This window comes from Kitasatospora sp. NPDC089509 (genome assembly GCF_044749365.1).
Classification (GTDB): domain Bacteria; phylum Actinomycetota; class Actinomycetes; order Streptomycetales; family Streptomycetaceae; genus Kitasatospora.
Genome location: NZ_JBIVHS010000015.1, coordinates 165,113 through 219,698 on the forward strand (window position 1 = coordinate 165,113; position 54,586 = coordinate 219,698).

Below are 54,586 nucleotides of genomic sequence, written 5' to 3' on the forward strand. Positions count from 1 at the left end.
GGCACATCTTCCTGGAGGAGGCCGAGCGCGGCCTCTACGCGGACTGGGAGAACTGCACCCTCGACGTGGTCGGACACCTGCGGCTGGCCGCCGGCCGCTACCCCGACGACCCCCGACTGGCCTCGCTCATCGGTGAGTTGGCGATGGGCAGCGAACGCTTCCGCCGACTCTGGGCCCGCGCGGACGTGCGCGCCCGCACCCACGGGCGCAAGGCGTACCGGCATCCCCTGGTCGGACTGCTGGAACTGCACCAGGAGAACTTCGCGCTGCCGGGCGAACCCGGCGTCGAGCTCCTGGTGATGTCCGCCCCTCCCGGCAGCCCCGCCGAGGACGGACTGCGCCTGCTGGCCGGCCTGGGCGCGGACAGCGATACCGCACGTCCCACGGTGAACTCCCGGATCGACGCGCCGCCACCGCTAGGCTGACCGAATGTTCACAGTGCGGCGCGCCGGCCACGACGACGGGGACGTCCTCGGCGAGATCCACGCCGCCGCATGGCAGGCGGCCTACGCCCCCTTCTTCGAGCCGGAGTTCGCCGCCCGCGCCGTCCGGAGCAGGCGGACACGGTGGCACGAGAGGACCGCGCAGAAGACGTCCACGATCCTGCTGGCCGAACGCGACGGCCGCCCACTGGCGCTGTCCGCCTTCGGCCCGTCCCCGACCCGACCGGGCACCGCCGAGCTCACCACCTTCTACAGCCACCCCGACAGCTGGGGCAGCGGCATCGCCCCGGCGCTGATGACCGAGACCCTGCGCCACCTGCGCGACGACGGGTACGCCCGGGTCCACCTCTGGACGCTGCGCGACACCCCGCAGTCCCGCCGCTTCTACACCAAGTGCGGCTTCACCGAGTCCGGCGCCACCCGCCCCCACGACTTCGGCGACGGGAACCCCCTCGACCAGGTCGAGTACGAGCGCAGCTGTTGACCCCCGCGCCCAGGCCGCCGGACAGGCCCTAACCCTCCGAATCCGGCGTGAACGCCTCGGCATGGTCGGCGGCCCACTGGCGGAACGTCCGCGGCGCCGTCCCGAGGACGTCGGCCACCGTGGTGGTCACGTACGCGGGCCGTCCGACGGCCGCGTTCCACGCGGCGAGCAGCATCTCGACGGCCGGGCCGGGCACCGTGCCCTGCGACAGGTTCCGGAACTCGTCCGGCGTCATCTCCTCGAAGGCGATCCGGCGCCCCAGGGCGTCGCCGATGACGCCCACCTGCTCGGCCTGGGTCAGCGACTCGGGGCCGGTGAGGACTAAGTCGGCTCCCGCGTAACCGTCCTGATGGAGTGTCAGTGCTGCGACGGCCGCGATGTCGCGGTCGTCGACGGGTGCCGTCGCGGCGGCGCCGTAGGGCCAGCGGACGGCCCGGCCCGGCCGGATCGCGGACGCCCACCAGGCCAGCGAGTTCGATGCGAACATCCCGGGCCGGATGATCGTCGACTCGACCCCGGTGGCCGCGATGAGCCGCTCGATCTCGGCGTGCAGCGCCGAGGCGGGGTTGGGCTGCTGGAAGAAGGGGTGCGGCGTCCGGAACGGGGAGGAGAGGAAGACGATCCGTCGTACGTGGGCCGCCAGCCGCTCGACGACCGCCGCGGCGGTCTGCGGCGGGGCGGTCCAGACCAGGAAGGCCGCGCCGGCGCCGTTCAGGGCCGGGTCGAGCGACTCGGGCACGGTGAGGTCGCCGATGAAGGTCTCGACCCCGGCCGGCAGGGTCACCGCCGCCTCGGGGCGACGGGTGAGGGCGCGGACCGGCACACCCTCGGCGAGGAGCCGGTCGATGACGAGGCGGCCGATCCGGCCGGTCGCCCCGGTGACGAGCACAGGGGGAAGGTCTGGGCGATTCATACCTCCATGAAAGCGTTACTCGGTTAAAAACACAACCCAGTCAATCATTCATCTCGCCCCGCCCCCGCACCAGAAGTCGGCCCCGCCGACGTCCTGTGCGGGACTTCACGCCCGCCGGACACCCGGAGTCGGCCCTGCGGCCCCCTCTCTGTGATCTCATCGTCCTGTTGACGCGTCACCGTCACTGTCACCTGACTGGAGATGAACCATGTCCATAACCCAGCCCACCCCCCTCCGCCTGACCGTCGGCGAGCACACCTTCGACGCGCTTGCCGCCGGACCCGCCGACGGCGAACTCGTCCTGCTGCTGCACGGATTCCCCGAGTTCGCCGACTGCTGGAGCGCCGAACTGACCGCACTCGCCGCCGCCGGCTACCGCGCGGTGGCGGTGGACCAGCGCGGCTACTCCCCCGACGCCCGCCCCGCGGACATCGCCGACTACACCGTCGAGCTGCTGGTCGCGGACGCCCTCGGCTTCGCCGACGCCCTGGACGCCCCGCGCTTCCACCTGGTCGCCCACGACTGGGGCGGCCTGGTCGCCTGGTCGCTGGCCTCCGCCCACCCGGAGCGGCTGCACAGCCTGGCCGTACTCTCCACCCCGCACCCCGAGGCGCTCTACGAAGCCCTCAACAACGACAGCGACCAGAGCGAACGCTCCCAGTACGTCCACGAGTTCCGGCTCCCGGGCCACGTCGCCGAGCAGTCCCTCCTGGCCGACGACGCGGCCCGACTGCGCTCGCTCTACCGCAGCGCGCTGCCGGAGGAGCAGGCCGAGGCCAACGTCCGCCGGTTCACCGAACCGGGCGCGCTCACCGGCGGGCTCAACTGGTACCGGGCCACCAACGAGCAACTCCGCATCCCGGCGGGCGAGATCACCGTCCGCACCCTCTTCGTCTGGGGCACCGAGGACCGCGCCCTCGGCCGCGAAGCCGCCGAGCTGACGGCCAAGCACATCAACGCCCCGTACCGCTTCGTGGCACTGGACGGCGCCACCCACTGGCTGCCGGAGGCCAACGCCGAGCAGATCGTGCCACTGCTCCTGGCCCACCTCGGGGGCTGACCAGGATCACCACCAGACGATCACCGCCCGACGTCACCGCCCGACCGACGCCGCCGGGCCCGGAACCATCGCCCGGAGCAGCTCGAAGGTGCGGATCCGGAGGTCGAGGTCGGGGCAGAGGGTGGTGATCGCCAGCTCGTCGGGGGCGTAGGCGGCGGTCAGGGCGGCGAGCCGCTCGGCCACCTCGGCGGGGACCCCGGCCAGGACGGACACGTCCGCCGGGTCCGCCGCGTCGGGCAGTGCCACCGTGGGCGCCAGGGCGTGGAGTTCGTCCCAGGAGGGGAGGGTCCGGCGGCCCGCCGCGGCCGCGCCCAGGGCGAGGCCCGCGCGCAGCAGCCGGACGTCCCCCGGGGCGTCCGCGCAGGCCACCCGGACCGCGACGGCGACGCGCGGGACCGCCCCGAGCGGGCCCGGGCGGAACTTCTCCCGGTACAGCTCGACGAGCTCCGGCCGTGGCACGCCGTGGGCGAACTGGGCGAAGCAGAACGGCAGTCCGAAGTGGGCGGCGAGGTGCGCCCCGCCCGCTCCGGCGCCGGTCAGCCACAGCTGCGGCGGGGTGGAGTCGGGCAGCAGGTCCGTCCCCGCGGTGAGGTGGGCCAGCAGCTGTTCGATCTTCTCGTGGTACGGCGCCTCGCCCTCCCGGGCGAGCAGCCGGGTGACGCTCTCGCCCGCACCGGGCCCGCGGCCGATGCCGAGGTCGATCCGGCCGGGGTGGAGCCGTTCCAACAGGTTGAAGGTGGTCGCCACCTTCAACGGCGCGTAGTGGGGCAGCAGGACCGAGGCGGTGCCGACCCGGATGCCGGCGGTCGCCGCGGCGGCGGCGGCGACCAGGACCTCGGGCGAGCCGCAGCCGCTGGTCGCGCCGTGGTGCTCGGCGACCCAGAACCGGTGGTAGCCCAGGCGTTCGGCCGCCACGGCGAGCCGGACCGACTCCCGGGCGGCGCCGGCCGGGCCGGTGCCGCCGTAGACCAGCACCTGGTCGAACGCGGTGAGCTGCATCATCGGACCCCCGTCCTGGCCTTCGTCCCGGCTTTCGTCCCGGCCTTCGAAGCACCACCGGACGCGGGTTCGGGCGGCCCCGCGTTCTGCGCCTCGTACATCTCCGCGTACAGGCCGCCCAGGCGCATCAACTCCTGGTGGTCACCGTCCTCGACGAGCCGGCCCCGGTCGAAGACCAGCACCCGGTCCGCGCGCAGCACCGAGGAGAAGCGGTGGGCGATCAGCAGCGAGACCCGGCCGGCCGAGGCGGCGGTCAGGGTGTCGAGCAGTTCGGCCTCGGTGATGGTGTCGAGCGCGGCGGTCGGCTCGTCCATGACCCGGACGCTGGCGGACCGCACCGCGCTGCGGGCGATGGCCAGTCGCTGCCACTGCCCGCCGGAGAACTCGACGCCCCCGGTGAACAGCCGTCCCGCCTGGGTCTCGTAGCCCTGCGGCAGGCCGGTGATGTGCTCGTGCATCCCGACCTCGCGGGCCGCGGCCTCGACCCGCCCGCCCGAGCGGTCGGCCTCGTGCACCATGCCGAGCGAGATGTTCTCGCCCACCGAGAGCTGGTACTCGACGTAGTTCTGGAAGACGTAGGAGACCCGGTCGCGCAGGCTGTCCAGCCGGAAGTCGGCGAGCGGGACGCCGTCGACCAGGATCGAGCCCTCGGTCGGTTCGTAGAGGCGGCCGATGAGCTTGCCGAGGGTGGACTTCCCGGCGCCGTTGAGGCCGACGATCGCCGTCACCTGGCCCGGCTTCAGCGTGAACGAGACCCGGTCCAGGGCGCGCCGCCCGCTGCCGGGGTAGCTGAACGACACGTCGCGGAACTCGATGCCGCCGACGATGTCCTGGGGGAACGTCACCTCGCCCTGGGTCTCCCGTTCCTGCTCGATCGCGAGGAACTCGTCGACGTTGCGCAGGTAGAGCTGGTTGACGTACATCCCGGACACCGAGCCGAAGAGCTGCTGCATGCTGGCCTGCAGCATGCCGATCGCCTGGATCACCGCCAGCAGGCCGGCCACGTGCCGGGCGTCGCTGCTGCCGACCAGGATCGCCGTGGCCTGAGCGGAGATCGTCAGCAGGGCGGTCAGCACGACCATCGGCACGGCGAGGCCGAAGTTCCGGTTCGCCATCCGCAGGTCCGCGCCGACGATCCCGGCCAGCAGCCGCCGGTGGTTGGTGAGCACCACCGGGGCGAGCCGGAAGGCCAGCACCTCCTTCATCGAGTTCGGCTGCGAGGCCAGGTGCTGCCAGTAGTTGATCCGGCGCCGCTCCTCGGAGCGGCCGTGCTCCAGCGCGTGGGTGCGGCGGCCCTGGAGGATCTGCGCGACCACCGTGGGGAACGGGGCGACCATGGCCAGCAGCGCGATCCGGAAGTCCAGGGTCCACAGGATCGCGCCGACCGAGCCGAAGGTGACCACCGGGGTTGCCGCCTGCACCAGCTGGGAGAACAGCATCCCCGGCCGGTACGCCACCTCCCGGACGGCCCGCTGCAGCGAGTCCTGCACGGTCGGGTCCTCCACCTGGGAGAGCGTGAAACGGCTCGCCCGGCTGATGATCTCATCGGCCAGATGGGCCGAGAGCCGGCTCTGGCAGCGCTGCATGGCCCGGTTCTGCAACAGCGACAGCAGCTGCGAGGCCAGGCCCAGCACCGCCAGCACGACCAGGTAGAACAGGATGCCGCGGACCTGCTCGTGCGAGCCCTCCGCCGTGCGCAGCAGGGCCGTGGCGAACGCCGCCGTGGTCTTCACCTGCCAGGCCGGCAGGATGCCGACGACCAGCGAGATCAGCAGCACCTGCGCCGTCCCCCAGCGGTCGCAGCGCCAGGACTGGCCCAGCACGGTCAGGACCGGGCGCGGCACGGCCGCCAGCCGCCGCAGCCGGGAGCCCGCGCTCACCGGGACGTCCCCGCCGAAGAGCCCCCGGCCGTGGCGACCCGGTCGAGCAGCCGCCGCCACATGCCGTAGGCCGCGTCCTCCTGCTCGCGCCGCAGCCCCATCCGGTTGCAGTGCATGTGGAACAGGCTGCGCAGGACGGACGTACGGTCCGACCAGAGTTCGCCGCTCTCGGCCGACTCGGCCACCCTGGCGGCGAATCCGGTCCCCGCCGGGCCCCAGGCGGCGCCCACCCGCTCCAGCACCGCGGCCTCACCGCCGGGCGCGGTCAGGCCCGCCCAGAGCCGGCGGGCGACCGCCCGGTACTCCGCGCCGCCGGTCCGCGAACCGGTCATCGACCGCACCAGGGCGTGCCGTTCGGCGAAGTCGGGGACCAGTACCCGGCCGACGGCCTCCAGGCTGAGCACGGTGAGCGCGTCCCGCTCCAAGGGGGCCTCGCCCGCCGGCACCGGCCCGGCGAGGTGCCGCAGCAGGTCCAGGGTCGCGGCGCTGTCCAGACAGAACAGCTCCTCGGCCGCGTCGATCAGGTCGGGGCCGCCGTACCGCTCGATCTCCCGGCGGTACGTCGCGAACTCGACGTCCGCGATCCGGCCCTCGACGGCCAGGCCGTGCGCCCACCGGGCGACCTCGGCCAGCAGTTCGCCCGACCGGGCCGGGTCCGCGGCCCGGTAGCGCAGCCGCAGGTGCGGGGCGGGATCGCCGTACCGGAGGTAGAACATGTGCCCGGTCAGGCCGCGTTCGGCCAGCGAGCGGGTCAGCTCCGTCACCTGGTCCACCAGGAGGGCGTCCAGCGCCTCGTTCTCCACGTACAGCTTGGCGAAGACCCACGGCCCGCCGACCGGGCGCAGCCGCTCCGCCTCGGTGGTCCGCCGGCGCAGGGCGGCCGCCGCCCGGGGCTCCCGGGCCGGCCGCGCGGACAGCACCGGGACCACGACCTCCGCGGCGTAGGGGGCGCCGTCCGTGTCCCGCAGGAAGCCCTCCTCCGGGCCGGGCAGGGCCTCCTCGATCCGCAGCGAGAAGGACGCCGCGTCCCGGGCGGCCGCCAGCCGCAGTTCCTCCCGCGAGGGCTCGGCCTCCAGGTCCAGCAGGATCGTGTTGTCGCCGTGCGCCAGGTGGACCAGGCGCGGCACCTTCCACTGCGCGCGCCAGGCCGCGACGGCCGCGGTGAAGTCCGCCGCCGAACCGGTGCAGCCGGCCGGCAGGTCGGTGGCGCGCAGCAGCCAGCCCGCGCGCTTCAGCACCAGGTCGCCCCGGACGACCCTGGGCAGGAACGGCAGGACGGTGCCCAGCGTGCCCCAGTCGAAGGCCGGGACGTTGTGGAAGGCCGCCGAGGAGACGTCCAGCAGGAAGCGGGCGACGTTCGGCGCCATCAGCGGGTTGAGCATCGTGTGCTGGGTGACGTGCAGATCGCACCCGAGGGCGGGGCTGTGCAGGTACAGTCGGCCCTCGCGCACGCCGACGACCACGTCGTCGAGCGCGATCACCTCCTTGGGGCCCCGCCCCGGCGCCACGTTGACCGGCAGCTCCAGCGCCCGCACCGCCGGACGGACCGACACGTTCGCGGCCCGGGCCTTCTCCGGCAGATAGGTCAGCTCGACCACCGCGACCCCGGGCAGCTGCGCCGCCTCCGCCTCGGCCAGCTCCCGCAGCCGCTCGCGGTCCTCGGTGCCCAGCAGGTCGTGGAACCGGGCGAAGGTGCGCCCGCCGTTCGCCACCGCGGTGACCACCCCGCGCCAGCGCGCACCCGGGGCCGTCGGCGGCGCCAACTGCAGGTGCACGTCCACCGCGGGCCGCCACGGCCGGTCGTCGACACCGGTCGTGAGCTCGGCCGTCCACCGCTCGTCGAGGACCGCCTCCACGCTGCCGCGGCTGAGCGCGTCGGCGACGAGCCGGTACAGCACCGCCTCCCGCTCGTCCCGGCTGCGGTCGCGCGCGGTCACCGGCTGCAACTCGAAGGAGCGCGGCGGGTTCTGGTAGCTGTTCGGCGCACCGAGGCCGGTCTCCTCGGAGAGCACCTCCAGGACCGGCACCTCCGCCTGCGCGCCGTAGCGCTCGGTGAACGCCTTGGCGAAGTCGCCCAGTTGCGACGGGTACCGGTGGCCGGCGCCCACGGTGGCCAGGAGCTCCGCGGCCTCCGCCGCCAACGCCTGGACCTCGGCCGGCAGCTCGGGCCGGGCGACCGGGTCCAACCGGGCGTCGACCCGCAGCAACGGACCGTCGTAGTCCTCGCTCACCCGCCGCGCCGGCGGGGCGATCCGCTCCTGGAGCGCCTCCAGGCCGGTCACCTCGCCGACGGCGTTGAACTCCGCCACCGCCGCCTCGACGGAGGCCAGTGCGGCGGCCGCCTCACCGTCCTGGCTGCTCGCCAACTGGGCCGACAGCGACGGCTGCCCCGAACCCTCCAGCAGGGCGGGCCGGTGCGAGGTGATCAGGAACGCCAACTCGACCAGCTGGTCCAGCAGCGCGGTGACCTTCTCCACCGGGACGGTCGGATAGCGCTGCGCCAGCTGCTCCCGCAGCTCGCCGAAGGTCTTCGGGGTGCGCGCCGCCTCCAGCACGAACTCGACGGCCGGGGACCAGCGGACGGAGACCGAGCGGCGCGATCCCGCACCGTAGGCGTCGGCGGTGGACAGCCAGGCCCGGCCCCGGCCGCGGTGGATCAGGTCGTTGGCGCGCAGCTCCAGTTCGGGCCGCAGCCGCGGCGCGTCGGCGACCGCCTGGAACAGGTGCAGCACCCAGCCCATGTCCGGCCTGGCCACGGCCGTGCCGATCGCGGGGACGCCGAGCCGGACGGGCTCGGGGGTCGCGTCCGGCCCCGGGAAGCGGCCCATTGCGACGCCCGCCACCGTGCCCAGCGGGGTCGCCCGCATGCTCATCCGGTTCAGGTACCGGCCCAGGCTCATCATCGCGCGCCGGCGGTCCCGGGCCGGGAGCGCGTCGATCCCGGTCACCGCCCGGGCCAGGTCCGGCGCCGCCAGCGCGATCGCCGCGCGGACCCCGGGCCGCGCCCACAGCTCCAGCAGGCCCCGCAGGTAGCGGTCCTCCCAGTCGGTCGGGTCCGTGCCTGCCGGATCCGCGCCCGCCGGGTCCGTGCCGGCGGGCGAGCCCGTCCCGGCGGCCGAGCCGGCCAGCAGGTCGGTCAGCGCCCGGGTCGGCAGGGCCGGCGCGCGGAGCAGGAAGAAGTCCCGTGCGACGTAGCCGCGGCTTCCGCCGGACTTCCGGTCGCTGGTCTCGGCGTTCCGACGAGTCACACTCAGTTCCTTAGCTGTGCTGGGCGACGCGGGTACGGGCAACGCGGTTGCGGGGCAGCGCGGTTGCGGGGCAGCGCGGTTGCGGGACGGGAGCGGTCACGGGACAACGCGCCTGCCGGACACGGCATTTCGGCCCGCCCGCCACGCCCGCCCCACCCTGCCCCACGGCCCCGGTCAGGCCGGGGTGAGGAGGAACAGCTCGTCCCACCCGGTCGCCCGCGGCGCGAGCGCCCCGCAGAGCGCGAGCAGGACGCCCGCCGCACCGTTGACGAAGCCCGGGTCGTCGACGAGTTCGCCGGGCCTGGGCTCGTCCGCCACCACGTACGGGCGGGCCTCGTCCGCCTTCGACAGCACGGCCCGGAGCGAGTCCTCGGCCATGATCCGGAAGGAGTCCGTCCCGGTGACCTCGTGGGCCCACCGGTAGATCGCGAGCAGCCCGGAGTGGCCGTGGCAGAGGTTGGGCGCGAAGATGTACCGCTCGGCGGGCGACCAGTCCACCACCCGCTGCAGGGCCCCGACCGCGGTCTCCCGGAGGGCGCTGTCACCGAGCACCCCGGCCGCGTTCAGCAGGGCGATGCCGATGCCCGGGGCGCCGAAGCACCAGGCGGCCCGGGCGGACCGCCGTCCGGTCGGGGCGAGCGGCAGCCCGGTTCCCTCCTCGGCCTTGAGCAGGTTCGGCCAGGCGGCGCCGGGCACGTCGTCGGCGAGCCGGTTCTCGACCAGCCAGGTCGTGCCCCGCGCGATCGCCTCGCTCGGGCCCGACCCGCCGATCCCGGCGGCGGCCGCGACGCACAGCGCCGACACGATGCCCGGCAGGCCGTGCGCGAAGCCCAGGTTGTACATCCCGTGCGGGGCCTGCTCGTCGTAGCCGGGGTAGGCGCCGTAGTAGTCCGGCGGCGTGAACCAGCCGGGCCGCTGCCGGTCGTCCGGCTCGCTCACCCGCAGCAGGTACTCGGTCAGCCGCTCGGCCGCGGTGCGGATCGGGTCGCCCGGCGCGGCCTCCAGGGCCGTGCAGAGCCGCACGGCCGCGGCCAGCTGGCCGGCCGCACCCGAGATGACGTCGAAGGCGGAGAGCGGCAGGCCCTCGCCGGGCTCGGGCAGCTCACGGGCCGCGATCTGCTCACCGAAGCTGTCGGCGACCCGGCGCAGCGACGGCAGGTAGCGGCCGTCGTGGGCCGCGAACTCCAGCAGGACGCTCGCGAAGCCCGCGGTGCCGTTGTAGAGACCCGCCTCGGACAGCGGCCGGACGGCGGTGGCCTGCGCGGAGCGGCGGAGCAGGGCCTGCGCCGCGCCGATCGGCCCGGGCTCGTCCAGCGCCTTTCCGGCGTGCAGCAGCGCCAGTGCCATCCCCGGGTAGCCGTCGGCCAGGCTCGCCTCGTCCTTGAGCGGATCGGGCCAGGTCGGCTGCTCGGACGAGCCCGTCGTACCGGCGAAGGCCGCCAGCCGGTCGGCCACCGCCCGGGCCACCTCCGTGGTCCGCACGTCGAGTTCCAGCACCGCCACTGCGAATTCCCCCAGATTCACATCACCAATTCCCGGCAATGTTCCCGAATTGCGCACCAAAAGTGCGCCGGGTCCGATCGCCGAGGACTTCCCGGAAAACTCCCGGCTTTCCCCGAAGGCTCCCGGCGCAGAACAGCGCCGGGAGCCTCCCCGATTCGGCGTCGACGCCGACGGGCGATCAGCAGATGGTGGGGAAGCCCACCGTGATCGGGCAGTTGCAGGAGTCGGCACAGGACCAGCAGGTGGTGCCGATGCTGGCGAAACCGTCCGGAGTGGCGGCCACCTTCGGAGCAACAGCCACACGGACGTCGAGGTCGAAGTCTTGCTCCATTTTTACCTCCATCATGAATTCATCCTTCCCGCTCCCCCGACCGGGTTTCAACAAATTCCGCACGTAGGAGCGGCTGTAGGAGATTTTTTAGCACGCCGTTCGGACGCCCGAGGGTCGATTCCAGCCAGGCCCAACCGCACCCCGGACCACCGGCCCGGGAACGACGCTGGTCAGCTGATCACCGGAGGAGGCGGTTCGAACGGCCAAGATGGCCGATCTCGAACGTCGACCGGGGTCGAACAATGGGGCCGAGATGTCTCGCTTGGACGTGTTCGGGAAGCTTGAATATTTCGGCCACATTGCGGTGATCATCCGCAATCGGGCCGAACGGAACGGGCCCGGACACCCAAGGTGTCCGGGCCCGCCATCGGGACGGCCGCGTCGCCGGGACGGCCGCGTCGCCGGGACGCGCACGCCGGCAAGACGCACGCGTCAGTGCGCGGCGGCCTCCCAGTTGGCGCCGACGCCCACCGAGACGTCCAGCGGCGCGCGCAGCGGGTAGGCGCCGGCCATCTGCTCGCGGACGATCGCCTCGACCGGCTCGCGCTCGCCCGGGGCCAGCTCCAGCACGATTTCGTCGTGCACCTGGAGCAGCATCCGGGAGGCGAGCCCGGCGGCGCGCAGCGCCTCGTCCACCCGCAGCATGGCGATCTTGACGATGTCGGCGGCCGAGCCCTGGATCGGGGCGTTCAGGGCCATCCGCTCGGCCATCTCGCGGCGCTGGCGGTTGTCGCTGTTGAGGTCGGGCAGGTAGCGGCGGCGGCCGAGCAGGGTCTCGGTGTAGCCCGTCGCCCGCGCCTCCTCGACCACCCGGTGCAGGTAGTCGCGCACGCCGCCGAAGCGCTCGAAGTAGGTGTCCATCAGGCCCTGGGCCTCGCCGGGCTTGATGTTGAGCTGCTGCGAGAGCCCGTACGCGGAGAGCCCGTACGCCAGGCCGTAGGACATCGCCTTGATCTTGCGCCGCATCTCGGCGTCCACGGCGGCCCCGGGCACCTCGAAGACCTGGGAGGCGACGGTGGTGTGCAGGTCCTCGCCGGAGGCGAAGGCCTCGATCAGGGCCTCGTCCTCGGACAGGTGGGCCATGATCCGCAGTTCGATCTGCGAGTAGTCGGCGGTGAGCAGCGACTCGTAGCCCGACCCGACCACGAAGGCGCGGCGGATCGCGCGGCCCTCCTCCGTCCGGACCGGGATGTTCTGCAGGTTCGGGTCCTGCGAGGAGAGCCGGCCGGTGGCGGCGACCATCTGGTTGAAGGTGGTGTGGATCCGGCCCTGCGGCGAGACCGTCTTGAGCAGGCCCTCGACGGTGGTGCGCAGCTTGGCCTGGTCGCGGTGGCGCAGCAGGATGACCGGCAGTTCGTTGTCGGTCTGGGTGGCCAGCCAGGTCAGGGCGTCGGCGTCCGTGGTGTAGCCGGTCTTGATCTTCTTGGTCTTGGGGAGGGCGAGTTCGCCGAACAGGATCTCCTGCAGCTGCTTGGGCGAGCCGAGGTTGAACTCGTGCCCGGCGGCGGCGTGGGCCTCCTCGACGCAGCGCTGGATCTCGGCGGCGAACTGGGCTTCGAGCCGGGTGAGCCAGTCGCTGTCGGCGGCGATGCCGTAGCGCTCCATCCGGGCCAGCAGCGCGGCGATGGGCAGTTCCATGTCGTGCATCAGCCCGGCGGCGCCGACCTCGGCGAGGCGGGTGTCGAAGAGCGCGGCGAGGTCGAGCACGGCCCGGGCCTGGAGCATCAGCGCCTGGGCGTGCGCCGTCGGGTCCTCCTCCGGGGCGTCGAAGGCGAGTTGGCCGCTCTCGGACGCCGGGGCGGGGGTGAGCGAGCGGGCCAGGTACTCCTCGGCGAGCACCTCCAGGGTGAAGGTGCGGCGGCCGGGCTTCTCCAGGTAGGCGGCGAGCGCGGTGTCGGCGACGACGCCGTCGATGGTCCAGCCGCGCTCGGCGAAGGCGCGCATCACCTGCTTGGCGATGTGCAGGGCCTTGGGGGCGGCCGGGTCGGCGAGCCAGCCGGCGAAGGCCTGCTCGTCCTCCTCGGCGAGCAGCGCCGGGTCGAACCAGGCGGCCGTCTCCCCGGCGGCGAGGGCGACTTCGGTGACCTCGCCGCTGCCGAGGGCCCACCGGTAGACGGCGGCCAGCGCGACCGGCGTCTTGCCGTCGGAGGCGTGCTCGCGCAGCCAGGCGGCCAACGTGCCCGGATCGGTGAGCAGTTCGCCGTCGACCTCGACGCCGGGGGCGAGCTCGGCCTCGGCGGCCTCCGCGCCCGTGGGGTCGATGCCGAAGACCCGGTCGCGGAAGTTGGCGTTGCGGAACTCCAGCGACTCCATCAGGGTGCCGACGGCGCCCTTGTCGAAGCCCTGGCGGGCCAGGTCCTCGACGCCGAGCGGGAGCTCGACGTCGCGGACCAGCTCGGTGAGCACCCGGTTGCGCTTGACCGAGTCGAGGTTGTCGCGCAGCTTCTCGCCGATCTTGCCCTTCACCTCGTCGGCGCGGGAGACGAGTTCGTCGAAGGAGCCGAACTGGTTGACCCACTTGGCGGCGGTCTTCTCGCCGACGCCGGGGATGCCGGGCAGGTTGTCGGACGGGTCACCGCGCAGGGCCGCGAGGTCGGGGTACTGGCGCGGGGTGACGCCGTACTTCTCGGTGACCTTCTCGGGGGTGAAGCGGGTGAGCTCGGAGACGCCCTTGGTGGGGTAGAGGACCGTGACGTGGTCGGTGACCAGCTGGAGCGAGTCGCGGTCGCCGGTGACGATGTCGACGTCGTAGCCGGCCGCCTCGGCGGCGGTGGCGAGGGTGGCGATGATGTCGTCGGCCTCGAAGCCCTCGACCGTCATCCGCGGGATGTTCATGGCGTCGAGCAGTTCGCCGATCAGGCCGATCTGGCTCTTGAACTCGTCCGGCGTCTTGGCCCGGTTGGCCTTGTAGTCGGGGAACTCGGCGGAGCGGAAGGTCTGCCGGGAGAGGTCGAAGGCGACGGCGAGGTGGGTGGGCTGTTCGTCCCGGACGGTGTTGGCCAGCATCGAGGCGAAGCCGTAGACCGCGTTGGTGGGCTGGCCGGTGGAGGTGTTGAAGTTCTCCACGGGCAGGGCGTAGAAGGCCCGGTAGGCCATCGAGTGCCCGTCGAGCAGCATCAGCCGGGGCCGCGGGCCGGCCCCGCCGCCACCCGTCGCGCCCTTGTCCGTACTCTGCGTAGCCACGTCAACGTCCGTTCCTGCCGATTCCACTACCGGCCCCCGATCCTATGGCCCGGCACCGACAAAAGGGGCGCCGCGCCGGTCCGGCCGGGCCTGCTACCAGCGAGTAGGACGGTCGTACGATCACAGGCAGCACCACCGGGCAACAGCCAGGCAGCACCACCAGACCGCACCACCACGAGACACCCGAGCGGCAGGAGTTCCCCCGATGACCGACGCGGCCCCCGACACCTCCCACAGCACCGCCGGCACCGGCACCGACGGCGCCGCCGTGCTGAAGGTCCCGCAGGACGTGCTGGACCACTTCGCCAAGCTCGGGGTGAGCCCGGAGACCTTCTCCGGCGGCCACCTCGGCGACAAGCTCGGCATCCGGATCGTCGAGGCCTCCGGCGACCGCGTGGTCGGCACCATGCCGGTGGAGGGCAACCAGCAGCCGTACGGGCTGCTGCACGGCGGGGCGTCGGCGGCGCTGGCCGAGACGATCGGCTCGATCGGCGCGATGCTGCACGCCGGCCCGGGCCGGTACGCGGTCGGCGTGGACCTCAACGCCACCCACCACCGTTCGGCCACCTCCGGTCTGGTCACCGGGGTCGCGACGGCGGTGTTCAAGGGCCGCACCGCCGCCACCTACGAGATCGCGATCACCGACGACACCGGCAAGCGGATCACCAGCTGCCGACTGACCTGCATGCTGCGCGACCTGTAACGGCCCTCCGGGCAAAGCCCGTTCACGCCGGTAGACATCAATTCCCTTTCGCGCCCCCTTGTTTGACCTTCCGCCACCGTGGGCAGGCGTTGGTCTGGACGAGGGGGCGTCGGCATGCCCGGGCACCGCCCGACGGCACGCCCGACAGCGCGTCCGACCCGCCCCCATATTCGTAACCCTGCGTAACAAGCGCGAAATCCCCACCAGCGGCGGTTCCGGGGCCCCAGGGCACCCCGGAGCCCCTTCGTCGCGCCCTCCCTGTCCGCAATGCGGACGTGTACGGCCGAAAGCAGCACACCGGACGCCACCGTCCGACTATCGACCGTGCCAGCTGCAACCCGCATTTCTGGGCCTTACATCCCGCCACCAGCCGGTAAACGCCCGGCACTTCGGGCGCGGTCGACTCAAATCGACCACATGCTGAGACAATTAATACGTGTGCTCATAACAAGAGAATCACAGCCTGCTCGCACCACTGCCCGAGTAGCCCAACGACATCTAGAGTCACGGCCAGTCACCGCGCCATCCGGATTGGGCCCGGCCCTCCGCGCATCCCGGCTCCCGCCACTCAGGCGCGGGCGCCTCCTGAACCGAAGGGGACCCTCGTGCGTCATCGTTCAGCTGTTGTCGTGAGCATTGCCGTGATCGGCGCCCTCAGCCTCAGCGCCTGCGGCTCCCGCGGCGGGAAGTCCGGCGACAACGCCGGCGGCAAGGACAGCGGCACCACCACCGTCGTGATCGGCGTCGACGCCCCGCTCAGCGGCGACCTCTCCACCCTCGGCCTCGGCATCCGCAACTCCGTGGACCTCGCCGTCAAGAACGCCAACGCGACCAACGAGGTCCCCGGCATCAAGTTCGAGGTCAAGCCCCTCGACGACACCGGCAAGCCCGCCCCCGGCCAGCAGAACGCCACCCAGCTGGTCGCCGACAGCAAGGTCCTCGGCGTCGTCGGCCCGCTCAACTCCAGCGTGGCGCAGTCGATGCAGCAGATCTTCGACGACAAGAACCTGGTCGAGATCTCCCCCGCCAACACCGGCGTCGCCCTCAGCCAGGGCGAGAAGTGGGCCACCGGCGACAAGAAGCGCCCGTTCAAGTCCTACTTCCGCACCGCCACCACCGACGCCATCCAGGGCCCGTTCGCCGCCCAGTTCCTCTACAACGAGGCCAAGAAGACCAAGGTCTTCCTGATCGACGACCAGAAGACCTACGGCGCCGGCCTCGCCTCCACCTTCAAGGGCGAGTTCACCAAGCTCGGCGGCACCCTGGCGGGCCAGGAGCACGTCAACCCCGACGACCGCGACTTCTCCGCCATCGTCACCAAGGTCAAGGCCTCCGGCGCCGACGCCGTCTACTACGGCGGCGAGTACCCCGCGGGCGGCCCGCTCTCCCTCCAGCTCAAGGACGCCGGCGTCAACATCCCGCTGATGGGCGGCGACGGCCTCCAGAGCACCGACTACATCAAGCTCAACCCCAAGGGCCAGGGCGACTTCGCCACCGCCGTCGGACTCCCCGTCGAATCCCTCGACACCGCCAAGAAGTTCATCTCCGACTACGCCAAGGGCGGCTACAAGGAGGCCTACGAGAGCTACGGCGGCTACTCCTACGACAGCGCCTGGGCCATCATCGAGGCCGTCAAGAACGTCGTCCAGGCCAACAACGGCAAGCTCCCCGGCGGCGACGTCCGCGCCGCCGTCCGCGACGCGGTGCAGAAGGTCTCCTTCGACGGCGTCACCGGCAAGGTCTCCTTCGACGAATACGGCGACACCACCAACAAGCAGCTCACCGTCTACACCGTCAAGGACGGCAAGTGGACCGTGGAGAAGTCCGGCACCTTCAACGGCTGACGGCCGCTCAACACCCCGCACGCACCCGCACCACCGCGCGGGGGCACCACGAGTGCCCCCCCGCGCCCCCACACCCACCACCCACGCGGACACCCCAGAACGCACTACGGAGGCCCAGCGGTGCACGACCTACCGCAGCAGCTGGCCAACGGCCTGATCCTCGGCGCCCTCTACGGCCTCGTCGCGATCGGCTACACGATGGTCTACGGCATCGTCCAGCTCATCAACTTCGCCCACGGCGAGATCGTCATGGTCGGCGGCTTCGGCGCCCTGACCGCCTACCTCGCCCTCCCCGGCGGCACCACCCTGTGGCTGGCCCTACCCCTCATGCTGGTCGCCGGCATCCTGGTCTCCACCCTCACCGCCGTCGCCGCCGAGCGCTTCGCCTACCGGCCGCTGCGCAACGCCCCCCGGCTCGCCCCGCTGATCACCGCGATCGGGCTCTCCATCTTCCTCCAGCAACTGGTGTTCTCCTTCTACCCGGACGCCAAGAAGGCCCGGGTCTTCCCCAAGATCCCCGGCGACCCGTTCAACCTCGGCTCCGTCAGCATCCAGCGCAGCGACCTCTTCCTGATCATCGCCGCCCCGCTCTGCATGCTCGCCCTCGGCTGGTTCGTCACCCGCACCCGCTCCGGCCGCGCCATGCAGGCCACCAGCCAGGACCCGGACACCGCCAAGCTGATGGGCATCGACACCGACCGCATCATCGTCCTGGCCTTCGCCATCGGCGCCGCGTTCGCCGCCGTCGCCGCCATCGCCTACGGACTGCGCACCGGCCAGGTCGACTTCCGGATGGGCTTCATCCTCGGCCTCAAGGCCTTCACCGCCGCCGTCCTCGGCGGCATCGGCAACATCTACGGAGCCATGCTCGGCGGCCTCGCCCTCGGCCTCGCCGAAACCCTCGCCACCGCCTACATCCAGCACCTGCCCGGCATGCACCTCTTCGGAGGCGGCGCCTGGAAGGACGTGTGGGCCTTCGTACTCCTCATCCTCGTGCTCCTCGTCCGGCCCCAGGGCCTGCTCGGCGAGCGCGTCGCGGACAGGGCGTGACCACCATGACCACCAGAACCGAGACCACCCCGGTCATCCCGCTGCCCCGCCCCGCCGCCACCGCCCTCACCGGCCTCGGCGCCCTCCTCACCGCCGCCTCCGCCGCCATGTCCTGGACCTGGACCAGCGACTTCCCCGGCGACCTCACCTACTACGGCTCCCCGGCCGGCCTCCAGTGGCTCGCCGTCGCCGCCGGCGTCCTCACCCTCGTCCTGCTGCTCGCCACCCACGGCACCCCCGGCCTGCGCTGGGCCGCCCCCACCCGCAGCAACAACGCGGTGCTGTACGCCGCCACCGGCGGCCTCGCCGTCGCCGTCTACGCGGTCACCGCCATCGCGGTCGAACTCGGCGGCCTCGCCAACCTCGACCCCGGCGGCTGGGTGCTCGCCGCCGGCGGCCTGCTCGGCGTCCTCGGCGCCCTCGGCCTCCCCCTGGACCGGCGCACCGCGGTACCGCTGCGGATCCTCGACAAGCGGCTCTTCCTGCTGGTGCCCGCCGCCCCGCTCGGCTGGTTCGGCGCCCACGCCATCCCCGGCGACCAGCCCGTCGCCCCGGTGATGACCGCCCTGTCCGGCGCCCTCGCCATCGCCACCGGCGCCGTCCTGCTGCTCCAGCTCGGCCACCTCGCCAACAGCGGCCTGCGGCTGGGGAAGATCGACCGCCCGCTGCCCGCACCGCGCGAACTCCCGTCCTGGGCCGAGGTGCTGCTGATCGTGCTGGCCTTCGGGCTCGGCCTGTTCGCGATCACCTTCGGCATCGACACCGAGTACGGCGAACTCTTCATCGGCTACCTGCTGCTGGTCGGCCCCGCGGTCGCCGCGATCGCCACCTCCGGCCTGCTCGGCCGGCTGCGCGCACTGACCGTCAAGTACCGCCCGGTCACCACCGGCGCCGCCTTCGCCGCCGCCGCGAGCTTCCCGTTCACCCAGGGCAGCGACCAGTACACCTCGGTCGCCACCAACATCCTGATCTTCGCCACCGTCGCCCTCGGCCTCAACATCGTGGTCGGCCTGGCCGGACTGCTCGACCTCGGGTACGTCGCCTTCCTCGGCGTCGGCGCCTACGCCGCCGCCCTGGTCTCCGGCTCCCCCGCCTCACCCATCCACGTCCAGTTCCCGTTCTGGGCCGCGATGCTCACCGGCGCCGCCGCCTCCATGGTCTTCGGCGTCCTGATCGGCGCCCCCACCCTGCGGCTGCGCGGCGACTACCTCGCCATCGTCACCCTCGGCTTCGGCGAGATCTTCCGCATCACCATGCAGAGCCTCAACGGCACCACCGGACCCAACGTCACCAACGGCTCCAACGGCATCCCGCGGATCCCCGACCTGGAGATCCTCGGCTTCGACCTCGGCAAGACCCACACCGTCGGCGGCATCGAACTCGGCCGCTTCTCCAACTACTACCTGCTGATGCTGCTGGTCACCGCTGTCGTCGTGCTGGTCTTCGCCCGGGTCGGCAACTCCCGGATCGGCCGCGCCTGGGTCGCCATCCGCGAGGACGAGACCGCCGCCGAGGCCATGGGCATCAACGGCTTCCGGCTCAAGCTGCTCGCCTTCGCCCTCGGCGCCTGCCTGGCCGGCCTGGCCGGCACCGTCCAGGCCCACGTCAGCTACACCGTCACCCCCGACCAGTACACCTTCGCCGACGCCCTGCCACCCAACTCCGCGTTCCTGCTCGCCGCCGTCATCCTCGGCGGCATGGGCACCATCAGCGGCCCGCTGGCCGGCGCCACCCTGCTGTTCCTGATCCCCAAGAAGCTGGAGTTCCTCGCCGACTACCAGCTGCTCGCCTTCGGCGCCGTCCTGATCATCCTGATGCGGGTCCGCCCCGAGGGGCTCATCCCCAACCGGCGCCGGCAACTGGAGTTCCACGAGGCCGAGATCCCGTCCCAGCCCACCGGCGACGACACCACCGCACTCACCAAGGCAGGGGCGTGACCACCCCGATGACCACCGCAGCGAGCCCCCTGCTCGACGTCACCGGCGTCACCATGCGCTTCGGCGGCCTCACCGCCGTCAACAACGTCTCCCTCACCGTCGGCGAAGGCGAGATCATCGGCCTGATCGGCCCCAACGGCGCCGGCAAGACCACCTTCTTCAACTGCCTCACCGGCCTGTACGTCCCCACCGAGGGCAGCGTCCGCTACCGCGGCACCGTCCTGCCGCCCAAGCCCCACCTGGTCACCCAGGCCGGCATCGCCCGCACCTTCCAGAACATCCGGCTGTTCTCCAACATGACCGTCCTGGAGAACGTCCTGGTCGGCCGGCACAGCCGCACCAAGGAAGGCATCTTCACCGCCATCCTCCGCGGCCCCCGCTACCACCGGGCCGAAGCCGAGAGCCGCGAGAAGGCCATGGAACTCCTCGCCTTCACCGGCCTCGCCGAGAAGGCCGACCACCTCGCCCGCAACCTCCCCTACGGCGAACAGCGCAAGCTGGAGATCGCCCGCGCCCTCGCCTCCGACCCCGGACTGCTGCTGCTCGACGAACCCACCGCCGGCATGAACCCCCAGGAGACCCGGGCCGCCGAGGAACTCGTCTTCGCCATCCGCGACCGGGGCGTCTCCGTCCTCGTCATCGAGCACGACATGCGGTTCATCTTCAACCTCTGCGACCGCACCGCCGTCCTCGTCCAGGGCGAGAAGATCGTCGAGGGCGACCGCGAGACCGTCCAGAACGACGACCGCGTCATCACCGCCTACCTCGGCGCCCCGCTCGAAAGCGCCCCGCTCGAAGGCACCACCCCGGCCGTTACGGAGTCCGACCAGTGACCGCACTTCTCGAAGTCCAGGACCTCCGCGTCGCCTACGGCAAGATCGAGGCCGTCAAGGGCATCAGCTTCACCGTCGGCCAGGGCGAGGTCACCACCCTGATCGGCACCAACGGCGCCGGCAAGACCACCACCCTGCGCACCCTCTCCGGCCTCCTGCGGCCCACCGCCGGCCGGATCACCTTCGCCGGCCAGGACCTCTCGACCGTCCCCGCCCACAAGATCGTCGCCCTCGGCCTCGCCCACTCCCCCGAGGGCCGGCACATCTTCCCCCGGATGACCATCGAGGAGAACCTGCTCCTCGGCGCCTTCCTGCGCTCCGACACCCCCGGCATCACCGAGGACGTCGAACGGGCCTACACCCTCTTCCCCATCCTCGGCGAACGCCGCCGCCAGGCCGCCGGCACCCTCTCCGGCGGCGAACAGCAGATGCTCGCCATGGGCCGGGCCCTGATGTCCCGGCCCCAGCTGCTCATGCTGGACGAGCCCTCGATGGGCCTCTCCCCGCTGATGATGCAGAAGATCATGTCCACCATCGTCGAACTCAAGGCCTCCGGCACCACCATCCTGCTCGTCGAGCAGAACGCCCAGGCCGCCCTCTCCCTCTCCGACCACGGCTACGTGATGGAGACCGGCCGGATCGTCCTCTCCGGCACCGGCGCCGACCTCCTCCACGACGAGTCCGTCCGCAAGGCCTACCTCGGCGAGGACTGACCCCCCGCACGCGCGAAGGGCCCGGCGGACAGCGTCCGCCGGGCCCTTCGCTTCCGTCCTACTCGGGCTTATCGGCCTCGTCCGCCTTCTTGCGGTCCTGGGCCTCGCCCTCCTCGATGACCGCCTCGGCCACCGCCGCCATCGTCATCCGCCGGTCCATCGAGGTCTTCTGGATCCACCGGAACGCGGCCGGCTCGTTCAGCCCGAACTTGGTCTGCAGCACACCCTTGGCGCGGTCCACCAGCTTCCGGGTCTCCAGCCGCTGGGTGAGATCCCCGATCTCCTTCTCCAGCTCCCGCATCTCGGTGTACCGCGACACCGCCATCTCGATCGCCGGCACCAGGTCCGACTTGGAGAACGGCTTCACGATGTACGCCATCGCGCCCGCGTCACGGGCCCGGTCCACCAGCTCCCGCTGCGAGAACGCGGTCAGCATCAGCACCGGCGCCAGGTGCTTGTCGTGGATCTGCTCCGCGGCCGACAGCCCGTCCAGCACCGGCATCTTCACGTCGAAGATCGCCAGATCCGGCTTCAGCTCCTCCACGAGCCGCACCGCCGTCGCCCCGTCCCCCGCTTCACCGACGACGATGTACCCCTCCTCCTCCAGCATCTCCTTCAGGTCGAGGCGGATCAACGCCTCGTCCTCGGCGATCACGATCCGGGTGATCTGGGGCGATTCGGTCTCAAGCGGCTGTGCCTGCTCGTCGGCGGTGCTCACGGGGCTCCTAGTTCCGGCGGGGTACTGCATGCACGAGGGTACCTAGCTGCGCCCGACGGTGCTCACAGGGTATCCTTCACGGGCGCGAACCAGCCGGGTTGGTGGAAGGGCAGACACGATCGCCTCAAAAGCGATTGCCTGAAAGGGCGTGTGGGTTCGAATCCCACACTCGGCACCAGTTTTTCCCTTGAATTCCCAGATGCTCAGGAATCACTACATCTAGTGGATCGCATCCAAAGCATCCCTCGGTCGGCTTGACGCGCCTCAGTCTTGCGCACATGACAGCTCTCTCCGCACGCGAACAGGCCATCCACCTCCTTCGCCGAGGCGTCAGCAACGCCGAGGTGGCCCGCCGTCTCCATGTGCCGCGAGGCACAGTCTCCTGGTGGAAGCACCGGGACCGCGCCAAGCGCGATGAACTCCCCGGCCGCAAGCGCTCCGCATGCATGCACTGCTACGGGGACGAGCTGAACCGCCCCGCCTACGCCTACCTGCTCGGGCTCTACCTCGGCGACGGCCACATCCTCCTGCCCAACGAGTACCGCAGGACCCAAAGTCTCCAGATCACCTGCGACGACAAGTGGCCGGGCATCCAGGACTCCGTCGAGCAGGCCATGCGTCAGGTTCTTCCCAACAACAAGCCCTGCCGGGTGCGACGAACCGGATGCCACGACATCAAGGTCTACTCGAACCACCTGACCTGCTTGTTCCCCCAGCACGGCCCCGGCAAGAAGCACCTGCGAACCATAGCCCTGCAACCCTGGCAGCAGGAGATCGTCGACGCCCACCCCTGGGAGTTCCTGCGCGGCCTGATCCACTCCGACGGCTGCCGCATCACCAACTGGGCCACCCGCACGGTCGCCGGCGTCACGAAGCGCCACGAGTACCCGCGCTACTTCTTCACCAACACCTCAGTCGACATCATCGGCCTCTTCACCACCACCCTCGACGCCGTCGGCATCCAGTGGAAGACCGCCTCCCGTTCCAACGGTGGCTTCAACATCTCCGTCGCCCGCAAGGACTCCGTGGCCCTGATGGACACCCACATCGGCCCCAAGTACTGACGGCAGCACAGCGGTTCGCTCGAAGCGGACCCTTGCGGCCTCGAAGGCCGCGCCCGCGCCGGGGCGGCCGAGGATCTCCTGGCGCAATTCGCACCAGAGCGTGTGGTCGTTCATCCCGCTGATTCTCACCCGGACCGACACACGGGCGGCATCCCTCACACGAGGGATGCCGCCCGATGCCGGACAGCGTCAGTCGTCCAGCGTCCCCACGTGGTGGACGCGGACGAGGTTGGTGGAGCCGGCCAGGCCGGGCGGGGAGCCGGCGGTGATGACGACGATGTCGCCCTTCTGGCAGCGGCCGAGCGAGAGCAGGGCCGCGTCGACCTGTTCGACCATCTGGTCGGTGGTCGGGGCGAACGGTCCGAGGAAGGTCTCCACGCCCCAGGTGAGGGCGAGTTGGCTGCGCACGGCGGGTTCGTAGGTGAAGGCGAGCACCGGGATGGGCGAGCGGTAGCGGGTCAACCGGCGCGCGGTGTCGCCGGACTGGGTGAAGGCGATCAGGTACTTGGCGTGCAGGAAGTCGCCGATCTCGGCGGCCGCGCGGGCGACGGCGCCGCCCTGGGTCCGCGGCTTGTTGCCGGTGGTGAGCGGGGGCAGTCCGGCGGCCAGGATGTCGTTCTCGGCGGCCTCGATGATCCGGCCCATGGTCTTGACCGTCTCGACCGGGAACTTGCCCACCGAGGTCTCCCCGGAGAGCATCACGGCGTCCGTCCCGTCCAGCACGGCGTTGGCGACGTCCGAGGCCTCGGCGCGGGTCGGCCGGGAGGCGTTGATCATCGAGTCGAGCATCTGGGTCGCCACGATGACCGGCTTGGCGTTGCGCCTGGCCAGTTTGATGGCGCGCTTCTGGACGAGCGGGACCTGTTCGAGGGGCATCTCCACGCCCAGGTCCCCGCGGGCCACCATGATGCCGTCGAAGGCGTCCACGATGGATTCCAGGTTCTCGACCGCCTGTGGCTTCTCGATCTTGGCGATGACCGGGACGTACCGCCCCTCCTCGGCCATCACCCGGTGCACGTCGTCGATGTCGCGCCCGGTGCGGACGAAGGAGAGTGCGATCAGGTCGGCCCCGGCGCGCAGCGCCCACCGCAGGTCGGCGACGTCCTTGTCGCTGAGCGCGGGGACGGAGACGGCGACGCCGGGGAGGTTGAGGCCCTTGTGGTCGGAGACCAGCCCGCCCTCGATGACGAGGCACCGCACCCGTGGTCCGTCGACGGCGACGACCTCCAGGGTCACCCGCCCGTCGTCGACCAGGATGCGTTCGCCGCGGCTGACGTCGCCGGCCAGGCCGGCGTAGGTGGTGCCGCAGATGTCCTTGTCCCCCACGACGCCGTTGTCGGTGGAGATCGTGAACTCGTCGCCGCGTTCGAGGAGTACGGGCCCGTGGGCGAAGGTGTCGAGGCGGATCTTCGGGCCTTGGAGGTCGGCGAGGACGCCGACGCTCCGGCCGGTCTCGTCGGCGGCCTTGCGGACCCGACGGTAGCGTTCCTCGTGTTCGGCGTGGGTGCCGTGGCTGAGGTTGAATCGGGCGACGTCCATCCCGGCGTCGACCAGCGATTTGATCTGGTCGTACGAGTCGGTGGCCGGCCCTAGGGTGCAGACGATTTTTGCTCGGCGCATACTGCTGAGGGTAGGCATTACCGGCGCGTAACCACGACGTGGGTCCGGACTGCGGGATGACCGTTCCGGGAAGGCGAGTTGAACAATCTGACACGCCCTCGGACCGGTGTGCGACGGCCGCCCGGTTCCCCGTGCCGGGGCTCCGGCCGATGCGATTCCGTGAAACGGTGTTCACCCCCGGTTCACCACCGCTTCCGTCCGTGCTCCCCGCCCGGCGGGACGCTCGTCACCCCCGGGTGTCGCACCCGGGGGTGACGCAGCGACGAGGGGGAGGCGCTCGCGATGAGACGCGCTCTGGGGGTGCTCGCGGCCCTGGCCCTGCTGGGCGGGGTGACGTACGCCCTGATCCCGGATCCGGGGCCGGACAAGACGGTCAAGGTCACCGGGCTGATCGGTTCGGAGAAGCGGGCCTTCTTCGAAGACCCCGAGGTGAGGAAGGAGTTGACGAAACAGGGCCTGGACGTGCACGTCGACTCCACCGGCTCCTGGACGATGAGCGAGCAGGCGAAGAGCCAGCGCGACCTGGACTTCGCGTTCCCGGCGAGCACCGCGCCGGCCCGTGAGATCCAGCGCAAGTGGGGACAGCAGGACTCACCGCTGGTGCCGTTCTACTCCCCGCTGGTGATCGTCACCCACGCGGACGTGGCGGACATCCTCGCGAAGAACAACCTGGCGGCGAGGGACGGGGGTTCGGGCGTCTGGACGTTCAAGATGGACACCTACGTCGACGACCTGACGGCGGCCAGGAAGTGGCAGGACCTGACGGGCGTCCAGGGCCACGGCGAGCTGGCCGGTCCGCTGTTCGTGACCACCACCGACCCGGAGAGCTCCTCCTCGGGCGCCCTGTACATCGCGCTGCTGTCGTACATCCTGAACAGCCACTCGGTGGTCTCGGACGATGCCGGCGTCGACCGGGCCCACACGGTGCTGTACCAGGCGACGGCACTGCAGGGCGGCCAGAAGAGCAGCAGTGACGAGCCGTTCCGGGACTTCCAGGCGGGCGTCGGCAATCCGCTGATCTTCGGCTACGAGTCCCAGGTCGCCGCGATGGCGCTGCAGGGCCAGCCGACCGGGGACATGGTGGTGATGTACCCGGACACCACCGCGTACTCCGACCACACCATCATCGCCCGCACCGACAACGGCCGGAAGCTGGCCGGGCTGCTGCAGAACGACGAGAAGCTGCGCGGCCTGGAGGTGCGGTACGGCTTCCGCCCGCAGGCCCGCGCCGACGCCTTCGCCGAGCAGGTGAAGAACGTCAAGCAGCCGGTCTTCGCCCAGGACCTGAACGCGGCGCAGGTGAAGCAGGCGACCGTGCCGTCCCTGGACAACCTGCTCAAACTGACCGCCGCGGCCAAGGGGACCCCGAAGTGAACCTCCGTACCAAGCACCGCGGTCGGGCCGCGTCCGCGGTCGCGGCCGTGTTGGCGGCGGTGCTCGCCGCGGCCACCGCCTGCACCTCCTCGTCCGGCCCGGCCCCGCACCCGAACCCGTCCGACCCGATCGCCGACACCCCGAAGCCGGGGGTGCTGCGGGTGCTGGCCGGCAGTGAGCTGCAGGACATCCAGCCGGTCCTGGACGAGGCCCGGAAGGCGACCGGGGTGACGGTGCAGCTCGCCTTCACCGGCACCCTGGACGGCGCGGACACCGTCTCCACCGGCCGCGCGGACGGCAAGTACGACGCGACCTGGTTCCCGTCCAACCAGTACCTGCGGCTCGATCCGGCCGGCCGGTCCAAGGTGCTGTCGGAGACCCCGGTGATGGTCTCCCCGGTGGCCGTCGGGGTGCGTTCCTCGGTCCTGGGCGACCTCGGCTGGGGCGACGGTTCGAAGGTCACCTGGGCGCAGATCGGCGACGCGGCCGCGGCCGGGAAGCTGTCCTACGGGATGTCCGACCCGACCCGCTCCAACTCCGGTTTCTCCGCGCTGGTCGCGGTGGCCTCGGCGTTCTCCGGTGCGGGGGCGGCGCTGACCGAGGCGGACGTGCGGAAGGCGGCGCCGCAGCTGAAGCAGTTCTTCACCGGCCAGAAGCTGACCTCCGGCTCCTCCGGCTGGCTGGCCCAGGCCTACGGCCGGGCGGAGCCGGGCAAGGTCGGCGCCCTGGTGAACTACGAGTCGGTGCTGCTGTCGCTGAACCGGACGCTGCCGGCGGAGCAGCGGCTGACCGTGGTGCGCCCGGTGGACGGCGTGGTCTCGGCGGACTACCCGCTGTCGCTGCTGTCCTCGGCGCAGCAGGGCGAGCGCGACTCCTTCCAGCGGCTGACCGGCTACCTGTTGAAGCCGGACGTGCAGAAACGCATCTCCGAGCTGACGCTGCGCCGTCCGGTGACGGCCGGCGCCTCCCCGGCCGCGGGGCTGCCGTCCGACCGCCGCCGGGAGCTGCCGTTCCCGGGCACCAAGGCGGTCGCGGACGGCCTGCTGGCCGCGTACCAGAACGAGCTGCGCCGGCCGTCCCGGACGGTGTACGTGCTGGACACCTCGGGCTCGATGGACGGGCCGCGGCTGGACTCGCTGAAGACGGCGCTGGGCCGGCTGACCGGCGCGGACGACACCCGCGGGGTGAGCCGGTTCCGGGACCGCGAGGAGGTGACGCTGATCTCCTTCGCCTCCCGGGTGAAGTGGACGAGGACGCACGTCGTGCCGGCCTCGGGGGCCACCCCGGGGCCGGAGGCGGAGCTGGCCTCGATCAACGGCGACGTCCAGTCGTTGAAGGCCGAGGGCGGCACCGCGCTGTACGACTCGCTGGAGCAGGCGTACCGGGTGGTCGAGGGCCAGCAGAAGGCGGCGGGGGACGACCGCTTCACCTCGATCGTGCTGATGACGGACGGGGAGAGCAACGAGGGCGCGACCGACGCGGACTTCAAGCGCTTCCACGACGGGCTGCCGGCCGCGGAGCAGTCGATCCCGGTGTTCCCGATCAAGTTCGGCGAGGCCGCGGTGGCCCAGTTGCAGGGGATCGCGGACCTCAGCGGCGGCAAGCTGTTCGACGGCGGCGGCTCGCTGGACGGGGTGTTCGAGGAGATCCGTGGTTACCAGTGACGGGTACGGCCGGCAGGTGGTCGACTACCTGGGGTCGGCCCGGAACCTGGTCGGCTGCGGGGGCGGCGCGATCGGGTTGGGGCTGCACTTCGCCGGGCTGGGCGGGGTCTGGTGGCCGGCGGTGGTGGCGGGGCTGTACGGCGTCGGCGCGCTGCTGACGCCCGGCCCGCCGCCACCGCCTCCCCCGCCGCCTCCGCCCCCGCCGCCGCCTCCACCGCCCCCGCCGTTCCCCGAACTGGAGGCGCTGGCCGCGTTCCTGGACACCGTTCCGCTGCCAGCCTCCGCCGGGGTGGACGTCCTGCTGGCGTCGCTGCGCGAGGCGGGGCCCGGTCCGGCGGCCGACCCGGTGGTCGGGCACGGCCTGCCGGTCGCGGTGGACGGCTATCTGCGGGCCCGCACCTGGCTGCCCTGGGCGGGCCCGGACGCACCGGACCCGGCGGGCGAGTTGGGCCGTGAGGTGAAGCTGCTGTCCGCCGGGCTGGACCGGGCGTCGAATCCGGCGTGACGGGATCGGGGGCGGGGTGGCCGGATTTCGGCCCTCCCGCCCCTTACCACCCCTTCCTCCCCCCATCCCGGTCACGAACGAGTCGCCAAGATCTCACCTGTTGGAAACGTCGGAGGACTATTCAGCGCCCCGGCCGCACGGCACACTTCTACGCGCGTCCTTCTACGCGCGTCACCGCAGCAGCGGACGCGCTACGGACCCCACACGTACACAAGTTGACGGCCCATCCGCCGTCGTTCCCCACTCGGGAGAGTCGTCCATGTCGCTGAACCGCCGTGACTTCGTCACCCGGTCCGCCGCCACCGCCGCAGGCGCCGCCCTGGCCGGCGGAGCCGTCGTCGCCGCCGCCCCCGCCGCCGCGGCCGCCGAGCCGGACACGGCGGCCGCCAAGGGCCACAAGCGCAAGCCCCACCGCCAGGCCTTCACCGTCATGGGCACCACCGACCTGCACGGCCGGGTCCTCAACTGGGACTACTTCACCGACGCCGAGTACGTCGACAAGGCGCACAACGCGGTCGGCCTCGCCAAGGTCTCCACCCTGGCCAACCAGGTCCGCGAGGAGAAGGGCTGGGACCGCTGCCTGCTCATCGACTCCGGTGACATCATCCAGGGCACCCAGCTGACCTACTACTACGCCCGGATCGAGCCGATCGCCACCGACGGCGACAACGTGCCGGACCACCCGATGGCCGTCGCCATGAACCTCATGGGCTACGACGCGGCCGCGCTCGGCAACCACGAGTTCAACTACGGCATCCCGACCGTGAAGGCCTTCGAGGACCAGCTGGAGTTCCCGCTGCTCGGCGCCAACGCGCTGCACGCGAAGAACGAGAAGCCGGCCTTCAAGCCGTACGTGATCAAGGAGGTGTGGCTGGACGAGGACACCCCGATCAAGGTCGGCATCCTCGGCCTCACCAACCCCGGCATCGCGATCTGGGACAAGGCCAACGTGGCCGGCCAGATGATCTTCCCGGGCATCGTGGAGACCGCCGCCAAGTACGTGCCCCGGATGAAGGCGGCCGGTGCGGACGTCATCGTGGTCTCCGCCCACTCCGGCATCGACGAGGCCACCACCTACGGCGACCAGCTGCCCTGGCCCGAGGACGCCTCCGGCGAGATGGCCGCGACCGTCCCGGACATCGACGCGGTGCTGGTGGGCCACACCCACAAGGAGGTCGCCCAGCGCCTGATCGTCAACAAGAAGACCGGCAAGACCGTGGTGCTCTCCGAGCCGCTGTGCTGGGGCCAGCGGCTGAGCTGCTTCGACTTCGAGGTCGAGTTCACCGACGGCCGCTGGACGGTCGCCTCGGTCTCCTCCCGGGTGCTGAACTCCAACACCGTGCCGGAGAACCCGGAGATCAGCGACGCCATCCTCGGCCAGCACAAGAAGGTCGTCGAGTACGTCAACCAGAACATCGGCAACAGCAAGATCGAGCTGTCCATCGCCGACGCCCGGTTCAAGGCCACCCCGATCATCGACCTGATCGGCAAGGTCCAGGCCGACGCCGTCAAGGCCGCGCTGGCGGGCGGGCAGTACGCCAACCTCCCGGTCCTGGCCCAGGCCGCCCCGTTCAACCGCACCGCGCTGATCCCGTCCGGCCAGGTCAAGCTGCGCGACGCGGCCGGCCTGTACATCTACGAGAACACCCTGGAGGCCCGCCTCCTGACGGGTGCCCAGCTCAAGGACTACCTGGAGTTCTCGGCCAAGTACTACAACCAGCTCGCGGTCGGCGCCGCGGTCAACAAGGACACCCTGACCAACGCCGAGGACACCCCGGACTACAACTACGACTCGGTCTACGGCCTGAGCTACGACATCGACATCTCGCAGCCCAAGGGCAGCCGGATCGTCAACCTCAGCTTCCAGGGCAAGCCGATCGACCCGAACGCCCAGTTCGTCCTCGCGGTCAACAACTACCGCGCCAACGGCGGCGGCAACTTCCCGCACGTCGCCTCCGCCAAGTCGGTCTGGGCGAACTCGGACGAGATCCGCAACACCATGATCGCCTGGGTCAAGGCCAAGGGCGTCATCGACCCCGCCGACTTCTTCACCAACTCCTGGCGCCTGGTCCGCGCCGGCCAGCCGGTGTTCTAAGCCCTCGGGTACCGCTCGGCCCCCGCACCGCTTCAGGCGGTGCGGGGGCCCTTGCCGTTCTCCCCGCCTGATCCGCTCGTGCCGCGAGACGATCGGACATCCGGCGAAGACTTGAGGATATTCATCCGCTCTTCCGATCTCCCTACTGTTGAGCCCATCGAGAACGGCCCCACGGGGGGCCGGTGTTGGACCGGGTGAGGGAGAGAGCGATGCGCGCGATCGTGCAGCAGGAGTTCGGCGGCCCCGAGGTGCTGCGGGTGGCCGAGGTGGAGCGGCCGGAGCCGCTGAGCGGCGAGGTGCTGGTGCGGGTGAAGGCCGCCGGGGTGAACCCGGTGGACGTGGGGGTGCGGGCGGGGGCCTACCCGCTGCTGGGCGAGCCGCCGTTCACCATCGGCTGGGACGTCTCCGGGGTGGTCGAGGCGACCGGCCCCGGGGCCCGCTACCGGGTCGGCGACGAGGTGTACGGGATGCCGTTCTTCCCCCGCGCGGCCGGCGCCTACGCCGAGTACGTGGCGGCGCCGTCCCGCCAACTGGCCCGCAAGCCCGCCACCTTGGACCACACCGAGGCCGCCGCCCTGCCGCTGGCCGCGCTCACCGCCTGGCAGGGCCTGGTGGACCTGGCGGAGGTCGGCGAGGGCGACCGGGTGCTGGTCCACCGCGCGGCCGGGGGCGTCGGCCACCTCGCCGTGCAGATCGCCAAGGCCCGTGGCGCGTACGTGATCGCGCTGGCGAGCGCACCCAAGCACGCGTTCCTGAAGGAGCTCGGCGCCGACGAGGTGATCGACTACCGGACCACCGACTACACCGAGGCGGCCAAGGACCTCGACGTCGTCTTCGACTCCTCCTCCGAGGGCACCAACGCCCTCAAGGTGCTCAAGCCCGGCGGCACCCTGGTCAGCATCATGGAGCACGGGAACCGGGAGCTGGCCGCCGCGATCGAGGCCGCCGGCCGCCGCTTCGCGGGCGTCTCCGTCGAGCCGGACTACGCCTCGCTGGAGGCGATCGCCGCCCTCGTCGACGAGGGCCGGATCCGCCCGCACGTCGCCGCGGCCTTCCCGCTCGCCGAGGCCGGCCGGGCGCACGAGCTGGTCGGCTCCGGTACCGTCCAGGGCAAGGTCGTGCTGACGGTCGAGTGAGCAGGGGGCGGACGATGGACATCCTGACCGAGGCGCTGGCCTCGATGCGCACGGCCCACCCGGCGTCCGTGCGCACCGACGGCCGGGCGCCCTGGGCACTGCGCCTGCCCCCGGTGGCCGGAGCCGGCTTCCACGTGGTGCTGTACGGCACCTGCTGGCTGATCCCGGTGGGCGACAGCGCCGGCGGGCCGATCCCGCTCTGCCCGGGGGACGTGGTGTTCCTGCGGGACGGCCGCGGCCACGTGCTGGCCGACCACCCGGACACCGTGCCGGTGGAGGCCGAGGACTGCCGGATCGAGGGCGGTTCCCCGATCGGCACCCTCACCCTGGGTGGCGACGGCGCCCCGACCAGCCTGCTGTGCGGCAGCTACCACCTGGACCAGGGCCGTCCGCACCCGGTGGTGCGCCAACTGCCGGCCCTGATCCACCTGCCGACCCGGCACGGCCGCCATCCCGAACTGGCCTCCGCTGTCCAGCTGTTGGGCGCCGAGCTGGAGAACCCGCGGATCGGCTCGACCGGGATCGTCCCGGCACTGGTCGACTCGCTGCTGCTGTACATCCTGCGAGCCTGGTTCGAGGACCAGCCCGCGGCGGGCGCGGCCGGCTGGGCGGCCGCGCTGCGGGACACCGCGGTCGCGCCCGCGCTGACCGCGATCCACCGGGCCCCGGCCACGCCGTGGACGGTGGAGTCGCTGGCGGAGCGGGCGGGCCTGTCCCGGGCCGCCTTCGCCCGCCGCTTCACCTCGATGGTGGGCGAGCCGCCGATGGCGTACCTGACCCGCTGGCGGATGACCACCGCCGCCCGGCTGCTGCGCGAGTCGGAGGCGCCGCTGACGTCGGTGGCCGCGCAGACCGGCTACGGCTCGGAGTACGCGTTCGCGAAGGCGTTCAAGCGGGAGTTCGGGCAGGCCCCCGGCGGCTACCGCCGGGAGGCCCGCGCCGCGTGACGCAGCAGGCCCTGAATGGGGCCCAGAACGGGAACGGCTAGAACGGGAACGGCGCCCGCCCGTGCTGCACCGAGATCCACTTCACCGTGGTGAAGGCGTCCACCGTGGACTCCCCGTTGAGCCGTCCGACCCCGGAGTTCTTCTCGCCGCCGAACGGCACCCCGGGCTCGTCCGCGATGGTCCCGCCGTTGACGTGGATCATGCCGGTCTCGATCCGCTGGGCGACCCGCACCCCGCGCTCCAGGTCCGCGGTGTGCACCGCGCCGCTGAGCCCGAACGGCGAGGCGTTGGCCAGTCGGACGGCCTCCTCCTCGCCGTCGAAGGGCACCAACAGGGCGACCGGGCCGAAGAGTTCGCGCTGCAGGATGGGCGCGTCCTCGGCCAGGTCGGTGAGCACGGACGGCGCCATCAGGCTGCCCGTGGTGGTGCCGCGCAGCAGGGCGGTGGCGCCGCCGGCGATCGCCTGGTCGACCTGGGCGTTGATGGCGTCGGCCTGGACGGAGTTGATCAGCGGGCCGACGTGGGTGGCCGGGTCCCTGGGGTCGCCGACGGTCAGCGAGGAGACCTTGGCGACGAACTTCGCGGAGAACTCGGCGAGCACGGCGCGGTCGACCAGGATCCGGTTGGCCGCCATGCAGACCTGGCCCTGGTGGACGAAGCGGCTGAACACCGCCGCGTCCACGGCGTAGTCGACGTCGGCGTCGTCGAGCACGATCAGCGCGCTGTTGCCGCCGAGCTCCAGCACGGACCGCTTGAAGTGCGCGGCGGCGACGGTGCCGACGTGTCGGCCGACCTGGTCGGAGCCGGTGAAGGAGATCACCTTGGGCACCGGGTGCTCCAGGAAGCTGTCGCCGATCTCGGCGATGTCGGTGATCACGACGTTCAGCAGGCCGGGCGGCAGGCCGGCGTCCTCGAAGAGCTTGGCGATCAGGCTGCCGCCGACGATCGGGGTCTCCTGGTGCGGCTTGAGCACCACGCCGTTGCCGAGCGCGAGCGCCGGGGCCACCGCCTTCAGGGCCAGGAACAGCGGGAAGTTGAACGGGCTGATCACGCCGACCACGCCGACCGGCACCCGGTACAGGCGGTTCTCCTTGCCCGGCGCGGTGGAGGGCAGCAGCCGCCCCTCGGAGGCGACCGACAGGTGCAGGCACTCCCGCAACATGTCCTTGACCAGGCCCAGTTCGAAGCCCGCCTTGAGCGCGGTGCCGCCCAGCTCGACCATGATCGCCTCGACGATCTCGCCCTCGCGCTCCTCGACCAGCCGCAGCGCGCGCTCGAAGACCAGCCGGCGCCGGTACGGGTTGGTCACGGCCCAGGAGCGCTGGGCGCGCTCGGCGGCGCGGTAGGCCCGGTCGACCTCCGCGACGGTGGCCACCGTGATGGTGGCCAGTTTGTCACCGGTGTAGGGGTCGACGTCGACGATGTCCCAGGAGCCGCCGCCGCCGCACCATTCGCCGTCGATGTACTGCAGCGCCAACTCGGAGAAGTACGACATCTGATCCCTCTCGTGCCCGACCTGATGGGACCTCATCGTACTGATGTGTCAAAGCTCTTGGCGTACGGAGTGCAGAAGACCGCGGGTCTCTTCCGGGCCGAGGCTCTCGGCGGCCAGGCCGTCCATCGCCTGCCGGTACGAGGCGACCTCGGCCGGCTTGTCCACGTACAGCGCGGTGGTGAACTGCTCCAGGTAGACCACGTCGGCGAGTTCGGCCTCGGAGAAGCCCAGCACGCTGAATGCGCCGCTCTCGGCGCTCAGCGCGGCGCCGCCCAGCGGCCGCACCTGCAGCCGCACATTGGGCAGTTCGGAGAGTTCGAGCAGCGTGTCCAGCTGGCCGCGCATCAGCCCGGGCCCGCCCCAGGGGCGGCGCAGCGCGGCCTCGTCGAGGACGGCGAGCAGGTGGGGCGGGTGGTCGGCGGTGAGCAGGTCCTGGCGCTTGCGGCGCACCTCGACCCGGCGCTCGATCTCCTCCTCCTGCTCGCAGTGGCCGCCGGCGGCGATCACCGCGCGGGCGTAGTCGGCGGTCTGCAGCAGCCCGTGGACGAACTGGACCTCGTAGCTGCGGATCTCGGCGGCGGCCTCCTCCAGTCCGAGGTAGTTCTGGAACCAGGGCGGCAGCACGTCGCCGTAGTCGTGCCACCAGGAGGTGGCGTTGGCCTCCCGGACCAGCCCGAGCACATTGGCCCGCTCGTACTCGGCGTCCACGCCGTACAGGGTCAGCAGGTCGGCGACGTCGCGCTCCTTGAAGCCGACCCGGCCGAGTTCCATCCGGCTGATCTTGGACTCGGAGGCGCGGATCGAGTACCCGGCCTCCTCCCGGCTGACGCCTCTGGCCTCGCGGAGCTTGCGCAGCTGGCTGCCGAGCAGCAGACGCCGTACGGTGGCGCCCCCGCCTGCCTGAGTCGTGCCCATCGAAGTCACCCTCCGCACTCGCGCAGCCCCCCGGCCGTCGGCGGCAGTCTTTCACCTGGCACCGACGAACAACAGCCCGTGCCGGTGGGCATTCCGTCCGTCCGGCGAAGCCTGGGAGAACGCTGGGAGTGGGCTCCCGGTGCACGGACGGAACCGCTGCTGGGGGCGCCGGTAAGAGCCTGGTGAGAGCGCCCGTGACAGGGACGCGGAAGGCGGCCGGGACGGCGGGTGAGAACCGCCTGGGAACCCCGTCGGGACCGCTGCCGGGACCGCTGCCGGGAACCCCGTCGGGACTGCCACCGACATCGCCGCCGACACCGCCGTCGAAAGGCCCCGGGGAACGCGACGGCGCCCGCCCTCCAACTGGTCGGGGAAGAGGGCAGGCGCCAGGAGACCGCGTTGGCCCGGCGACGCTGGCGGGGGCAGCGGGTTGAGCTCCCGGCGATGCGGCGCCGGGGGTTCGGGGTGGGCCGGTCGGGGACCGTCCGGGGCCGTCAGACCACCAGTGGGCGGTCCGTGGGCCGGATCGGGGCGGGAAGCGGGGTCTTGCCGCCCAGGTACTTGTCCACCGCGGCGGCGGCCGAACGGCCTTCCGCGATGGCCCAGACGATCAGCGACTGGCCTCGGCCGGCGTCTCCGCAGACGTACACGCCATCGACATTGGTGGCGAACCGGCCGTCGCGGCCAATGTTACCGCGCGCGTCGAGGTCCACTCCCAGCTGCTCGACCAGCCCGTTGCGCACGTCCGTCCCGGTGAAGCCCATGGCCAGGGTGACCAGCTGGGCCGGCAGGGTCCGCTCGGTGCCGGGGACGGGCTCGAACCGGCCGTCCTTGAATTCGACCTCGACCAGGTGGAGTTCCTGGACGTTGCCGTCCTCGTCGCCGGTGAAGTGGGTGGTGTTCACGGAGTAGATCCGCTCGCCGCCCTCCTCGTGCGCGGAGGTGACCTTGTAGGTCATCGGCATGGTGGGCCAGGGCTGGTTGCCGGGCCGCTCCTCGCCGGGTCGCGGCATGATCTCCAGCTGGGTGACGGACAGGGCGCCCTGGCGGTGGGCGGTGCCGACGCAGTCCGCGCCGGTGTCGCCGCCGCCGATCACCACCACGTGCTTGCCCCGGGCGCTGATCGGGGAGTCGACCAGGTCACCCTCCTGCACCTTGTTGGCCAGCGGCAGGTACTCCATGGCCTGGTGGACGCCCTTGAGCTCGCGCCCGGGCACCGGCAGGTCGCGGGCCGTGGTGGCGCCGGCCGCGACGACGACGGCGTCGAAGCGCGACCGCAGGTCCTGGCCGGTGAGGTCCTCGCCGACGTGCACGCCGGTGCGGAACCGGGTGCCCTCCGCCCGCATCTGCTCGATCCGGCGGTTGATGTGGCGCTTCTCCATCTTGAACTCGGGGATGCCGTAGCGCAGCAGTCCGCCGATCCGGTCGGCGCGCTCGTACACCACCACGGTGTGCCCGGCCCGGGTGAGCTGCTGGGCGGCGGCCAGGCCGGCCGGGCCGGAGCCGACCACGGCGACGGTCTTGCCGGAGAGCCGCTCCGGGACCTGCGGGGTGACCCCGCCGCGGTCCCAGGCCTTGTCGATGATGGTGACCTCGACGTTCTTGATGGTCACCGCGTCCTGGTTGATGCCGAGCACGCAGGCCGACTCGCAGGGAGCGGGGCACAGCCGCCCGGTGAACTCCGGGAAGTTGTTGGTGGCGTGCAGCCGCTCGATGGCGCCGGTGAAGTCCTCGCGGTAGGCGAGGTCGTTCCACTCGGGGATGAGGTTCCCGAGCGGGCAGCCGTTGTGGCAGAACGGGATGCCGCAGTCCATGCAGCGGCCGGCCTGCTGGGTGATGATCGGCAGCAGGCTGCGCTCGACGTAGACCTCGTTCCAGTCCTTGATCCGGACGTCGACCGGTCGGCGCTCCGCCAGCTGCTTGGGCGTGGTCAGGAAGCCCTTGGGGTCAGCCATTAGCCGCCTCCATCATCTTGCGAGTGGTCTCGGCCTCGGAGAGGCCATCGCGCTCAGCGGCGTCCTTGGCGGCGAGCACTGCCTTGTAGTCGGTCGGCATGATCTTGGAGAAGCGGGAGACCCCGCTGCCCCAGTCGGCGAGGAGTTCGGCGGCGACGGTGGAGCCGGTCTCCTCGTAGTGCTGCTGCACGGTGTCGCGCAGCCAGTCGCGGTCGGCGGCGCTGGGGGCCTCGATGCCCACCATGCCGTCGTTGACGTTGGCGGGGCGCAGGTCCAGGACGTACCCGATGCCGCCGGACATGCCGGCCGCGAGGTTGCGTCCGGTCTCGCCGAGGACGACGACCCGGCCGCCGGTCATGTACTCCAGGGCGTGGTCGCCGACGCCCTCGACGACCAGGGTGGCGCCGGAGTTGCGGACGGCGAAGCGCTCACCGGCCTTGCCGCGCAGGTGGATCCGGCCCGAGGTGGCGCCGTAGCCGATGGTGTTGCCGGCGATCACGTGGTTCTGGGCGTCGTTGCCGATCGCCGCCGCCTCGCGGGCCGGGCGGACCACGAGCACGCCGCCGGAGAGCCCCTTGCCGACGTAGTCGTTGGCGTCGCCCTCCAGCCGCAGGGTGACGCCCTTGGGCACGAAGGCGCCGAAGGACTGGCCGGCCGAGCCGGTGAAGGTGACGTCGATGGTCCCCTCGGGCAGGCCCTCGCCGCGGTACCGCTTGGTCACCCGGTGGCCGAGCATGGTGCCGACGGTGCGGTTGACGTTGCGGATCGGCAGCTGGATGCGCACCGACTCGCCGCGCTCCAGGGCGTCCTCGGCCAGCGCGATCAGCTGGTTGTCCAGGGCCTTGTCCAGCGCGTGGTCCTGCTCGGTGGTGCGGTACCGGGCGGCGCCCTCGGGCAGTTCGGGCACGTGGAACAGCGGGGCCAGGTCGAGCCCGACGGCCTTCCAGTGGTCGATCGCGGCCCGGGCGTCGATGTGCTCGGCGCGGCCGACGGCCTCCTCGATCGAGCGGAAGCCCAGCGAGGCCAGGATCTCCCGGACCTCCTCGGCGATGAACTCGAAGAAGTTGACCACGAATTCGGGCTTGCCGGAGAAGCGCTCGCGCAGCACCGGGTTCTGGGTGGCGACGCCGACCGGGCAGGTGTCCAGGTGGCAGACCCGCATCATGATGCAGCCGGAGACCACCAGCGGGGCCGTCGCGAAGCCGAACTCCTCGGCGCCGAGCAGCGCGGCGATCACCACGTCGCGGCCGGTCTTCAGCTGGCCGTCGGTCTGCACCACGATGCGGTCGCGCAGCCCGTTGAGCAGCAGGGTCTGCTGGGTCTCGGCGAGCCCCAGCTCCCAGGGTCCGCCGGCGTGCTTGAGCGAGGTGAGCGGCGAGGCACCGGTGCCGCCGTCGTGCCCCGACACCAGCACCACGTCGGCGTGCGCCTTGGAGACGCCCGCGGCGACCGTCCCCACGCCCACCTCGGAGACCAGCTTCACGTGGATGCGGGCGGCCGGGTTGGCGTTCTTGAGGTCGTGGATGAGCTGGGCGAGGTCCTCGATCGAGTAGATGTCGTGGTGCGGCGGCGGCGAGATCAGGCCGACGCCCGGGGTGGAGTGCCGGGTCCGGGCGACCCACGGGTACACCTTGTGGCCGGGCAGCTGGCCGCCCTCGCCGGGCTTGGCGCCCTGGGCCATCTTGATCTGGATGTCGTCGGCGTTGACCAGGTACTCGGAGGTGACGCCGAACCGGCCGGAGGCGACCTGCTTGATCGCCGAGCGCCGCTCGGGGTCGTACAGCCGCTCCGGGTCCTCGCCGCCCTCACCGGTGTTGGACTTGCCGCCGAGGCGGTTCATCGCGATGGCCAGGGTCTCGTGCGCCTCCATCGAGATGGAGCCGTACGACATGGCGCCGGTCGAGAAGCGCTTGACGATCTCGGAGACCGGCTCGACCTCCTCGACCGGGATCGGCTCCCGGTCGAGGCCGTCCAGCTGGAACAGGCCGCGCAGCGTCATCAGCCGCTCGGACTGCTCGTTCACCCGGTCGGTGTACTGCTTGAAGATGTCGTACCGGCGGTTGCGGGTGGAGTGCTGCAGCCGGAAGACGGTGTCCGGGTCGAACAGGTGCGGCTCGCCCTCGCGGCGCCACTGGTACTCGCCGCCGATCTCCAGCGCGCGGTGCGCGGCCGGGATGCCGGAGGCCGGGTAGGCCTTGGCGTGCCGGGCGGCGGTCTCCTTGGCGACCTCCGCCAGCCCGATCCCGCCGAGCTTGGTGGTGGTCCCGGCGAAGTAGGCGTCGACCAGGTCCTGGGAGAGCCCGATCGCCTCGAAGACCTGGGCGCCGCGGTAGGAGGCGACGGTCGAGATGCCCATCTTGGACATCACCTTGAGCACGCCCTTGCCGAGCGCCTTGATCAGGTTCTTGATCGCCTTCTCGGCCTCGACGCCCTGGATGAACACCCCCTGGGCGACCAGGTCCTCGACCGACTCCATCGCCAGGTACGGGTTGACGGCGCCGGCGCCGTAGCCGATCAGCAGCGCGACGTGGTGCACCTCGCGCACGTCGCCGGCCTCGACCAGCAGCGACACCTGGGTGCGCTGCTTGGTGCGGATCAGGTGGTGGTGGATGGCCGAGGTGAGCAGCAGCGAGGGGATCGGCGCGTGCTCGGCGTCGGAGTGCCGGTCGGACAGCACGATGATCCGGGCGCCGTCGGCGATCGCCGCGTCGGCCTCGGCGGCGACCGCCGCCAGCCGCGCGGCCAGTCCCTCGCCGCCGGCGGCGACCTTGTAGAGGCCGGACAGCGTGACGGCCTTCAGCCCGGGCTGGTCGCCGTCGGCGTTGACGTGGACCAGCTTGGCCAGCTCGTCGTTGTCGATCACCGGGAAGGTGATCCCGACCGAGCGGCAGGAGGCGGACTCGGCGGCCAGCAGGTTGCCCTCGGGGCCGAGGTTGGACAGCAGCGAGGTGACGAGCTCCTCGCGGATGGCGTCCAGCGGCGGGTTGGTGACCTGCGCGAAGAGCTGCACGAAGTAGTCGAACAGCAGCCGCGGCTTCTCGCTCAGCGCCGCGATCGGCGAGTCGGTGCCCATCGAGCCGAGCGCCTCGGCGCCGGTCTTGGCCATCGGCGCGAGGATGACCCGCAGCTCCTCCTCGGTGTAGCCGAAGGTCTGCTGGCGGCGGGTGACGGAGGCGTGGGTGTGGGCGATGTGCTCGCGCTCGGGCAGCTTGGCGAGCTGGATCTGCCCGGCGCCGACCCACTCCCCGTACGGGTGCTCGGCGGCCAGGGCGGACTTGATCTCCTCGTCGGCGACGATCCGGCCCTCGACGGTGTCGACCAGGAACATCCGGCCGGGCTGCAGCCGGCCCTTGCGGACGACCTTCTCCTGCTCGATGTCGAGCACGCCGACCTCGGAGGAGAGCACGACCAGGCCGTCCTCGGTGACCCAGTAGCGGGCCGGGCGCAGGCCGTTGCGGTCGAGCACGGCGCCGATCTGGGTGCCGTCGGTGAAGGTGACGCAGGCCGGGCCGTCCCAGGGCTCCATCAGGTTGGAGTGGTACTGGTAGAACGCCCGGCGGGCCGGGTCCATGGTGGCGTGGTTCTCCCAGGCCTCCGGGATCATCATCAGCACCGAGTGCGGCAGCGAGCGGCCGCCGAGGTGGAGCAGCTCCAGGACCTCGTCGAACGACGCCGAGTCGGAGTGGTCCGGCGTGCAGATCGGGAAGATCCGCTCCAGACCCTGCCCGTTCCGGTTGGCGGGGATCAGGTCCGTCGCGAGCTGGGACTCCCGGGCCCGCATCCAGTTGCGGTTGCCCTTGACCGTGTTGATCTCGCCGTTGTGGGCGACGAAGCGGTACGGGTGGGCGAGCGGCCAGCTCGGGAAGGTGTTGGTGGAGAACCGCGAGTGCACCAGGCCGATCGCGGACGCGTAGCTGCGGTCCGACAGGTCGGGGAAGAAGGGCTCCAGCTGGCCGGTGGTCAGCATGCCCTTGTAGACGATGGTGCGGGCGGACAGCGACGGGAAGTAGACCCCGACCTCGCGCTCGGCCCGCTTGCGGACGACGAAGCCGATCCGGTCCAGTTCGATCCCGGCCTTCGCCCCGTCCGTCAGGAAGAGCTGGCGGAAGCGCGGCATCACGCTGCGGGCGGTGGCGCCCAGCAGGTCCGGGGTGACCGGGACGTCGCGCCAGCCGAGGACGGTCAGGCCCTCCTCGGCGGCGATCGTCTCGATCCGCTCGACGGCGGCCGCGGCGGCGGCGTCCTCGTCGGGCAGGAAGGCGATGCCCACCGCGTAGCGGCCGGCCGCCGGGAGCTCGAAGTCGACCTTCCCGCGCAGGAAGGCGTCCGGGACCTGGGTGAGGATGCCCGCGCCGTCACCGGAGTCCGGCTCGGCGCCGGTGGCGCCGCGGTGCTCCAGGTTGCGCAGGACGTTCAGCGCCTGCCCGACGATCGTGTGGTCGGCGACGCCGGTCAGCGTGGCGACGAAACCGACGCCGCAGGCATCGTGCTCGTTCCGCGGGTCGTACAGGCCCTGAGCAGCAGGTCGCGCATCCGGCACGAGCGTGTACGGCTGGCGGGCGGCGCCGGCCTGGGGCTCGTTGGCGGAGTGCATGGATGCAGACAGCATCGGCTCTCCCGTCGTCGTCTTTCGGCAAGTTGGTGCAAGTAGGGACGACGCTGGCCCTGATGCGGGTGGTGCGGTGCAAGTTCCATGATGCCCAGGATCCCGAGAAGCGGAATATCCCGTCCACATGGCGGACGGACACGCAGGTCAGGAGGCTGGGAGAGAGGACGTGCCACAGTGCACGTCCCGACGATTGTGCCCAACCGTCCCCCGCCTGAAACAGGGGCGAAACCGGAACGCCACACACCCTGATCATGGACGCCTGGGAATCCATCCCGGGACCGGGGTCGACGGATGCGAATCAGCGGTCCAGAGGCCCGGATGGTGAGACGATGCCGGGCAACCCGCGACGTCCATGTGCGGAACGTCACGCGTTGCCCGGCATAGTCATGCAGTGCGGTCGACCGTCATACGGTCGACGACGGTCAACCGACGTGCCCGCCGATCAGCCGGCCGAGCAGGTACGTCACTCCGGCCGCCGCGCCGCCCAGCACCAGCTGCCGCACCCCGCTGAACCACCAGCTGCGCGCCGTCACCCGGGCCACCACCGCGCCGCAGCCGAACAGGCCGAGGCCCGCCAGCAGCATCGCGGGCAGCAGCGTGGTCGCCCCCAGCAGGTACGGCAGCAGCGGCAGCAGCGCGCCGAGCGCGAAGCACAGGAACGAGGAGGCCGCCGCGACCAGCGGCGAGGGCAGGTCGTGGGGGTCGACGCCCAGCTCCTCCCGGGCGTGGATCTCCAGCGCCAGCTCCGGGTCCCGGGACAGCTGCCGGGCCACCTCGTGGGCCAGCTCCGGCTCCACCCCGCGCGAGACGTACAGCTGCGCCAGCTCGGCCAGCTCGCCGTGCGGGTTGCGGCTCAGCTCCAGCCGCTCGGCCTCGATCTCGGCCTGCACCAGCTCCCGCTGCGAGGCCACCGAGGTGTACTCCCCCGCCGCCATCGAGCAGGCGCCGGCCGCCAGGCCCGCCAGCCCGGTGAGGATCACCGTGCCGTGGGACGCCGCGCCGCCGACCACACCGGTCATCAGCGCGAAGTTGGACACCAGGCCGTCCACCGCGCCGAACACCGCGGGCCGCAGCCAGCCGCCGTTGACGTCCCGGTGGTGGTCGGCGGCGGGTATCCGCGGGTGCTGGGCGGGCTCGGCTTCCAGGGTGCTGGCAGTCACGGTTCTTCCCCTCCGTCTTTCTTCGTCGCCCTGACCGTAGCCCTTCTGACCTGGGCATTTCCAGCAAAGTAAGGCTTCCCGAACGATGCTGAGGCTGCCCTTCGCAGCTCTCGCGAAGGGCAGCCTCAGTCAGTGGAAGTGCCTGCTCAGATCGGGTTCGCGGCGTCCTTGCCGGTCTTCTCGGCGGTGCCGGCGGCGGTGGCGGCGGGCTTCCCGGCCGCCTTCTCCTCCGCCTCGACGTCCAGCAGCTGAGACGGCTTGTCACCGTCCACCGTCTCGCGCGCCTTCTCGGCCGCCTTCGCGCCCGTCTTCTCGGTCGTCTTCTCGGTCGTCTTCTCGCCCGCCGGCTTCTCCTCGGCGCCCGGGACACCCTCGGCACCCTCGTGCGCCGCCGGGTCGATGCTCGCCGGGTCCTCGCGGCCCGGCTTGCGCTTCCCGACGATCACGAAGTAGGCCACCGCGGCGAGGAACACCACGATCGACGTCCAGTCGTTCAGCCGCAGGCCCAGGTAGTGGTGGGCCTCGTCGATCCGCAGGTACTCGATCCAGAACCGGCCCACCGTGTACGCGGCCACGTACACCGCGAAGGCCCGGCCGTGGCCCAGACTCCAGCGGCGGTCCGCCCACATCACCAGCAGCGCCACACCCACGCACCACAGCGACTCGTACAGGAAGGTCGGGTGGTAGACGCCGGTCACCACCTCACCGCCGGGCAGCGTCTTGTGGATCTCCAGGCCCCAGGGCAGCGTGGTCGGCCGCCCGTACAGCTCCTGGTTGAAGTAGTTGCCCCAGCGGCCCATCGCCTGGGCGAGCGCGATGCCCGGCGCGATGGCGTCGGCGTAGGCGGGCAGCGGCACGCCCCGGCGGCGGGCGCCGATCCAGGCGCCGACCGCGCCCAGCGCGATCGCCCCCCAGATCCCGAGGCCGCCCTCCCAGATCTTGAAGGCGTTCCAGGGGTTCTTCCCCTCGCCGAAGTACAGCTGGTGGTCGGTGATCACGTGGTACAGCCGGCCGCCGACCAGGCCGAAGGGCACGGCCCAGACGGCGATGTCGCCGACGGTGTGCTTGGCACCGCCCCGGTCGACCCAGCGCTTGCTGCCGAGCCAGACGGCCACGACGACACCGAGGATGATGCAGAAGGCGTAGGCGCGCAGCGGGATCGGTCCGAGGTAGAGGACGCCCCGCGACGGGCTGGGAATGTAGGCGATATCCATGGCGGTTCCGACGCTACAGGGTCCGACGTCCCCATCGGGCACCCCCGGGGTCACAGATAGCGAACAGCCCCCTCCCGGCCGGAAGGGGGCTGCGGCCACCGGAACGGCTCAGCCGGCCGTCGGCGAGGGGTTGTTGGCCTCCGAAGCGGCCGCCGTGGGCGCGGGGGTCTGCCCGTTGGTGCCGGGCGTGCCCAGCTGCTTGCCCTCGTTGGCGGCGTCCACCCACTTCACCAGGTTCGCCGGGGTGATCTCCTCGTCGCCGTTCTTCGGGTAGATCGGCTTCCCGTTGAGCAGCACCGTCGGCGTCGACTTGTAGCTGGACTTGTCGAAGTCCTGCTGCACCGCGGAGACCCAGCCGCCGTACTTGTTGTCGTTGACGCAGGCCTGGAACTCCGGCGTGTCCAGCCCGTTCACCTGCTTCGCCAGGTTGAGCAGCACCGCCTTGTTGCCGAAGGCGTCGTTGGTCTCGTCCGGCTGGTTGCGGTACAGCACGTCGTGGAAGTCCCGGAAGTGCCCGGCGTCCTGGGCGCAGGCCAGCGCGTTGGCCCCGTTCTTGGAGCCCTTGCCCGGCAGCGCGCGGTCGATGAAGGACACCACGTGGGCGTTGGTGTAGATCTTGCCCTGGTCCTCCAGCTGGTCGATGGTGGAGGAGAACTCCCGCTCGAAGATGCCGCAGGCCGGGCAGCGCGGGTCCTCGTACACCGTGAGCACCGACGGCGCGTTGCTCGCGCCCACCGGGACCACCAGGTTCTTGTCGCCGATCGTCCCGGCCGGGACGGCCGTCGGGGTCTCCGGCTTGGAGCGCTGGTTCTGCACCACCACGCCGACGACCACCGCGGCGGCGATCACCGCGAGCACGGCACCGCCGACGATCAGCTTCTTCCTGCGCCGCGAGGAGGCCTCCTCGGCCGCCCGCTGGTCCAGCATCCGCTCACGGGCGGTGCGCTTGCCTTCTCGGTTCTTCTCGCTCATTGCCTTGACATCCACGGTCGGGGGCCTTCGTCGGGTGCGGGAGTGGGGGACACGGCCGGACGGGTCAGCTGGCCAGCCAGCCGTCGGCCGAGAGCCGGGTGCGCGGCCGCACGAGCAGCCACCCGGCCAGCAGCAGGAACCCGGTGTCGCGAAGGATCTCCTGCAGGTACTCGGTCTGCGAGGCGTCGACGTGTCCGCCGCCGCCGAAGCAGCCGCAGTCGATCGAGATGCCGCGCGCCCAGGCCGAGGCGATGCCGGCGATGAAGGTGAGCAGCAGCAGCGCGGAGACCCCGGCGACCAGCCGGACCCCGAGGCCGATCACCAGCAGCAGGGCGAGCGCCAGCTCCAGGAAGGGCAGCCCGTAGCCGATCGGCTTGACCAGGCCCTCGGGCAGGATCTCGTAGGCCCGGACCGCCTGGGCGGCCTCCGCCGGGTCGGCGATCTTGGCCAGTCCGGCCCACCCCCAGACCACCGCCAGGCCGAGCCGCACGGCGGTGCCCAACCATTCGCTCCAGACCGGCGCCGGCCGCCGCACGGCCGGGTCACCGGGCTGCACCGCCGGGCCGGTCATCAGGGAACCCCCCTCAGGAAACTCGTTCACTCCCTGATGAACCGTAATGGATGAAGGGCGGTTCCTCCGGATTCAGGAATTACGCCGGACGAGTGACGTTCTGTCCGATTACGTCGAACAATCCTCCGTCACCGGCACCCCGGCAGCCGCCCCGGGTCGAACAGCTCCGGTCGCCCCTCCCGCGGCGCCCGGGCGGCCCGCTCGGCCGCGTCCCAGCGCGCCGCCTCCGCACAGGCCACCGCCTCCCGCTCGGCCCGCTCGGCCCCCCGCTTGGCCAGCGCCTGCCCCACCTCGGTGTGGGCGCCGACGGCGGCCCCCAGGGCCAGCGCGGCCGCTGCCGCCCGCAGCAGCACGGCCCGATGAAGACCCGCCACCGGCTCACCCCTTCGCTCGCTCGGCCACCCCGTGCACGTGGTCCGTGCACTCGTCCCTCCTCTCAACGCCGGTCAATCCCGCCTGATGCGTGTCGCCCTCGCTGTTCACTCGTTCGGGGCCGCCGCGAAGTGGACGACCGGCGCGTCGGGCCGGACAGCACGACGGCCCGCCACCCCGGAAGGTGGCGGGCCGTCGGTTCGACCGTGGGTCAGCTCCTGCGGACACCCGCGGCGAGCTCACCGGCGAGCGCGCGGACGGCGTCCAGCGCCGCCGCCTCGTCCTCGCCGGCCGCCAGGATCCGCTTGACGAAGGCCGACCCCACGATCACCCCGTCCGCGAAGCGGGCGACCTCCGCCGCCTGCACGGCGTCGGAGACCCCGAGGCCGACGCAGACCGGCAGGTCGGTGGTGGCCCGGGTCCGGGCGACCAGGTCCTCGGCCAGCGAGCCGACCGCGGAGCGGGTCCCGGTCACGCCCATCACCGCGGCCGCGTACACGAAGCCGCTGCCGGCCGCCGTGACCTCCGCCAGTCGCGCGTCCTTGCTGCTCGGGGCGACCACGAACACGGTGTCCAGCCCGTGCTCCTCCGCCGCCTTGCGCCACTCCTCGGACTCCTCCACCGGCAGGTCCGGCAGGATGCAGCCCGCCCCGCCCGCCGCGGCCAGGTCCGCCGCGAAGCGGGCGACCCCGTAGCGGTCGACCGGGTTCCAGTACGTCATCACCAGCACCGCCGCCCCGGGGTGCGCGGTGGCGACCTCCTGGACGGTGCGCAGCACGTCCTTGATCCGCACCCCGCCGCGCAGCGCGATGTCGTCGGCGGTCTGGATCACGGCCCCGTCCAGGACCGGGTCGGAGTGCGGCAGCCCGACCTCGACGACGTCGCAGCCGCCCTCGATCAGCGCGTTGACCGCCCGGATCCCGCCGTCGACGGTCGGGAACCCGGCCGGGAGGTACCCGATCAGCGCCGCCCGGTCCTCGGCCCTGGCCGCGGCCAGCACCGTGCTCAGCTTCGAAGCCATGATCACTTACCCCCCTCGGCCGCGCCGCCGGCCGGCTCGTCGTACAGCCCGAAGTACTGGGCCGCGGTGTGCATGTCCTTGTCGCCGCGCCCGGAGAGCGAGACCAGGATGGTTGCCTCCGGCCCGAGCTCCCGGCCCAGGTCCAGCGCCCCGGCCAGCGCGTGGGCGCTCTCGATCGCCGGGATGATCCCCTCGGTGCGCGACAGCAGCCGCAGCGCCTGCATCGCCGCGTCGTCGGTCACCGGCCGGTACTCGGCCCGTCCGGTGTCCTTCAGCCAGGCGTGCTCCGGGCCGACGCCCGGGTAGTCCAGACCGGCCGAGATCGAGTGCGACTCGATGGTCTGCCCGTCCTCGTCCTGGAGGACGTACGTCCGGGAGCCGTGCAGCACCCCCGGGTCGCCCTTGGTCAGGGTGGCCGCGTGCCGCGGGGTGTCGGCGCCCTCGCCGGCCGCCTCGCAGCCGATCAGCCGGACCCCGGCGTCCGGGATGAACTCGTGGAAGATCCCCATCGCGTTCGAGCCGCCGCCGACGCAGGCGACCACCGCGTCGGGCAGCCGCCCGGTGCGGTCGAGCACCTGCTGCCGCGCCTCGACCCCGATGATCCGGTGGAAGTCGCGGACCATCATCGGGAAGGGGTGCGGCCCGGCGACCGTCCCGAACAGGTAGTGGGTGGAGTCGACGTTGGCGACCCAGTCGCGGAAGGCCTCGTTGATGGCGTCCTTGAGCGTCCGGGAGCCGGACTTGACGGCCACCACCTCGGCACCGAGCATCCGCATCCGGGCGACGTTGAGCGCCTGGCGCTCGGTGTCGACCTCGCCCATGTAGATGGTGCAGTCGAAGCCGAACAGGGCACAGGCGGTGGCGGTGGCCACCCCGTGCTGGCCGGCGCCGGTCTCGGCGATGATCCGGGTCTTGCCCATCCGCCTGGTGAGCAGGGCCTGGCCCAGCACGTTGTTGATCTTGTGCGAGCCGGTGTGGTTGAGGTCCTCGCGCTTGAGCAGGATCCGCGCGCCGCCCGCCTCGGCGGAGAAGCGGTGCACGTCGGTCAGCGGGCTCGGCCGACCGGTGTAGTCCTTCAGCAGCCCGTCCAGCTCGGCGGCGAAGGCCGGGTCGGCCTTCGCCTTCTCGTACTCCTCGGCGACCTGCTCGACCGCGGCGACCAGCGCCTCGGGGATGAAGCGGCCGCCGTACGCGCCGAAGTAGCCGCGGGCGTCCGGCACCTGGGCGCCGGGCAGGTAGTCCTTCTCGGACATGGTGGTTTCCCTTGCGGAGATGGATGACAGTGACGTCTGATCGGCTGGGTTCAGCCGCGCGTCACGCGCCATCGCCGCCCCGGCACCTGCCCCGGCTCGCAGCCGATCACGTACCGCACCCGACGGCCCAGCACCCGGCGTGCGGGCGCGCGGCAGCCGCGCGGGCGGCAGCCGGGGGCGAGTCGGGAGGCGATCTTCACGGGGTCGGGTCAGTCCTTGTGCCGGACGGCGGGGTGGGCCCCGGCCGCGACCAGGTCGGCGACGGCCGCCCGCGGGTCCTTGCCGGTCACCAGCGACTCGCCGACCAGCACCGCGTCGGCGCCCAGGTTGGCGTAGTGGATGACGTCCAGCGGGCCGCGCACCCCCGACTCGGCGATCTTGACGATGCCGTCCGGGATGGCGTGGGCGACGTTCTCGAAGGTGTTGCGGTCGACTTCGAGGGTCCGCAGGTTCCGGGCGTTGACCCCGATGATCCGGGCCCCGGCGTCCACCGCGCGCTTGATCTCGTCCTCGTCGTGCACCTCGACCAGCGGGGTGAGGCCGATCGACTCGGCGCGCTCGATCAGCGACACCAGGGCCGGCTGGTCGAGGGCCGCGACGATCAGCAGCGCGAGGTCGGCGCCGTGCGCGCGGGCCTCCCACAGCTGGTAGGCGGTGACGATGAAGTCCTTGCGCAGCAGCGGGGTGTCCACCTCGGCGCGGACCGCGTCCAGGTCGGCGAGCGACCCGCCGAAGCGGCGCTGCTCGGTCAGCACGCTGATCGCGGCGGCACCGCCGGCCGCGTAGTCGCGGGCCAGCGCCGCCGGGTCGGCGATCGAGGCCAGCGCGCCCTTGGACGGGCTGGAGCGCTTCACCTCGCAGATCACCCGGACCCCGTCGCCCTTGAGGGCGGCGACGCCGTCCTTGGCCTCCGGGGCCTTGGCCGCGAGCGCCTTGAGCTCGTCCAGGGAGACCCGGGCCTGCCGCTCGGCGAGGTCCTCGCGGACCCCTTCGATGATCGAGTCGAGCACACTCACTCAGGAGCCCCCATCACTTCTGCTGGTTCGCCGGCGCGTGGTGTCGCCGGCGCGGGCCGGACGGGCGGGGCCCGCCGGCTCTTCGATGGTATCGGCACCCGGGTGCCCGCAGCGCATCGGTCCGGCCCGCGTCTCGCGGAACGGGACGCTCCGTGCGGCGGCCCCCAGCTGCGGCTTCACCGGCCCTCCACCGGGCTCCCGGCCGGATTTCCCGGCGCGCTCCCCGGCCGGGCCGGGCCGGTCAGACCACCGGTGGCGCCAGCCCGGCCCCCACCGGCAGGTTGCGCACCACTTCGAACACCAGCACCAACAGGAGGATCAGCGCCCAGCGCCGGCCCCCGACCGAGACCCGGACCGGCCTCCCGCCGGTCAGCGCGGCCCAGGCCCAGCGCAGCCAGAGCACCGCCAGCACGCCGAACAGCAGGACGGCCAGCGCGTTGTCGTGCAGCGCGCCGGTGAGGTCCCCGTGGGTCAGCGCGTGGACGCAGCGCAGGCCCCCGCAACCGGGGCACCACCAGCCGGTGGCGGCCAGAAAGGGGCAGTCGGGGTAGTGCCCGGGGGCGTTCGGGTCCACCACCGCGACGTACCCGGCGGGAATCGCCACCGCCGCCAGCGCGGCCAGCGGCGGCCCCGTCCGGCGCAGCACGGTCGGCGGGGCGGAGGCGGTGGGGGCGGCGTTCACGCCCCGATTGTGCCCGGGCCGGGCCCGGACACAACGAAACGGCGGGCGTGGCGCGCCCGCCGTTCGGTCGTGCGATTTACGCGGTCATGGGGACCGCGGCGGTCCGGCCTCAGGCGGCGGCGACGGCCTCACGGGCCTCGATGGCCGCCTTGCGGGCCGCGGTCTGCTCCGCCACCGACTTGTAGACGTTGGTGCTGGGCTGCGCGCCCATGCCGGCCATCGACATGGCCTTGCCGACGATGCCGCCGACCAGGACGATCGCCAGGCCGGCCCAGACCAGCAGCGGGGACGGCAGGATCATCGCGACACCCGCGACGCCGAAGCCGACGAACGAGATGACGACGCCGGTCCAGGCGGCGGGGTTGTGGCCGTGCGCTGCTGCTGACATCGATGGTGCTCCTAGGCTCTCGGGGCCCGGCCGGGCCTGCGGGGCCGCCGGCGGGTCTGTCGGTTCCCATTGTGCCGGGCCACACACGGGCGGCCCAAAGCGGGTGGCGGGTCTATCGCGTCACACCCGCGGGCCTGTCGCGTCACCCCCGCGGGTCTGTCGCGTCACACCCGCCGCCCGGCCCGGACCGCTCAGACCGCGGTCGGGTCCTCGCCCCGGTCCAGGGCCTTCCACAGGTCGCCGGGCGTGTCGGCCTTCACCGGGGCCTTGCGGGTGGGCGCCTCGTAGCGGCTGCCCATGGCCGGCCAGCCTCGGCCGTACCGCAGGGTGATCAGCCCGGCCACGGCCAGCAGCAGTCCGCCGACCACGGCGACCCACGGCCAGGCGCTGTGCGAGACCTCGGTGGCGGTGGTGCCGGCCAGCGCCAGCTTCCCGGAGGCGGCGGAGTCCAGGGCGGCGGTGTCCGAGGACCCGGCCACCGCGGCGGCGGCCGCGCCCAGCCCGGCCAGCAGGGTCAGCGCGCCGACCGCGAGCCGGCCGACGCCGCGCACCGCGAACACCGCGACGGCGGCGGCCAGGCCCACCAGGGCCAGCCCGCCGGGCAGTTCGGAGATCTTGCCGCCGGTCACGGACACGTCCAGGGTGCCCGCCCGGCCCTCGGCCCAGACCCGTCCGACCGCCGTGAGCACCAGCACGGCGCTCAGCACGGTCAGCAGCAGCATCACGCCGAGGGTGCGGCGGCCCGCCCTGGACGGGGCCGGGGCGGGAGCGGCGGGGGCGGGGGTCTCGTCTGCAGCGGTCACCCGTCCACTATCCCCCGGGTCACCCGCTACGCCGTACCCGGGGTGGGGAACCCGTCCGTCCGCAGCACCACCGTGCGCCCGCCCAGCGGCAGGAACAGGTCGTTGCCGAAGGGCACCCGCTCGGCCTCCCGGTACGACCCGCCCGGGGACGGCGCGGTGTGCACGGTGCAGCCGGCGGCCGCCGGGTCGACCACCACGTACAGCGGCACGCCACTCTCCGCGCAGGCCCGCGCCCAGGCGTGGTCGCGGCCCGGGTGCGACACCTCCAGCACCGCCTCCACGTCCGCGGCGCCGCACCGGCCCCGGGCGTCCCGGACGGCGTCCGCGGCGACCACCACCAGGTCCGGGGCGAGCGGCCCGTGCGCGGCCGGGAAGTCGACCAGGACGCGGGACAACACCCGCCCCCGGCCCCCGAGTTCGTCCCTGAGCTGGACGGCGGCGGCGAGCACGACCTCCCAGCGCAGCTCGTCGTACGGCACCTCGGGCATCCCGGCCGCCTCCTCACGCCTCAGGACAGTTCCGGCCTCCGCAGCGTATTGGCGGTGGCGACGGCCCGCAGCACGGCGGCCGCCTTGTTGCGGCACTCGGTGTCCTCGCCGTGCGGGTCGGAGTCGGCGACCACGCCGGCGCCCGCCTGCACGTACGCGGTGCCGTCGCGCAGCACCGCGGTGCGGATCGCGATCGCGGTGTCGGACGCCCCGGCGAAGTCCAGGTAGCCGACGCAACCGCCGTACAGGCCGCGCCGGGTGGGCTCCAGCTCCTCGATGATCCGCATCGCCCGGGGCTTGGGCGCGCCGGAGAGCGTCCCGGCCGGGAAGCAGGCGGTCAGCACGTCGAAGGCGCTCCGCCCGGGGGCGACCCGGCCGGTCACCGTCGAGACGATGTGCATCACGTGGCTGTAGCGCTCGATCTGCATGAAGTCGACCACCTCGACGCTGCCCGGCTCGCAGACCCGTCCCAGGTCGTTGCGGCCGAGGTCGACCAGCATCAGGTGCTCGGCCCGCTCCTTGGGGTCGGCGAGCAGCTCGGCGGCCAGCGCCGCGTCCTCGTGCGGGGTGGCGCCGCGGTGCCGGGTGCCCGCGATCGGGTGCAGCATCGCCTCGCCGTCGGTGACCTTGACCAGCGCCTCCGGGCTGGAGCCGACCACGTCGAAGCCGCCCTCGGCGCCGCCGTCCGGGCCGGGGAAGCGGAACAGGTACATGTACGGGCTGGGGTTGGTGGTGCGCAGAACGCGGTAGACGTCCAGCGCGGAGGCCGGGCAGGGCGCCTCGAAGCGCTGCGAGGGCACCACCTGGAAGGCCTCGCCGGCCCGGATCCGCTCCTTGACCTCCTCCACCGCGGCCCGGTACGGCGCCCCGCCGAACGGCGAGTGCACCTCGCCGGGGCCGGCCGGGGTGAAGGTCGCCAGGCCCGGGTCGACCGGCTTCAGCAGGCCGGCCTCCATCACGTCCAGCCGGGCCACCGCGTCCGCGTAGGCCTCGTCGACGCCGCTGGCCAGGTCGTTGTGGTTGACGGCGTTGGCGATCAGCAGCACCGTGCCGTCGGAGTGGTCGAGCACCGCGAGGTCGGTGGCCAGTAGCATGGTCAGCTCGGGCAGGCCGAGGTCGTCCGGGTTGAGGTCGGGCAGCTTCTCCAGCCGCCGGACGACGTCGTACCCGAGGTAGCCGACCAGGCCGCCGGTCAGCGGCGGCAGGCCGTCGTCGGCGTGCCGCGGGGTGTGCAGCGCCTCCAGGGCGGCGCGCAGCACCTCCAGCGGGTCGCCGCCGGTCGGGATGCCGACCGGCGGGGTGCCCAGCCAGCGGGCGTCGCCGTCCGGGCCGGCGGTCAGCACGGCGGCGCTGCGCACGCCCACGAAGGAGTAGCGCGACCAGCTGCCCTGCTCGGCGGACTCCAGCAGGAAGGTGCCGGGCCGCTCCTCGGCGAGGCTGCGGTAGAGGCCGATCGGGGTGAGGCCGTCCGCGAGGAGCCTGCGGGTGACGGGGATGACCCGGGTGTCGACGGCGAGCTTGCGGAAGGCTTCGAGGTCCATGCGGGGCGGCACCTTCTGGAGTTGTGGGCGGGGTGTCAGGAGGTCTGGAACAGCACGTCTGCGTCGAAGCAGGTCCGGTCGCCGGTGTGGCAGGCGGCACCGCTCTGGTCGACCTTCACCAGCAGGGTGTCGCCGTCGCAGTCGAGCGCCACCGACTTGACCGCCTGGACGTGGCCGGAGGTGTCGCCCTTCACCCAGTACTCGTTGCGGCTGCGGCTCCAGTAGGTGCAGCGGCCGGTGGTGAGCGTGCGGTGCAGCGCCTCGTCGTCCATCCAGCCCAGCATCAGCACCTCACCGGTGTCGTACTGCTGCGCGACGGCCGGGACCAGGCCGTCCTCGGTGCGCTTGAGGCGGGCGGCGATCGCCGGGTCGAGCGAGGTGGTGCCGGGGGCGGCGGGTGTGGTGGACATGGGGCCATTGTGTCAGCCCGGCCGGAGGGTCCGTTCGGGGTCACTTCCGTCAACCACCTGCCGCGCGGGGCCGCCCTGGGCCATCCTCATGGCCATGACCTCCGAGCAGCAGCCGCCCGAAGCCGCCGCCTCCCGTCCGTCCCGGGGCCTGGTGATCACCGTCGCCGCCGTCCTGGCCGTGCTGCTCGCGGTGGTGGCCACCGTGGTGCTCTGGCCGGAGGACGCCGCCAAGCCCGCCGCCGCCCCGCCCCCGCCGACCCCCACGGCTACCCCCACCCCTTCCCCCACACCCACACCCACCAAGTCCCCGCCCCCGTACGCCTACTTCCCGGTGGGCACCTGCTTCGACCACCCCCAGCTGAGCCCCGTCATCACCAAGGCCGAACAGCGCCCCTGCACGGGCGACCACGACGGCGAGGTCGTCGCCAACCTCAAGCTCCCGGACAACCTCAGCGGCGAACTCCCCATCGCCGTCGCCATGCGCGACGGCTGCAAGGACGCCGAGACCACCGCCAAGGCCCACCAGACCGACGGCAAGTCCTACTACCCCCGCGAGTTCGGCCCCGCCCTGGCCAACTACAAGGACGGCTGGCGCGACTACACCTGCACCCTCACCGCCGGCAACAAGCAGGGCTCCCCCAAGCTCCCCACCCCGCTCCGCCCCTGACCCACGCCGACCCGCCACCGCTTCGACACGACGGGCCGCACCCAGAACTCAACCGTGAGAACTGAGGGCTGGGCCTCCTCCAGCGAGGAGGCCCAGCCGAGGAACAGCGGGGCAACAGAAGAGGAGTCCAGCCGTGGTGCGAACTCCCAAGGCGGGCCCGCGCCCCCCGGCGCGGGCCCCCCAACCACCCCGGGGGGGGCCGCCCCCCCCCCCCCCCCCCCCCCCCCCCCGCCCCCCCGCGCCCCCCCCCCCCCCCCCCCGGGGGGCCGGGGGCCCCGGGCCCCCCCCCCCCCCCGCCCCCACGCGACCACCCTGGTGACCTTTTCCCTGCACGAGAAGTCGGCCGAACCGACTTCCCAAGCAGAGATGAATAGGGGACGAAAAACATCAGTAGGACAGGGATCCGGTGCCGCACCTCGGCACGCCGAGGTGCGGCACTAGGAGAAACCTGCAGCGAATCATCCGCAAAAAACAGATGCGAACGAATTCCCAGGCCCTCCGTAGAGGTAGGTAGTGGTAAGTGGGGCCCGTGTCCTCGGACACGGGCCCCACTTACCACTACCTACCCCGCCCACCCACCCCGTCCATGGAGCGATCACCTCATGGGCGGCCGGGCCGCCCAAAAGACTGCGCACCCCACCCGCCCGCCCTGCCCGGAACCACAAGGCAACGGCGGCCCCGGCCAAGTCTGGCCGGGGCCGCCGAAACAACCAATCAGTGCCCCAACTCCACACTCTCCCCTATCGACCCGTCGCCGCGTAGGCGGCGCCCCAGCGGCGACGCCAACACCCCGGTGTACAATAACCC

The 54,586-nt window shown here is 72.1% G+C and carries 45 protein-coding genes and 1 tRNA gene (1 of these 46 only partly in view); 18 read left to right on the forward strand and 28 right to left on the reverse strand.

What is annotated here, in order from left to right; all coding sequences use genetic code 11:
- Both ACIP4P_RS28220 and ACIP4P_RS28225 read left to right on the forward strand, forming a co-directional pair.
- Positions 1-425 carry the 3' end of a helix-turn-helix transcriptional regulator gene (locus ACIP4P_RS28220; RefSeq protein ID WP_400923107.1) on the forward strand. It extends 436 nt beyond the left edge of the window, so 425 of the gene's 861 nt are visible here — the last part of the coding sequence; its start codon lies beyond the left edge, outside the window; the stop codon is at positions 423-425.
- Between the two features lie 4 nt (positions 426-429).
- Complete coding sequence (locus ACIP4P_RS28225; protein ID WP_400923109.1) at positions 430-927, forward strand: GNAT family N-acetyltransferase; 498 nt, start codon at positions 430-432, stop codon at positions 925-927.
- Positions 928-955: 28 nt separating this feature from the next.
- Here ACIP4P_RS28225 and ACIP4P_RS28230 read toward each other — a convergent pair whose 3' ends face one another.
- Entirely contained in the window at positions 956-1,840 is an 885-nt protein-coding gene (locus tag ACIP4P_RS28230) for an NAD(P)H-binding protein (protein WP_400923111.1), read from the reverse strand.
- A 208-nt stretch (positions 1,841-2,048) separates the two neighbouring features.
- On the opposite strand from ACIP4P_RS28230, the gene ACIP4P_RS28235 reads away from it, so the two are divergent.
- Positions 2,049-2,900: an alpha/beta fold hydrolase gene (locus ACIP4P_RS28235; RefSeq protein WP_400923112.1), complete on the forward strand. Its 852-nt coding sequence runs from the start codon at positions 2,049-2,051 to the stop codon at positions 2,898-2,900.
- A gap of 33 nt (positions 2,901-2,933) precedes the next feature.
- Here ACIP4P_RS28235 and ACIP4P_RS28240 read toward each other — a convergent pair whose 3' ends face one another.
- From ACIP4P_RS28240 to polA, 6 genes are all read right to left on the reverse strand, one after another.
- Positions 2,934-3,902 carry an MsnO8 family LLM class oxidoreductase gene (locus ACIP4P_RS28240; protein ID WP_400923114.1) on the reverse strand — a complete coding sequence of 323 codons (969 nt, stop codon included), beginning with the start codon at positions 3,900-3,902 and terminating at the stop codon, positions 2,934-2,936.
- Positions 3,899-5,779, reverse strand: a complete 1,881-nt coding sequence (locus tag ACIP4P_RS28245; protein ID WP_400923116.1) for an ABC transporter ATP-binding protein — start codon at positions 5,777-5,779, stop codon at positions 3,899-3,901. Before ACIP4P_RS28245 ends, ACIP4P_RS28240 begins: the two co-directional genes overlap by 4 nt.
- Positions 5,776-9,027: a lantibiotic dehydratase gene (locus tag ACIP4P_RS28250; RefSeq protein ID WP_400923118.1), complete on the reverse strand. Its 3,252-nt coding sequence runs from the start codon at positions 9,025-9,027 to the stop codon at positions 5,776-5,778. Before ACIP4P_RS28250 ends, ACIP4P_RS28245 begins: the two co-directional genes overlap by 4 nt.
- A 174-nt stretch (positions 9,028-9,201) precedes the next feature.
- Entirely contained in the window at positions 9,202-10,551 is a 1,350-nt protein-coding gene (locus ACIP4P_RS28255) for a lanthionine synthetase C family protein (RefSeq protein ID WP_400923120.1), read from the reverse strand.
- 157 nt (positions 10,552-10,708) lie between these two features.
- Positions 10,709-10,861, reverse strand: coding sequence for an FDLD family class I lanthipeptide (locus ACIP4P_RS28260; protein WP_350516615.1), 153 nt, complete (start codon positions 10,859-10,861; stop codon positions 10,709-10,711).
- A 432-nt stretch (positions 10,862-11,293) separates the two neighbouring features.
- Positions 11,294-13,978 (reverse strand): DNA polymerase I, encoded by a 2,685-nt coding sequence (polA, locus tag ACIP4P_RS28265; RefSeq protein WP_400923179.1) that lies wholly within the window; start codon positions 13,976-13,978, stop codon positions 11,294-11,296.
- A 271-nt stretch (positions 13,979-14,249) separates the two neighbouring features.
- Between polA and ACIP4P_RS28270 the strand changes: the two genes are divergently transcribed.
- The 6 genes from ACIP4P_RS28270 to ACIP4P_RS28295 all read left to right on the forward strand — a co-directional run bounded on the left by ACIP4P_RS28270 (position 14,250) and on the right by ACIP4P_RS28295 (position 21,124).
- Positions 14,250-14,747, forward strand: a complete 498-nt coding sequence (locus tag ACIP4P_RS28270) for a PaaI family thioesterase (RefSeq protein WP_400923122.1) — start codon at positions 14,250-14,252, stop codon at positions 14,745-14,747.
- Positions 14,748-15,352: 605 nt separating this feature from the next.
- Positions 15,353-16,591, forward strand: coding sequence for a branched-chain amino acid ABC transporter substrate-binding protein (locus tag ACIP4P_RS28275; protein WP_350516613.1), 1,239 nt, complete (start codon positions 15,353-15,355; stop codon positions 16,589-16,591).
- A 120-nt stretch (positions 16,592-16,711) separates the two neighbouring features.
- Positions 16,712-17,641 carry a branched-chain amino acid ABC transporter permease gene (locus ACIP4P_RS28280; RefSeq protein WP_350516612.1) on the forward strand — a complete coding sequence of 310 codons (930 nt, stop codon included), beginning with the start codon at positions 16,712-16,714 and terminating at the stop codon, positions 17,639-17,641.
- A 5-nt stretch (positions 17,642-17,646) separates the two neighbouring features.
- A complete protein-coding gene (locus ACIP4P_RS28285; RefSeq protein WP_400923125.1) occupies positions 17,647-19,578 on the forward strand; it encodes a branched-chain amino acid ABC transporter permease in 1,932 nt (643 codons plus the stop codon).
- 8 nt (positions 19,579-19,586) lie between these two features.
- Positions 19,587-20,411 carry an ABC transporter ATP-binding protein gene (locus ACIP4P_RS28290; RefSeq protein WP_350516626.1) on the forward strand — a complete coding sequence of 275 codons (825 nt, stop codon included), beginning with the start codon at positions 19,587-19,589 and terminating at the stop codon, positions 20,409-20,411.
- Positions 20,408-21,124 carry an ABC transporter ATP-binding protein gene (locus tag ACIP4P_RS28295; protein WP_400923127.1) on the forward strand — a complete coding sequence of 239 codons (717 nt, stop codon included), beginning with the start codon at positions 20,408-20,410 and terminating at the stop codon, positions 21,122-21,124. Before ACIP4P_RS28290 ends, ACIP4P_RS28295 begins: the two co-directional genes overlap by 4 nt.
- 58 nt (positions 21,125-21,182) lie before the next feature.
- Here the strand turns inward: ACIP4P_RS28295 and ACIP4P_RS28300 are convergent, their stop codons facing one another.
- Positions 21,183-21,842 carry a response regulator gene (locus ACIP4P_RS28300; protein WP_350516610.1) on the reverse strand — a complete coding sequence of 220 codons (660 nt, stop codon included), beginning with the start codon at positions 21,840-21,842 and terminating at the stop codon, positions 21,183-21,185.
- A 92-nt stretch (positions 21,843-21,934) separates the two neighbouring features.
- On the opposite strand from ACIP4P_RS28300, the gene ACIP4P_RS28305 reads away from it, so the two are divergent.
- Together ACIP4P_RS28305 and ACIP4P_RS28310 are read left to right on the forward strand one after the other, a co-directional pair.
- A tRNA-Leu gene (locus ACIP4P_RS28305) sits at positions 21,935-22,020 on the forward strand.
- Between the two features lie 100 nt (positions 22,021-22,120).
- A complete protein-coding gene (locus ACIP4P_RS28310) occupies positions 22,121-22,906 on the forward strand; it encodes a helix-turn-helix domain-containing protein (protein ID WP_400923129.1) in 786 nt (261 codons plus the stop codon).
- Positions 22,907-23,095: 189 nt separating this feature from the next.
- Here ACIP4P_RS28310 and pyk read toward each other — a convergent pair whose 3' ends face one another.
- The gene (gene pyk / locus ACIP4P_RS28315) at positions 23,096-24,526 is read right to left on the reverse strand and encodes a pyruvate kinase (RefSeq protein ID WP_350516609.1); all 1,431 of its coding nucleotides are present in this window, start codon (positions 24,524-24,526) and stop codon (positions 23,096-23,098) included.
- 282 nt (positions 24,527-24,808) lie between these two features.
- Here pyk and ACIP4P_RS28320 point away from each other — a divergent pair, with 282 nt between their 5' ends.
- The 6 genes from ACIP4P_RS28320 to ACIP4P_RS28345 all read left to right on the forward strand — a co-directional run bounded on the left by ACIP4P_RS28320 (position 24,809) and on the right by ACIP4P_RS28345 (position 32,247).
- The gene (locus ACIP4P_RS28320; protein WP_400923131.1) at positions 24,809-25,900 is read left to right on the forward strand and encodes a substrate-binding domain-containing protein; all 1,092 of its coding nucleotides are present in this window, start codon (positions 24,809-24,811) and stop codon (positions 25,898-25,900) included.
- Complete coding sequence (locus tag ACIP4P_RS28325; protein ID WP_400923133.1) at positions 25,897-27,564, forward strand: VWA domain-containing protein; 1,668 nt, start codon at positions 25,897-25,899, stop codon at positions 27,562-27,564. Before ACIP4P_RS28320 ends, ACIP4P_RS28325 begins: the two co-directional genes overlap by 4 nt.
- Positions 27,551-28,069 carry a hypothetical protein gene (locus ACIP4P_RS28330; protein WP_400923135.1) on the forward strand — a complete coding sequence of 173 codons (519 nt, stop codon included), beginning with the start codon at positions 27,551-27,553 and terminating at the stop codon, positions 28,067-28,069. The genes ACIP4P_RS28325 and ACIP4P_RS28330 overlap by 14 nt, the downstream gene beginning before the upstream one ends.
- A gap of 259 nt (positions 28,070-28,328) precedes the next feature.
- Positions 28,329-30,164 carry a bifunctional metallophosphatase/5'-nucleotidase gene (locus tag ACIP4P_RS28335; RefSeq protein ID WP_400923137.1) on the forward strand — a complete coding sequence of 612 codons (1,836 nt, stop codon included), beginning with the start codon at positions 28,329-28,331 and terminating at the stop codon, positions 30,162-30,164.
- 209 nt (positions 30,165-30,373) lie between these two features.
- Complete coding sequence (locus ACIP4P_RS28340) at positions 30,374-31,300, forward strand: NADP-dependent oxidoreductase (RefSeq protein WP_400923139.1); 927 nt, start codon at positions 30,374-30,376, stop codon at positions 31,298-31,300.
- A gap of 14 nt (positions 31,301-31,314) precedes the next feature.
- Positions 31,315-32,247, forward strand: coding sequence for an AraC family transcriptional regulator (locus ACIP4P_RS28345; protein ID WP_400923141.1), 933 nt, complete (start codon positions 31,315-31,317; stop codon positions 32,245-32,247).
- A 37-nt stretch (positions 32,248-32,284) separates the two neighbouring features.
- Here ACIP4P_RS28345 and ACIP4P_RS28350 read toward each other — a convergent pair whose 3' ends face one another.
- The 19 genes from ACIP4P_RS28350 to hisI form a co-directional block, all read right to left on the reverse strand.
- Entirely contained in the window at positions 32,285-33,742 is a 1,458-nt protein-coding gene (locus ACIP4P_RS28350) for an aldehyde dehydrogenase family protein (protein WP_400923143.1), read from the reverse strand.
- A gap of 48 nt (positions 33,743-33,790) precedes the next feature.
- Positions 33,791-34,657, reverse strand: a complete 867-nt coding sequence (locus tag ACIP4P_RS28355; RefSeq protein WP_400923144.1) for a helix-turn-helix domain-containing protein — start codon at positions 34,655-34,657, stop codon at positions 33,791-33,793.
- Positions 34,658-35,151: 494 nt separating this feature from the next.
- On the reverse strand, positions 35,152-36,612 hold the full coding sequence (locus ACIP4P_RS28360) for a glutamate synthase subunit beta (protein ID WP_400923146.1): 1,461 nt from the start codon (positions 36,610-36,612) through the stop codon (positions 35,152-35,154).
- A complete protein-coding gene (gltB, locus tag ACIP4P_RS28365; protein ID WP_400923182.1) occupies positions 36,605-41,206 on the reverse strand; it encodes a glutamate synthase large subunit in 4,602 nt (1,533 codons plus the stop codon). The genes ACIP4P_RS28360 and gltB overlap by 8 nt, the downstream gene beginning before the upstream one ends.
- A 437-nt stretch (positions 41,207-41,643) precedes the next feature.
- Complete coding sequence (locus ACIP4P_RS28370) at positions 41,644-42,366, reverse strand: VIT1/CCC1 transporter family protein (RefSeq protein WP_400923184.1); 723 nt, start codon at positions 42,364-42,366, stop codon at positions 41,644-41,646.
- Between the two features lie 161 nt (positions 42,367-42,527).
- Entirely contained in the window at positions 42,528-43,595 is a 1,068-nt protein-coding gene (lgt, locus tag ACIP4P_RS28375) for a prolipoprotein diacylglyceryl transferase (protein ID WP_400923148.1), read from the reverse strand.
- 108 nt (positions 43,596-43,703) lie between these two features.
- Positions 43,704-44,567 carry a DsbA family protein gene (locus ACIP4P_RS28380; protein ID WP_400923150.1) on the reverse strand — a complete coding sequence of 288 codons (864 nt, stop codon included), beginning with the start codon at positions 44,565-44,567 and terminating at the stop codon, positions 43,704-43,706.
- A 64-nt stretch (positions 44,568-44,631) separates the two neighbouring features.
- On the reverse strand, positions 44,632-45,138 hold the full coding sequence (locus ACIP4P_RS28385; protein ID WP_350516597.1) for a MauE/DoxX family redox-associated membrane protein: 507 nt from the start codon (positions 45,136-45,138) through the stop codon (positions 44,632-44,634).
- A 128-nt stretch (positions 45,139-45,266) separates the two neighbouring features.
- Complete coding sequence (locus ACIP4P_RS28390; protein ID WP_400923153.1) at positions 45,267-45,512, reverse strand: hypothetical protein; 246 nt, start codon at positions 45,510-45,512, stop codon at positions 45,267-45,269.
- 209 nt (positions 45,513-45,721) lie between these two features.
- Positions 45,722-46,531 (reverse strand): tryptophan synthase subunit alpha, encoded by an 810-nt coding sequence (gene trpA / locus ACIP4P_RS28395; protein WP_400923155.1) that lies wholly within the window; start codon positions 46,529-46,531, stop codon positions 45,722-45,724.
- A gap of 2 nt (positions 46,532-46,533) precedes the next feature.
- Entirely contained in the window at positions 46,534-47,784 is a 1,251-nt protein-coding gene (gene trpB / locus ACIP4P_RS28400; RefSeq protein WP_400923157.1) for a tryptophan synthase subunit beta, read from the reverse strand.
- Positions 47,785-47,834: 50 nt separating this feature from the next.
- Positions 47,835-47,984 carry a tryptophan biosynthesis modulator TrpM gene (gene trpM, locus ACIP4P_RS28405; protein ID WP_400923159.1) on the reverse strand — a complete coding sequence of 50 codons (150 nt, stop codon included), beginning with the start codon at positions 47,982-47,984 and terminating at the stop codon, positions 47,835-47,837.
- 9 nt (positions 47,985-47,993) lie between these two features.
- Positions 47,994-48,800, reverse strand: coding sequence for an indole-3-glycerol phosphate synthase TrpC (gene trpC, locus ACIP4P_RS28410; RefSeq protein WP_350516593.1), 807 nt, complete (start codon positions 48,798-48,800; stop codon positions 47,994-47,996).
- 241 nt (positions 48,801-49,041) lie between these two features.
- A complete protein-coding gene (locus tag ACIP4P_RS28415; RefSeq protein WP_350516592.1) occupies positions 49,042-49,482 on the reverse strand; it encodes a DUF2752 domain-containing protein in 441 nt (146 codons plus the stop codon).
- Positions 49,483-49,591: 109 nt separating this feature from the next.
- Entirely contained in the window at positions 49,592-49,870 is a 279-nt protein-coding gene (locus ACIP4P_RS28420) for an HGxxPAAW family protein (RefSeq protein ID WP_350516591.1), read from the reverse strand.
- A 191-nt stretch (positions 49,871-50,061) separates the two neighbouring features.
- Positions 50,062-50,673: a TIGR02234 family membrane protein gene (locus ACIP4P_RS28425; RefSeq protein WP_400923162.1), complete on the reverse strand. Its 612-nt coding sequence runs from the start codon at positions 50,671-50,673 to the stop codon at positions 50,062-50,064.
- A gap of 26 nt (positions 50,674-50,699) precedes the next feature.
- Entirely contained in the window at positions 50,700-51,161 is a 462-nt protein-coding gene (locus ACIP4P_RS28430) for a Uma2 family endonuclease (RefSeq protein WP_350516589.1), read from the reverse strand.
- Between the two features lie 20 nt (positions 51,162-51,181).
- Positions 51,182-52,702, reverse strand: coding sequence for an anthranilate synthase component I (locus tag ACIP4P_RS28435; protein WP_400923164.1), 1,521 nt, complete (start codon positions 52,700-52,702; stop codon positions 51,182-51,184).
- A 35-nt stretch (positions 52,703-52,737) separates the two neighbouring features.
- A complete protein-coding gene (gene hisI, locus ACIP4P_RS28440) occupies positions 52,738-53,112 on the reverse strand; it encodes a phosphoribosyl-AMP cyclohydrolase (protein ID WP_350516587.1) in 375 nt (124 codons plus the stop codon).
- 94 nt (positions 53,113-53,206) lie between these two features.
- On the opposite strand from hisI, the gene ACIP4P_RS28445 reads away from it, so the two are divergent.
- Positions 53,207-53,779, forward strand: a complete 573-nt coding sequence (locus ACIP4P_RS28445; RefSeq protein ID WP_400923167.1) for a hypothetical protein — start codon at positions 53,207-53,209, stop codon at positions 53,777-53,779.
- Positions 53,780-54,586 lie beyond the last annotated feature (807 nt).

Bases quoted from the DNA above. Each gene is read 5' to 3' on its own strand.
- ACIP4P_RS28225 (WP_400923109.1), top strand. From the start codon at position 430: ATGTTCACAGTGCGGCGCGCCGGCCACGACGACGGGGACGTCCTCGGC.
- ACIP4P_RS28230 (WP_400923111.1), bottom strand. From the start codon at position 1,840: ATGAATCGCCCAGACCTTCCCCCTGTGCTCGTCACCGGGGCGACCGGC.
- ACIP4P_RS28235 (WP_400923112.1), top strand. From the start codon at position 2,049: ATGTCCATAACCCAGCCCACCCCCCTCCGCCTGACCGTCGGCGAGCAC.
- ACIP4P_RS28240 (WP_400923114.1), bottom strand. From the start codon at position 3,902: ATGATGCAGCTCACCGCGTTCGACCAGGTGCTGGTCTACGGCGGCACC.
- ACIP4P_RS28260 (WP_350516615.1), bottom strand. From the start codon at position 10,861: ATGGAGCAAGACTTCGACCTCGACGTCCGTGTGGCTGTTGCTCCGAAG.
- polA (WP_400923179.1), bottom strand. From the start codon at position 13,978: ATGCTGCTCGACGGGCACTCGATGGCCTACCGGGCCTTCTACGCCCTG.
- ACIP4P_RS28270 (WP_400923122.1), top strand. From the start codon at position 14,250: ATGACCGACGCGGCCCCCGACACCTCCCACAGCACCGCCGGCACCGGC.
- ACIP4P_RS28285 (WP_400923125.1), top strand. From the start codon at position 17,647: ATGACCACCAGAACCGAGACCACCCCGGTCATCCCGCTGCCCCGCCCC.
- ACIP4P_RS28290 (WP_350516626.1), top strand. From the start codon at position 19,587: ATGACCACCGCAGCGAGCCCCCTGCTCGACGTCACCGGCGTCACCATG.
- ACIP4P_RS28310 (WP_400923129.1), top strand. From the start codon at position 22,121: ATGACAGCTCTCTCCGCACGCGAACAGGCCATCCACCTCCTTCGCCGA.
- pyk (WP_350516609.1), bottom strand. From the start codon at position 24,526: ATGCGCCGAGCAAAAATCGTCTGCACCCTAGGGCCGGCCACCGACTCG.
- ACIP4P_RS28320 (WP_400923131.1), top strand. From the start codon at position 24,809: ATGAGACGCGCTCTGGGGGTGCTCGCGGCCCTGGCCCTGCTGGGCGGG.
- ACIP4P_RS28335 (WP_400923137.1), top strand. From the start codon at position 28,329: ATGTCGCTGAACCGCCGTGACTTCGTCACCCGGTCCGCCGCCACCGCC.
- ACIP4P_RS28340 (WP_400923139.1), top strand. From the start codon at position 30,374: ATGCGCGCGATCGTGCAGCAGGAGTTCGGCGGCCCCGAGGTGCTGCGG.
- ACIP4P_RS28345 (WP_400923141.1), top strand. From the start codon at position 31,315: ATGGACATCCTGACCGAGGCGCTGGCCTCGATGCGCACGGCCCACCCG.
- ACIP4P_RS28350 (WP_400923143.1), bottom strand. From the start codon at position 33,742: ATGTCGTACTTCTCCGAGTTGGCGCTGCAGTACATCGACGGCGAATGG.
- ACIP4P_RS28355 (WP_400923144.1), bottom strand. From the start codon at position 34,657: ATGGGCACGACTCAGGCAGGCGGGGGCGCCACCGTACGGCGTCTGCTG.
- ACIP4P_RS28360 (WP_400923146.1), bottom strand. From the start codon at position 36,612: ATGGCTGACCCCAAGGGCTTCCTGACCACGCCCAAGCAGCTGGCGGAG.
- gltB (WP_400923182.1), bottom strand. From the start codon at position 41,206: ATGCACTCCGCCAACGAGCCCCAGGCCGGCGCCGCCCGCCAGCCGTAC.
- lgt (WP_400923148.1), bottom strand. From the start codon at position 43,595: ATGGATATCGCCTACATTCCCAGCCCGTCGCGGGGCGTCCTCTACCTC.
- ACIP4P_RS28380 (WP_400923150.1), bottom strand. From the start codon at position 44,567: ATGAGCGAGAAGAACCGAGAAGGCAAGCGCACCGCCCGTGAGCGGATG.
- ACIP4P_RS28385 (WP_350516597.1), bottom strand. From the start codon at position 45,138: ATGACCGGCCCGGCGGTGCAGCCCGGTGACCCGGCCGTGCGGCGGCCG.
- trpA (WP_400923155.1), bottom strand. From the start codon at position 46,531: ATGGCTTCGAAGCTGAGCACGGTGCTGGCCGCGGCCAGGGCCGAGGAC.
- trpB (WP_400923157.1), bottom strand. From the start codon at position 47,784: ATGTCCGAGAAGGACTACCTGCCCGGCGCCCAGGTGCCGGACGCCCGC.
- ACIP4P_RS28420 (WP_350516591.1), bottom strand. From the start codon at position 49,870: ATGTCAGCAGCAGCGCACGGCCACAACCCCGCCGCCTGGACCGGCGTC.
- ACIP4P_RS28430 (WP_350516589.1), bottom strand. From the start codon at position 51,161: ATGCCCGAGGTGCCGTACGACGAGCTGCGCTGGGAGGTCGTGCTCGCC.
- ACIP4P_RS28435 (WP_400923164.1), bottom strand. From the start codon at position 52,702: ATGGACCTCGAAGCCTTCCGCAAGCTCGCCGTCGACACCCGGGTCATC.
- hisI (WP_350516587.1), bottom strand. From the start codon at position 53,112: ATGTCCACCACACCCGCCGCCCCCGGCACCACCTCGCTCGACCCGGCG.
- ACIP4P_RS28445 (WP_400923167.1), top strand. From the start codon at position 53,207: ATGACCTCCGAGCAGCAGCCGCCCGAAGCCGCCGCCTCCCGTCCGTCC.